This window comes from Streptomyces sp. NRRL F-5122 (genome assembly GCF_001507435.1).
Classification (GTDB): Bacteria; Actinomycetota; Actinomycetes; order Streptomycetales; family Streptomycetaceae; genus Streptomyces; species Streptomyces lannensis.
In genome coordinates, this window is sequence record NZ_LMWH01000253.1 from 1 (window position 1) to 50,599 (window position 50,599).

General features: G+C 68.6%; 43 protein-coding genes and 1 pseudogene. 18 read left to right on the top strand and 26 right to left on the bottom strand.

The window, feature by feature from the left end; genetic code table 11:
• Nucleotides 1–365: 365 nt before the first annotated feature.
• The gene (locus tag ADL25_RS31675) at nucleotides 366–1,892 is read left to right on the top strand and encodes a purple acid phosphatase family protein (protein WP_059131326.1); all 1,527 of its coding nucleotides are present in this window, start codon (nucleotides 366–368) and stop codon (nucleotides 1,890–1,892) included.
• 134 nt (nucleotides 1,893–2,026) lie between these two features.
• Here ADL25_RS31675 and ADL25_RS31680 read toward each other — a convergent pair whose 3' ends face one another.
• Both ADL25_RS31680 and ADL25_RS31685 read right to left on the bottom strand, forming a co-directional pair.
• Nucleotides 2,027–3,202: a GDSL-type esterase/lipase family protein gene (locus tag ADL25_RS31680; RefSeq protein WP_059131327.1), complete on the bottom strand. Its 1,176-nt coding sequence runs from the start codon at nucleotides 3,200–3,202 to the stop codon at nucleotides 2,027–2,029.
• 87 nt (nucleotides 3,203–3,289) lie between these two features.
• Complete coding sequence (locus ADL25_RS31685) at nucleotides 3,290–3,859, bottom strand: TetR/AcrR family transcriptional regulator (protein ID WP_059131328.1); 570 nt, start codon at nucleotides 3,857–3,859, stop codon at nucleotides 3,290–3,292.
• 71 nt (nucleotides 3,860–3,930) lie between these two features.
• On the opposite strand from ADL25_RS31685, the gene ADL25_RS31690 reads away from it, so the two are divergent.
• Nucleotides 3,931–4,419 carry an FBP domain-containing protein gene (locus ADL25_RS31690; protein ID WP_059131329.1) on the top strand — a complete coding sequence of 163 codons (489 nt, stop codon included), beginning with the start codon at nucleotides 3,931–3,933 and terminating at the stop codon, nucleotides 4,417–4,419.
• Nucleotides 4,420–4,708: 289 nt separating this feature from the next.
• A complete protein-coding gene (locus ADL25_RS31695; RefSeq protein ID WP_059131330.1) occupies nucleotides 4,709–5,455 on the top strand; it encodes an SDR family oxidoreductase in 747 nt (248 codons plus the stop codon).
• Between the two features lie 359 nt (nucleotides 5,456–5,814).
• On the opposite strand, the gene ADL25_RS31700 is transcribed toward ADL25_RS31695, so the two are convergent.
• From ADL25_RS31700 to ADL25_RS31715, 4 genes are all read right to left on the bottom strand, one after another.
• Nucleotides 5,815–6,321: a DinB family protein gene (locus tag ADL25_RS31700; RefSeq protein WP_059131331.1), complete on the bottom strand. Its 507-nt coding sequence runs from the start codon at nucleotides 6,319–6,321 to the stop codon at nucleotides 5,815–5,817.
• Nucleotides 6,322–6,476: 155 nt separating this feature from the next.
• Entirely contained in the window at nucleotides 6,477–7,223 is a 747-nt protein-coding gene (locus tag ADL25_RS31705) for a phosphotransferase family protein (RefSeq protein WP_059131332.1), read from the bottom strand.
• A 218-nt stretch (nucleotides 7,224–7,441) separates the two neighbouring features.
• On the bottom strand, nucleotides 7,442–8,044 hold the full coding sequence (locus ADL25_RS31710) for a helix-turn-helix domain-containing protein (RefSeq protein WP_059131333.1): 603 nt from the start codon (nucleotides 8,042–8,044) through the stop codon (nucleotides 7,442–7,444).
• A gap of 172 nt (nucleotides 8,045–8,216) precedes the next feature.
• Entirely contained in the window at nucleotides 8,217–9,944 is a 1,728-nt protein-coding gene (locus ADL25_RS31715; RefSeq protein WP_234381114.1) for a peptidase M6, read from the bottom strand.
• 822 nt (nucleotides 9,945–10,766) lie between these two features.
• Here ADL25_RS31715 and ADL25_RS31720 point away from each other — a divergent pair.
• Complete coding sequence (locus ADL25_RS31720) at nucleotides 10,767–14,555, top strand: S8 family serine peptidase (RefSeq protein WP_059131335.1); 3,789 nt, start codon at nucleotides 10,767–10,769, stop codon at nucleotides 14,553–14,555.
• 138 nt (nucleotides 14,556–14,693) lie between these two features.
• Here the strand turns inward: ADL25_RS31720 and ADL25_RS31725 are convergent, their stop codons facing one another.
• Complete coding sequence (locus tag ADL25_RS31725) at nucleotides 14,694–15,140, bottom strand: DUF1772 domain-containing protein (protein WP_059131336.1); 447 nt, start codon at nucleotides 15,138–15,140, stop codon at nucleotides 14,694–14,696.
• A gap of 91 nt (nucleotides 15,141–15,231) precedes the next feature.
• On the opposite strand from ADL25_RS31725, the gene ADL25_RS31730 reads away from it, so the two are divergent.
• On the top strand, nucleotides 15,232–15,810 hold the full coding sequence (locus tag ADL25_RS31730; protein ID WP_059131337.1) for a TetR/AcrR family transcriptional regulator: 579 nt from the start codon (nucleotides 15,232–15,234) through the stop codon (nucleotides 15,808–15,810).
• Nucleotides 15,811–16,164: 354 nt separating this feature from the next.
• Here ADL25_RS31730 and ADL25_RS31735 read toward each other — a convergent pair whose 3' ends face one another.
• The 4 genes from ADL25_RS31735 to ADL25_RS31755 all read right to left on the bottom strand — a co-directional run bounded on the left by ADL25_RS31735 (nucleotide 16,165) and on the right by ADL25_RS31755 (nucleotide 20,274).
• On the bottom strand, nucleotides 16,165–17,637 hold the full coding sequence (locus ADL25_RS31735) for a SulP family inorganic anion transporter (protein WP_059131338.1): 1,473 nt from the start codon (nucleotides 17,635–17,637) through the stop codon (nucleotides 16,165–16,167).
• A gap of 447 nt (nucleotides 17,638–18,084) precedes the next feature.
• Nucleotides 18,085–18,507, bottom strand: a complete 423-nt coding sequence (locus tag ADL25_RS31740) for a hypothetical protein (RefSeq protein ID WP_147318064.1) — start codon at nucleotides 18,505–18,507, stop codon at nucleotides 18,085–18,087.
• 755 nt (nucleotides 18,508–19,262) lie between these two features.
• On the bottom strand, nucleotides 19,263–19,763 hold the full coding sequence (locus ADL25_RS31750; protein WP_059131341.1) for an SRPBCC family protein: 501 nt from the start codon (nucleotides 19,761–19,763) through the stop codon (nucleotides 19,263–19,265).
• A 61-nt stretch (nucleotides 19,764–19,824) separates the two neighbouring features.
• On the bottom strand, nucleotides 19,825–20,274 hold the full coding sequence (locus tag ADL25_RS31755) for an SRPBCC family protein (protein WP_059131342.1): 450 nt from the start codon (nucleotides 20,272–20,274) through the stop codon (nucleotides 19,825–19,827).
• A 312-nt stretch (nucleotides 20,275–20,586) separates the two neighbouring features.
• Here ADL25_RS31755 and ADL25_RS31760 point away from each other — a divergent pair, with 312 nt between their 5' ends.
• From ADL25_RS31760 to ADL25_RS31775, 4 genes are all read left to right on the top strand, one after another.
• Nucleotides 20,587–20,931: a YciI family protein gene (locus ADL25_RS31760; protein WP_059131343.1), complete on the top strand. Its 345-nt coding sequence runs from the start codon at nucleotides 20,587–20,589 to the stop codon at nucleotides 20,929–20,931.
• Nucleotides 20,921–22,141, top strand: coding sequence for an RNA polymerase sigma factor (locus ADL25_RS31765; protein ID WP_059131344.1), 1,221 nt, complete (start codon nucleotides 20,921–20,923; stop codon nucleotides 22,139–22,141). The genes ADL25_RS31760 and ADL25_RS31765 overlap by 11 nt, the downstream gene beginning before the upstream one ends.
• A 188-nt stretch (nucleotides 22,142–22,329) precedes the next feature.
• Nucleotides 22,330–22,662, top strand: coding sequence for a metalloregulator ArsR/SmtB family transcription factor (locus ADL25_RS31770; protein ID WP_059131345.1), 333 nt, complete (start codon nucleotides 22,330–22,332; stop codon nucleotides 22,660–22,662).
• Nucleotides 22,659–23,393: a DUF2071 domain-containing protein gene (locus tag ADL25_RS31775; RefSeq protein WP_059131346.1), complete on the top strand. Its 735-nt coding sequence runs from the start codon at nucleotides 22,659–22,661 to the stop codon at nucleotides 23,391–23,393. Before ADL25_RS31770 ends, ADL25_RS31775 begins: the two co-directional genes overlap by 4 nt.
• Before the next feature lie 312 nt (nucleotides 23,394–23,705).
• Here ADL25_RS31775 and ADL25_RS31780 read toward each other — a convergent pair whose 3' ends face one another.
• From ADL25_RS31780 to ADL25_RS31800, 6 genes are all read right to left on the bottom strand, one after another.
• Nucleotides 23,706–24,506: a crotonase/enoyl-CoA hydratase family protein gene (locus ADL25_RS31780; RefSeq protein ID WP_059131347.1), complete on the bottom strand. Its 801-nt coding sequence runs from the start codon at nucleotides 24,504–24,506 to the stop codon at nucleotides 23,706–23,708.
• A gap of 276 nt (nucleotides 24,507–24,782) precedes the next feature.
• Nucleotides 24,783–25,256 (bottom strand): acyl-CoA thioesterase, encoded by a 474-nt coding sequence (locus ADL25_RS31785; protein WP_181923247.1) that lies wholly within the window; start codon nucleotides 25,254–25,256, stop codon nucleotides 24,783–24,785.
• A 376-nt stretch (nucleotides 25,257–25,632) separates the two neighbouring features.
• Nucleotides 25,633–26,817: an MFS transporter gene (locus tag ADL25_RS31790; RefSeq protein WP_079050703.1), complete on the bottom strand. Its 1,185-nt coding sequence runs from the start codon at nucleotides 26,815–26,817 to the stop codon at nucleotides 25,633–25,635.
• A gap of 10 nt (nucleotides 26,818–26,827) precedes the next feature.
• Nucleotides 26,828–28,261, bottom strand: a complete 1,434-nt coding sequence (locus tag ADL25_RS46755; protein ID WP_199839238.1) for a zinc ribbon domain-containing protein — start codon at nucleotides 28,259–28,261, stop codon at nucleotides 26,828–26,830.
• Entirely contained in the window at nucleotides 28,258–28,800 is a 543-nt protein-coding gene (locus tag ADL25_RS49955) for a hypothetical protein (RefSeq protein ID WP_199839239.1), read from the bottom strand. Before ADL25_RS49955 ends, ADL25_RS46755 begins: the two co-directional genes overlap by 4 nt.
• 612 nt (nucleotides 28,801–29,412) lie before the next feature.
• Nucleotides 29,413–29,628, bottom strand: coding sequence for a DUF6207 family protein (locus ADL25_RS31800; protein WP_059131349.1), 216 nt, complete (start codon nucleotides 29,626–29,628; stop codon nucleotides 29,413–29,415).
• Nucleotides 29,629–29,994: 366 nt separating this feature from the next.
• On the opposite strand from ADL25_RS31800, the gene ADL25_RS31805 reads away from it, so the two are divergent.
• Entirely contained in the window at nucleotides 29,995–30,633 is a 639-nt protein-coding gene (locus tag ADL25_RS31805) for a DUF402 domain-containing protein (protein WP_059131350.1), read from the top strand.
• Nucleotides 30,634–31,192: 559 nt separating this feature from the next.
• Complete coding sequence (locus tag ADL25_RS31810; protein ID WP_059131351.1) at nucleotides 31,193–32,017, top strand: aldo/keto reductase; 825 nt, start codon at nucleotides 31,193–31,195, stop codon at nucleotides 32,015–32,017.
• A 378-nt stretch (nucleotides 32,018–32,395) separates the two neighbouring features.
• Here ADL25_RS31810 and ADL25_RS31815 read toward each other — a convergent pair whose 3' ends face one another.
• Entirely contained in the window at nucleotides 32,396–33,160 is a 765-nt protein-coding gene (locus ADL25_RS31815) for an SDR family oxidoreductase (RefSeq protein ID WP_059131352.1), read from the bottom strand.
• A gap of 341 nt (nucleotides 33,161–33,501) precedes the next feature.
• On the opposite strand from ADL25_RS31815, the gene ADL25_RS31820 reads away from it, so the two are divergent.
• Nucleotides 33,502–34,764, top strand: coding sequence for a PP2C family protein-serine/threonine phosphatase (locus ADL25_RS31820; RefSeq protein WP_059131353.1), 1,263 nt, complete (start codon nucleotides 33,502–33,504; stop codon nucleotides 34,762–34,764).
• Nucleotides 34,765–35,446: 682 nt separating this feature from the next.
• Here the strand turns inward: ADL25_RS31820 and ADL25_RS31825 are convergent.
• From ADL25_RS31825 to ctaD, 4 genes are all read right to left on the bottom strand, one after another.
• Nucleotides 35,447–36,007: a hemerythrin domain-containing protein gene (locus ADL25_RS31825; RefSeq protein WP_059131354.1), complete on the bottom strand. Its 561-nt coding sequence runs from the start codon at nucleotides 36,005–36,007 to the stop codon at nucleotides 35,447–35,449.
• A gap of 144 nt (nucleotides 36,008–36,151) precedes the next feature.
• Nucleotides 36,152–38,431, bottom strand: a complete 2,280-nt coding sequence (locus ADL25_RS31830) for a catalase (RefSeq protein ID WP_059131355.1) — start codon at nucleotides 38,429–38,431, stop codon at nucleotides 36,152–36,154.
• Nucleotides 38,432–38,962: 531 nt separating this feature from the next.
• Nucleotides 38,963–39,352: a cytochrome c oxidase subunit 4 gene (locus ADL25_RS31835; protein ID WP_059131356.1), complete on the bottom strand. Its 390-nt coding sequence runs from the start codon at nucleotides 39,350–39,352 to the stop codon at nucleotides 38,963–38,965.
• Nucleotides 39,349–41,019 carry a cytochrome c oxidase subunit I gene (ctaD, locus tag ADL25_RS31840; protein ID WP_059131357.1) on the bottom strand — a complete coding sequence of 557 codons (1,671 nt, stop codon included), beginning with the start codon at nucleotides 41,017–41,019 and terminating at the stop codon, nucleotides 39,349–39,351. Before ctaD ends, ADL25_RS31835 begins: the two co-directional genes overlap by 4 nt.
• A gap of 340 nt (nucleotides 41,020–41,359) precedes the next feature.
• Here ctaD and ADL25_RS31845 point away from each other — a divergent pair, with 340 nt between their 5' ends.
• The 3 genes from ADL25_RS31845 to ADL25_RS51940 all read left to right on the top strand — a co-directional run bounded on the left by ADL25_RS31845 (nucleotide 41,360) and on the right by ADL25_RS51940 (nucleotide 43,493).
• Entirely contained in the window at nucleotides 41,360–41,713 is a 354-nt protein-coding gene (locus ADL25_RS31845; RefSeq protein WP_059131365.1) for a DUF6479 family protein, read from the top strand.
• Nucleotides 41,714–41,928: 215 nt separating this feature from the next.
• Nucleotides 41,929–42,897 carry a DNA polymerase Y family protein gene (locus ADL25_RS31850; RefSeq protein WP_059131358.1) on the top strand — a complete coding sequence of 323 codons (969 nt, stop codon included), beginning with the start codon at nucleotides 41,929–41,931 and terminating at the stop codon, nucleotides 42,895–42,897.
• A 128-nt stretch (nucleotides 42,898–43,025) separates the two neighbouring features.
• Nucleotides 43,026–43,493, top strand: coding sequence for a hypothetical protein (locus ADL25_RS51940; RefSeq protein ID WP_319115321.1), 468 nt, complete (start codon nucleotides 43,026–43,028; stop codon nucleotides 43,491–43,493).
• A 79-nt stretch (nucleotides 43,494–43,572) separates the two neighbouring features.
• On the opposite strand, the gene ADL25_RS31860 is transcribed toward ADL25_RS51940, so the two are convergent.
• Nucleotides 43,573–44,439 (bottom strand): helix-turn-helix transcriptional regulator, encoded by an 867-nt coding sequence (locus ADL25_RS31860; protein ID WP_059131359.1) that lies wholly within the window; start codon nucleotides 44,437–44,439, stop codon nucleotides 43,573–43,575.
• Nucleotides 44,440–44,541: 102 nt separating this feature from the next.
• Here ADL25_RS31860 and ADL25_RS31865 point away from each other — a divergent pair, with 102 nt between their 5' ends.
• The gene (locus ADL25_RS31865; protein WP_059131360.1) at nucleotides 44,542–45,342 is read left to right on the top strand and encodes an SDR family NAD(P)-dependent oxidoreductase; all 801 of its coding nucleotides are present in this window, start codon (nucleotides 44,542–44,544) and stop codon (nucleotides 45,340–45,342) included.
• A gap of 166 nt (nucleotides 45,343–45,508) precedes the next feature.
• On the opposite strand, the pseudogene ADL25_RS46765 reads toward ADL25_RS31865, so the two are convergent.
• A pseudogene (locus ADL25_RS46765) lies at nucleotides 45,509–46,238 on the bottom strand (PP2C family protein-serine/threonine phosphatase); the annotation flags it as partial.
• Nucleotides 46,239–46,371: 133 nt separating this feature from the next.
• On the bottom strand, nucleotides 46,372–47,250 hold the full coding sequence (locus ADL25_RS31875) for an alpha/beta fold hydrolase (RefSeq protein WP_059131362.1): 879 nt from the start codon (nucleotides 47,248–47,250) through the stop codon (nucleotides 46,372–46,374).
• An 89-nt stretch (nucleotides 47,251–47,339) separates the two neighbouring features.
• Here ADL25_RS31875 and ADL25_RS31880 point away from each other — a divergent pair, with 89 nt between their 5' ends.
• On the top strand, nucleotides 47,340–49,325 hold the full coding sequence (locus ADL25_RS31880) for an AfsR/SARP family transcriptional regulator (protein ID WP_324614073.1): 1,986 nt from the start codon (nucleotides 47,340–47,342) through the stop codon (nucleotides 49,323–49,325).
• Between the two features lie 44 nt (nucleotides 49,326–49,369).
• On the opposite strand, the gene ADL25_RS31885 is transcribed toward ADL25_RS31880, so the two are convergent.
• A complete protein-coding gene (locus ADL25_RS31885) occupies nucleotides 49,370–49,909 on the bottom strand; it encodes a helix-turn-helix transcriptional regulator (RefSeq protein ID WP_234381115.1) in 540 nt (179 codons plus the stop codon).
• Nucleotides 49,910–50,308: 399 nt separating this feature from the next.
• Between ADL25_RS31885 and ADL25_RS31890 the strand changes: the two genes are divergently transcribed.
• Nucleotides 50,309–50,506 carry a hypothetical protein gene (locus tag ADL25_RS31890; RefSeq protein WP_059131363.1) on the top strand — a complete coding sequence of 66 codons (198 nt, stop codon included), beginning with the start codon at nucleotides 50,309–50,311 and terminating at the stop codon, nucleotides 50,504–50,506.
• The last annotated feature ends 93 nt before the right edge of the window (nucleotides 50,507–50,599 follow it).

Genomic DNA, 50,599 nt, shown 5'->3' on the forward strand with positions numbered 1-50,599 from the left:
GCCGATCTGATGGCGCGTATCGAGGAGATCCTCGAGCCGGTCGCGGTCACCGACCCCAAGCGCGTGCACGACAACGTACCGGAGCGCCGTCCCTGAGACGGCGAGGCCCTGATCGCTCGGACGGCGTGCCGCGGGGAGGGCACGTTCAATGCCCTTGCTCGGTGTGAACCAGGCGAACATCCGAGGTGGTTCGCGGACTTCAGCGGGCCGGGCCGGGGGAGTGAGGGGCGTACCCGACACACGCCTTTGCGGCATGCCTCGTCGAGGAGCCCGCTGCCCCGGTGTCGGGCCCCGAGTCGCAAAGTAATGACGGACGTGGCGACTCGTACATGCCGTGTTCAACGGCAGCGATTATTCAAGGCGGCATGCCTGGATGTGATTTCACCCGAAGAGATCTTCTGAGCTGGTCCGCGGTGGCCGCGGCGGCGCCCTTCGTTGCGACCGCGTTCGACGGCGTCTCCTCGGCCGCGACCGGCGGGGACGACATCTCACCCGCCAACCTCGAGCTGGTCACGCTCACCGAGGACCGAGCCGTCATCACCTGGTACACGGGCTACACCGGCAGCGACGACGGACTGGGCCGCATGGTGCCGGCGCCCGCCGACGGAGAGGTGCGCTGGGGTACCCACCCCGGCCGCCTCAACCGGGTCGCGACCGGCCTGTCCTCCCACACGCCGTACCACTACGTCGAGTTGACCGGCCTGGAGCCGGGCCGGACCTACTACTACCAGGCCACCTCGCACGGCAAGCCGGTCCCTCCGACGGCCTTCACCCTGATCAAGGGCAACGCCGTCGGAACCTCGGACTACGGCCTCGACGGCACGGGCCCCTACAGCTTCACCACGCCCCAACCTCCGCCCGGTCGCTATCTGTTCTCCATCGCGCTCTGCAACGACCTCCACATGGGTGAGACCCAGGCCGGACTCGTCGGCGGCCAGCCGCAGTACATCGGCATCCAGCAGGAACCGGGCCTGCCGCCGTACCCGGAGGTCATGCTGGAGTCCCTGGTGCAGGACGTGACAGCGCTCGGTGCCGACTACCTGCTCGCCGCGGGCGACATCTCCGCCGAAGCCGTGCCCCTCGACCTCAGCCAGGCCCACAAGCTGCTGGGCAGGTTCGGCGCCTACCGGGACGACTACTTCGTCACGCGCGGCAACCACGACCGGGCGCACCTAGGCGATCCGTACGCGCACTGCCGTGCCGGGCAGTGGCAGGGCAACGACTGCTTCGCGGACCGGTTCTTCCCCGCCCAGCAGGACCGCACCTACTTCACCCGGACCCTGAACGGACTGCGGGTCATCGGAATCGACACCTACGACAAGCCGGGCAACGGCGGTGACGCCGGGGCCCTTTCACCCGATCAGATGGCCTGGTTCCGCGACCAGCTGCACCGCGACCAGGACCGGCCGACGATCGTCTTCGGCCACCACCCGCTCGTCGTCCAGGACTCGGCGTTCCCCATCACGGCCGGCAACTCGCTGGACGCCACGCAGGCAGCCACGATCCTCGGCGACTACGCCCGCATGCCGGGCCTGTTCCTGCACCACGCGGGCCACACGCACCGCAACAAGCGCACGATCAGCCCGCTGGCGCCGCGTGTCACCCAACAGGAGGTCGCCGCCGCCAAGGAGTACCCGGGTGGGTTCTCCCTACTGCGTCTGTACACGGGCGGCTACGCGCTCAACTTCTACAAGAGCCGCAGCGAACTGGCCCGTCGATGGAGCGAGCGCAGCCGCATGGAGATCCTCGGCTACTGGCCGCAGTTCGCCCTCGGCGCGAGCGTCGCCGACCGCAACTCGGTGGTACGCCGCGATCTCTCCGGCCTGCGTCCCCACCACCGAGGTCACCACACATCGCACGGACACGGCGGCAAGCAGCACATGTCCGCCTGACGCATCGGCGAGGGCCCGCGACCGCGGGCCCTCGCCGTGCTGCCCATGCTGTCGGCACCCACCTGGAAGCACCGCTCCGGCGTCTCGCCCACGACGTCGAAAAGGTGCGGATCGCCGTGCGGCGGTCCGTTGCGTCAGCCGGCCTCGGAGGAGAAGGGGCCGCCCTCGCCGAATGCGAGCCGCGCGAAGTTCTCGGCGATGCGTCGGTGTCCCGCCGAATCGGGGTGGACCTCGTCGGGCAAGGGGAGTTCGGCGTAGTCCGTCTCGCCGTAGAGGCGGCGGCCGTCGAGGTGGTGCAGGTGGGGGTCGTCGACCGCCCGCTGCTCGACGATCCGGGCGAGTGCATCGCGAATGACGTTCAGCGTCAGGCGCCCGGCGGCGCGTTCGGCCGGGTCGCCCGTGGCCTTGAACCGCAGGGTCCCGCCCTCGAATTCGGGCGCGAGGGGTCCGGGGGTGTCCTCCTGGACCGGGCACAGAATGGGGGAGACGACCAGCACTGGCGTGGTGGGATGCCCCTCGCGGATGGTGTCGAGAAAGCCGTGGACTGCGGGGGTGAAGGCGCGCAGACGCATGGCGTCGGTGTTGACGACATTGATGCCGATCTTGAGGCTGATCAGGTCCGCCGGGGTGTCACGCATCGCGCGGGCGGTGAAGGGGTCGAGCAGTGCACTGCCGCCGAACCCCATGTTGATCAGCTCCACACCGCCCCGGGCCGCGGCCAGGGCCGGCCAAACGGCGGTGGGGTGCGTGGCGTTCGAGCCGTGGCTGATGGAACTGCCGTGGTGCAGCCAGACCCTGCGGCCGCCGACCGGTGCAGGCTCGACCGGGGCATCGGTTCGCAGCGCGACGAGCTCGGTGATCTCCGTGTGCGGCAGCCAGATCTCGACGTCCTTGTCACATGCCGGGAGGTCGGTGAACCGGGCGGTGCCGGCGGGCCCCTCGTGCAGTTCGAAGGACTGGGTGGCCATGTCGATCAGGTGGACGTTGCCGCCGGTCACCGTGGCCTGGGATGCGAGGCGGCCGTCGACCAGTAGGTCGTAGACGCCGTCCGCCGGGGCCGGGAGACCTCGGTACAGCCGCTTGGTGGGCACTGTGTCCAGTTCGACGGTGGTTGCCCGGGTGCGGAAGACCAGCCGCACACCCGAGGGCTGCGCCTCGGCCATGGCCAGTTGGTCGTCGGGGATCTGCCGGCGAGCACGAGCGGGCAGCCGATGGGGCAGCAGACCGTTTTCCGTCGCTTCGACGTCGAGGAAACCGCGCAGCATGTTCTCGGTGACCGGTGTCGTGATCCAGTCGTGTTGGGTGTTCATAGCCTCAGCCTGTTGATCAAGATGTGTGCACGGCGCCGCTGCGCCGACGTGCAGCGGGCGAATGTGTTCGGTGGTGCGGGCCACCGGTCAGGACGTGGTCCAGTTCCGCAGCAGTGCGTCCAGGGAATCCACCATCCAGTCCCAGGACTCCTTCGGGTCGATGGCCGTGTGGTCGAAACCTCCGGCCATCTCCAGGCTGACGTAGCCGTGGAAGACGCTGCCCAGCATCCGGACCGCGTGTGTCTGGTCCGGCTCCGTCAGGTCGTAGCCGCGCAGGATCGCCCGTGTCATCTGGGCGTGCCTGGGACCGGCACTGGCGGCCGCCGTCTCGGGGTCGAGCCTGAGACGTGCGGCGGCGTACCGGCCGGGATGCTCCCGGGCGTAGTCGCGGTACGCGTCCGCGAAGGCGGCCAGGGCGTCCCTGCCGGCCCGTCCGGCCAGCGCGGAGGCCACCCGGTCGGCGAGTTCCTCCAAGGCGAACAGGGCGATCCTGGTCTTGAGGTCCTGGGAGTTCTTCACATGCGAGTACAGACTCGCAACCTTGACGTCGAACCGCCGGGCGAGCGCCGAGACGGTCACCTGGTCGAAGCCGACCTCGTCGGCCAGTTCCGCTCCCGCCCGGGTCAGCCGCTCCGGGGTCAGGCCTACTCGAACCATAACACCTCTCCCTTCTGGCGACAGCCATTATGCATTTGCCTAAAAGCTTTAGGCAAATTAGCCTGCCGCTCATGAATCCGCTGACCGAGCAAGAGATCCGAGCCGCCTTCGTGAACTGCTCCAAGGGTGAGGCGAAGCGGCTCTCCGTACCCCGTGACCTGGCCGAGCGCCCCTGGGACGACCTGGACTTTCTCGGCTGGCGTGACCCTCAGGCTCCCGACCGGGCCTATCTCGCCATCGAACTCGACGGCCGGCCGGTGGCGCTCACGCTGCGCAGCCCGGCCGTCACGTCCGGGACGCGCCGCAGCATGTGCTCGATCTGCATGACCACGCACACGGGAGGCGTGTCGCTGATGGTCGCCGCGAAGGCGGGCAAGGCCGGGCAGCAGGGCAACTCCGTGGGCGCCTACATATGCAGCGACCTCGCCTGTTCGCTGTATGTACGGGGCAAGAAGGATGCGGGCGTCGGCGCCCGGCTCCACGAGTCGCTCACACTGGAGGAGAAGATCGAGCGGACCGTCGCCAACCTCGCCGCGTTCATCGCCCAGGTCACCGCATGAGGCACTAGGTTGATCGTCGGGTGCGGAGCCGGTGTGTGAGGGTCCGTCGCCAAGTCGAAGGGCCCTCAAACGAGTTCAAGGCCTGGCACGGTCGGCGTTCCCATTCGAGCCATGGTGGCTCACGCCCCGGCGCCCGGCACCGCAGGGGACTCCGACCACCGGCCTGAGACCTTTGTGGTACGACGGCACTTGAGCCGGGACCGTGTGACTCCGCTCAAAAGGAGGGGTGTCACAAATGGCCTGACCACGCGGTCATGTTCCCGGACAGGGCCGAGAGACGGGAGTGGTTGTGAAGATCGCAGTTGCCGGCGGTACCGGGGTGGCCGGACGGCTCGTGGTGGAGGTGCTTCAGGCCCGCGGACATGCGCCCGTGGTGCTGGCGCGTGGTGCGGGTGTCGATCTGCTGAGCGGGTCCGGGCTGGATGCGGCGCTGGCCGGAGCGGAAGCGGTGATCGATGTCAGCAACGTGATCACCATGCGCAGGTCGGTGTCGGTGGGCTTCTTCGACACGGCGGGACGGCACCTCGTGGAGGCGGCAGAGCGTGCAGGGGTGCGGCACCTCGTAGCCCTGTCGATCGTGGGGGTCGATCGGGTCAAAAATGCCTACTACGCTGGCAAGTTGCGGCAGGAGGAGATCGTCCGGGGCGGGGCGGTGCCCTGGACCGTGCTGCGCACCACCCAGTTCCACGAGTTCGCGGGACAGATGCTGAACAGCGTGCCCGGGCCGGTCGCGATGGTGCCGACGGGACGGGTCCAGCCCATCGCCGTACGGGAAGTCGCCGAAGCCCTCGCCGACATCGCCCCTCGGGCACCGCAGGCAATGGCCCCCGAGCTCGCCGGGCCGCAGACCGAGTCGCTGGTCGACATGGCCCGGCGCCTCATCGCCGCGGGCGGCGCGCGCCGGCGTCCGGTCCTCCCGCTGTACTTCCCCGGCGGGATGAGCAGCGGCGGCCTGCTTCCGACCGGCACCGGCCCCCGTGGCACACAGACGTTCGCCGATTGGCTCAGCGAGAAGATCCCCGCGACGTCGGCATGACGAAGACCGGTGAAGCGAACCGACCTGTCGCCTGTCTGCCGGTCGGGACGACCGGACACAGATCGTTGGACGGATACCGGGATGCCGCAGGTACTGGTGGCATGGGCTGTTGCTGTTTGCCGCGCGATCCGCGGTGGACCGTCGGTCCCTGTGGGCCAGCGGCCCCGTCCGATGCATGGGATACGGAACTTTGCCGGTACGGCCTCGAACTGCGTGTCGTCCGCCCGTGGTTCGCCCGTGTCGAGGGGCGACGACAGGCGGACCACGGATGTCGGCACTCAGGTGGAGCCTGCTGGTACACCCCCATGCCGGGGCGACGAGGGAGCAGACAGCCGGACGGTCACGAGAGTGAGCGGGCCTCAGTCACCGGTCGTACCGTCGAGCATCTCGCGCAGGATGTCCAAGTGGCCGTTGTGCCGTGCGGTCTCCTCGGTGAGGTGGAGGAGGATCCAGCGCAGGTCGACGTGCACGCCATCGCGGCCGGCACGCTTGGCCTTGGTGTCCAGGCTGTTCCCGGCGACCAGTTCGCGGTAACGGGCGCTTTGTTCTGCGTACTCGTCGAGCAACTGCGTGAGCGCGAAGTCGACGGCGATCCGCATCTCGCGGTCGGGGTCCTCTTCGGTCCAGGGCCCGTCGTCCTCCTCGCCGAGGAAGACCACTTGGAACCAGTAGTACTCGACCCAGCGGAGGTGGTTGATCAGTCCATTCAAGGTCATCAGCGGTGAGCCCGGCAGGAGCGCCTTGCGGGCGTTCTCCTCGGAGACGCCCTCGCACTTGATGCGGGCGGTGTCACGAGCGTAGTCGAGGAACGTGGTGAGCTGGCTGCGTTCGTCCCAAGCGGGGGGCATGTCATCGATTCTGGTCATCGTGCGTAGCATCCACGATCGCCCTGACCGCTGTCGACGCATTTGCCGGCGACGACTGCGCACCGCACTGTTGAGAGCAAGGGCGGGCGATCGCCCCAGGGGACGGCCTGCTCGATGCGTCGGAACGCACTCACAGCAGTCGGGCCCGCACAGCCTCACATCCGGGATCTCAGTACGTCGACCTCACAGCCCGGCGCAAAGGGGTCGAAGCCGTGCTCGCTCAGCCAGCGAACCACCAGCAGGCTTCGCAACGACCACCACGCGTGGATCACGTCGAGGTCGACGTCGGTGCCATAGCCGGCGATGACGTCGTCGAGGTGCTCCTCGTGTCCGAGCGTGAAGGTGGCGAGGTCGTGCAGGGCATCACCCTGGCCCGCCTCGGACCAGTCGATGATGCCGGTGACCTCGCCGCCGTCGACGAAGACGTGCGCGATCTGCAGGTCGCCGTGCGTGAACACCGGAGTCCACGGCCGGAGCGCGGCCTCGGCGACCTGGCGGTTGCGGGTGACCAGGTCGGCGGGCAGGACGCCATTGGTCACGAGCAACTCGCACTCGGCGTCGAGTTCCGCCGCCAGCGCGACGATGCTCCGCCCGGCCCCGCCGGGCCGGGGCGGCAGCGGCGCGTCGTGCAGCTTCCGGATTGCGGCGCCCGCCGCGGCCCACGCCGCCGGTGACCCGGTCGACGGCCCGCCGAGGCGCCCGAGCGTCGTCCCCGGGACCGCGGCGAGCGCGAGCACGGGCGGCTTGCGCCACAGGACCTCCGGGGTCGGGACCGGCGCGAGGGACATCACCTCGACCTCGACGTCGATACGCGCCTGATCGGCGTCCACCTTCAGGAACACGTCGCCGACGCGCAGGGTCGCGCGCTCGGAATGGGCGACGACGACTTCGACCTCATCCATGAGCGACCAGTATCCCGGGGACGATCGCCGACGTCGCCGGGTTTGTCGCGTGCGATTACGCGGCTGACCACGTCCCGGCACCCCGCGGCCTCATGCACGACATCGACCTTTGACCAGGTCGAGCGGACCACTTTGGCAGGAGTCCTCAGTCCGCCCCGGCCCGGATGAGGGTCGCCCGATCCGGGGGAGACGCGCCTGCCGCTCGCCCCCGCGTCCGTTCAGTGCGGGGCGTTGGCCGCGCTTTCGTCGTCATCCTGCCGGGGCCGGGGCGTTCGGTACTGGAGCAGCAGTACCGAACGCACCGGGCCCTCCGGCGCGGCGTAACCGTGGGGGATCGAGGCGTCGAAGGCGATGTAGTCGCCGGGGCCGAGGCGGGTGAGGTGTCCGTCGACCTCCACGTCGAGTTGTCCGGACTGGACGATGGTGTGCTCGGTTCCCGCGTGACCGAGGGAGGCCTGCCGGCCGTCGGTTCGTACCTGCTGGTCGTACACCTCGACGATCAGCCCCCCCGTCTGTATCCGGCGCAGCGGCCGCAGGTCGACGCCTTCGCCGCTCAGGACCTCGGTGTCGGCGGCGCGGACCACGGTGACGCTGCCCGAGGGATCGGTCTCGAGCAGGTCGGAGATCGGCAGGTCCAGAGCTCGGGAGAGGCTGAACACCGTTTCGATCGTCGGGTTTCCGGTGGCCGACTCCAGTTGCGACAGCGTCGCCTTGCCGATCCGGGAGAGCCGGGACAGTTCGCTGAGGGACAGCCCGCGGCGGTTCCGCTCACGCCTGAGGTTGGCGGCCAGGGTCTGTCTGACCGAGCTGCTCGGGGTCATCACACGATCTCCTGCGGGGCGGGTGCGTTCGCCTCAGCGTACGGGGTCCGCGGCTGCCTTTGACGGCCGTTGACAGTCGAGGACTTGCGGGAAAGAGGCCGAGGGCCGGCGCCGTCGCGACGCCGGTCCTCGGCCGATGGGGTCGCCGGGAGTGCTCCCGGCGACCGGATTCTCAGCGGTGCACGGTGCAGTTCGCCTGTGCCGTCTTGTGCGGATCACTCTCGGAGCGTGCGGTCAGGGTCACCTGGGAGTGGTTCGCCGCGCCCTTGCCGGCAGCCACGGCGACGTTGACCGTGGTGCGTTCGCCGACCTTGGCGGTGGCCAGAGCGTTGGGCACCTCGGCCCGCCACCCCGCTCCCTGCGCCGTCGCGGAGAGCCGGTAGACGTCCGCATCCCGGTACGCGGCCGACTGGTCCGTCGCGCCGCTGGAGCCGTGTCCGGTGTTGGCTAGCTGGAAGGTGCAGACGGCACCTCGGCGTTGGGCGTCACCCGCCGAGCTGCCGTGGCTGAGTGCCACGCCGCGGGTCTGCGGGCCCGATCCGTCCAGCGACCGTACGGCCACGGTGTAGGAGAGCTCACCGGCGGGATCGGTCTTCATATTGATGACGTAGAACTTGAGCCTGTTGGCCGTGTCCGTGTACTCGTACGCGCTGCCGGAGCGCGTACCCGCATGGAACAGGCCGTCGTTGAGCTGACGGTAGTCACCGATCGAGCGCATCACCTTGGTACCGTCAGGCCGGGTGAAGTCGACCATGTTGATGTCCTGGGGATTGGCGTCGATCATCCAGCTGAAGCAGAGGTAACCGCAGCTGGCGCCCTCGTCGTCGAACGGCTTGTTCTTCGTGAGCATCACCCCGTGATCGGGGGTGAAGGAGTCCGCGCCGATTCGCTGCACCGTCTCGATGGTGTAGTCGGTGAAGCCGGGGCCGGAGCAGAACGGATCCGTATCGACGTCGCATGCCGGGGTCTTGTCCGTGCCCAAGTCGATCTCGACACCCTGCAGTTGGTCGTTCTTCACCTTCGCCGACCGGGCGCGGACGTCGAACACGGCCAGACCATGGTCGGCGAGTGCCTGCGGCGACAGCGTCAGCAGCTGGTCGTCGTCGAGGAAGCCGAGCTTGGTCTTGGTCCGCACGGTCTGGCCGGCGGGCATCGAGGCGCCCTGGGTTGCCGGGACCTGCCAGCGGTTGTGCGGTCCGCCCGGCCCGTTGAAGGAGCCGCGGTCGAGCACGTCGAAGGGGCCGGTGCCCGCCCGGTGGTAGGGCTCGACGTACGGATTGTTGTTGTTGTCGCCGATACCGAAGGTATGGGTGATCTCGTGTGTGATGGTTCCCGAGCTCTCCCCTTGCCGGATACCGGAGTTGCCCCAAAGCTGTGACCCGGCCTTCCACGAGGTGAAGCCGGTGTACCGGCTGCGCACGGCGTTGGGAAGGTCCGGATCGGGCGGTCCCCATTCATCGGGCACGTCCTGCGGGGTCTGGAACTTCATCTCGCCGAACTCCTGCCAGACGGACGTCTCGTCGTAGCCGGCGTAGATCCGCATCACGCGGTCGAAGGTCTTCGCCTCGTCGGCCCCCACGTCCTGCTTCCACACGGGGTCGATGTCCTTCTCGATGCTGCCGTCGCAGGTGTGTCCGCTCGGGCAGCCCTCCCGCTCCTGGCCGATGTCGTTCAGCCCGTACTCGTACGACGGCCGGGGAGCCCGGTACGGTCCGAAGGGAACGAACTCGACACCGATACGGCCGCCGGTCTGCTCCATCCAGTACTCGTTCACGGTGTGGCCGTGGTTCAGCGCGCTGGGCTTGTTGTAGAAATCCGCGTAGAACCCGGGGATGTCGTCACGGGATACGGGGTCTATCTGCGGGTTGCCGAAAGGGTCGCTCTTTTTCGGCATAGTCATGACAAATGGCTGGTCCGGGAAATCGACCGCGACCAACGCTATGCGCAACTTCTTCTGGGTCGGCTGGAGTTGGGGATCCGCCCAGTTCGTGCCCGGAACCCTTTTATAGTCGCTCCAGGTCATGTCCTGTTGGTCCTGCGGGTGTTGCGGATCGATGGGCGCGAACGGATCCGAGATGTGCGCCGCGGCGGGCGGAGGGCCTGCGGGTCCGGCGGGCGCCGCCCCCGCACTGCTGCCGATCAATGCCGTCACCATCGCGACGGCCCCTGCCGCGACTGCTCTGGTCCTTCCGCCGATCAGGCCTGACCACACGTGGCACCGCCTCCTGAACGTCGTTGTCGTTCTGCGGAACGAACGATCGGGAGCGTATGGCGCTGCTCGTCGAGTGTCAACGATGCATGCGGTGACGCGAGTTGCCTGACAACTGGCCCTCGGGTGCCCCGACCGACGTCGAGTGGGACGTTCTGTATACCGAACCCTTCACCAATGCCAGGGGTGGGCCGGTCGGTGCAGGTGGGGTTGTGTCTCCCACGCCGACCGCGACACATGCGGCCGCAGTCCTCCCTGCCGACCGTGAACGGAACAGCACCACGAGCCTCTGCCGCGTTGTCACGTGAAGCGTGTACAGCCGCTGCGCACAGTGGGCGTCCTCATGGCGCATATGTGCCATGACCAATGGCGACACCATTCCGATATGGCTGACCGGAAAGCGAACGCCGCATGATCGCCCGGTACTGCCCCCGCAAACACGGCGGTGAATTCACATTGCCCCACATATCCTCTCGTAGAGGACGGCTGACGGCGCTCGGCATCACAGCGGCCATGCTGTCCCTTTCGGTCACGACATCCGCAGGCGCGCAGCCCGTACGGCAGACGGGAAGCACGGCGGCGGCCGGTGCACCAGCCGCGGCCGCGGCCGCGCAACCCCGTACCGTCACGCTGATCACCGGCGACAAGGTCACGGTCACGCCCGCCGGAGACGCGGGCACCATGACGGTGAGCGGTCCGCACGGTGAGCCCGTCGCCGCGCACACCGACAAGGTCGGCAAGGACCTGTACGTGTACCCCGAGTCGGCCGCGCCGTACGTCTCCGCCGGGCTCCTCGACAAGGAGCTGTTCAACGTCACGGGGCTGGTGGCCGACGGTTACGACGACGCCCGGGTCAATCACCTGCCGCTCATCGTGACCTACACCCACAACGCCGCGGCCCGCGCGCAGGCCGCACCACGCGGCGCGAACCGGGTGCGCACCCTTTCCAGCATCAACGGCGCGGCTCTCGCCGAGGACCACGACAAAGCGACCGAGTTCTGGTCGGCCGTCACGGCCAAGGTGAGCGCATCCGCGGTGTCCCGCAGCAGCGAGCTCCTCGTCTCGCCCGCCCCCAGACCCACCCTTGCCGGCGGCATCTCCAAGATCTGGCTGGACGGCAGGGCCAAGGCGACGCTCGCCGATTCGACCGCCCAGATCGGTGCGCCCGAGGTGTGGCGCGGAGGCAACACGGGCAAGGGCGTGGACGTCGCCGTACTCGACACCGGCGTCGACGACGGACACCCCGATCTGGTGGGCCAGGTCGCGGAGGCGACCAGCTTCGTACCCGACCAGCCCCCTGGTGGAGGCGACGGTCCTCAGGGTCAGGCGACCGCCGATACGGACGCCGTGGACCACCACGGGCACGGCACCCATGTGGCCTCCACCATCGCCGGGACGGGAGCGGCCTCCGGCGGCAAGGAGAAGGGCGTCGCCCCCGGCGTCCGGCTGCACATCGGCAAGGTCCTCAACGACTCCGGCGAAGGACAGGACTCCTGGATCCTGGCCGGTATGGAGTGGGCCGTCCGGGACGCCCACGCCAAGGTCATCAGCATGAGCCTCGGCGGAAGCCCGTCCGACGGATCCGACCCGCTCAGCCAGGCCGTCAACCAACTCAGCGCAGAGACAGGCGCGTTGTTCACCATCGCCGCCGGCAACTCGGGTCCGGACTCGAAGACGGTCGCCGCGCCCGGCGCCGCGGATGCGGCACTGACCGTCGGTGCCGTGGACGGGGACGACAAACTGGCCGATTTCTCGAGCCGCGGCCCGCGTTGGTCGGACAGTGCGATCAAGCCGGAGATCACCGCTCCCGGCGTCGACATTCTTGCCGCCCGCTCGCGGTACGCCGGCGGCAGCGGCGACTACACCACGATGAGCGGCACCTCGATGGCCACTCCGCATGTCGCCGGAGCCGCCGCGCTGCTGGCCGCGGAGCACCCCGACTGGACCGGCGGGCAGATCAAGGACGCCCTGGTCAGTACATCGAAGTCGACCCCCACCTACACCGCGTTCCAGGCCGGTGTCGGCCGCGTGGACATCGCGGCCGCCACCAAGTCCACCTTGTACGCCACCGGTACGGTCTCCCTGGGCGAGCACCCCTGGCCCGCCGATCCCGGCGCGACGGTCGACAAGACGGTGACATACACCAACATCGGCGACTCCGCAGTGACGTTGGACCTCGCGGTCTCCGCCCCCAAGGCCCCGGCCGGGCTGTTCACCCTGTCGAAGGACAAGGTCACCGTCCCGGCACATGGCACCAGCACGGTCACCGTGACCGCCGACGTCGACAAGGCCGCCCGGGGAACGACCTACGACGCGCGCATCGATGCGTCGGCGGAGGGCGTCCCCCTCGCTCACACCGCCGTAGGCTTCGTCACCGCCAACCAGACCTTCAAGGTGACGATCGTGTCCAAGGACCGGTCGGGCGGGATCTACACGGGCCCAGGCACGCTCATGGGGGCGTCCGACGAAACCTCCGACCCCTTCGTGAACAACTGGAACATCAACTTCGACATCGATTCGCCCGGTGTTCTGACGCTCGAACTTCCCGCCGGAACCTGGTCGTTGGGTCAGTGGATGGAGGTCGAGGGCAGTCATGGTCCGCAGTCCCGCGGACACGCGCTGGTCATGGTGCCGCAGTTCGACCTGAACCGTGACACCACCATCGTGCTCAGTGCGGCCAAGGCCCGGCAGATGAAGCTGCTGACCCCTCGGGAGTCCAGGAGCAGCGCGCTGCGAGTCGACTACACACGGGCCTTCCCCGGCGCGGGCAACCAGGTGATGTCCTTCCTCGTGCCGCGCACCGAGGACACGCTCTGGGCGGTGCCCACGGCGAAGGTGACCAAGGGGACCTTCGACGTGCGCACCCGGTGGCGCAATGAGCAGCCCGCGCTGAAGATCTCCGTGGGCGGCACCTCGTTCGACGACCTGTTGGTGCGGCGTGGGACGAAGCCCCTGTCCAAGGGCTCGCACCGGCTGAGGCCCGTGTACGTGGGCCAGGGTGCCGCGGCGGACTACACGGGCCGGGACGTCCGCGGCAAGGCCGCTGTGGTCGACCGCAACGACACGGTTGGGCTGTCCGAGCAGGCGGCCACCGCGGCGTCGGCCGGCGCCGCACTGCTGCTCGTCGTCAACGACGGCCCCGGCCTTGTGGAACCGCTGGCCTTCGACAGCATCGCGCCGTTGAACATCGCGACACTGGACCGGGAGGAAGGCCGCCGCCTGATCTCGCAGGCAGCCAAGTCCGGCACGGCGCTGGAGGTGTACTCCAACCCGACCACCGAGTACCTGTACGACGTGGTACGCAACCACCGCAGCCAGATCCCGACGGATCTCACCTACCGCCCGAACACCGGTGATCTCGCCCGGGTCGACATGTCCTTCCGCAACTACCGTCCGGCCCAGGCGACGGACTTCCGCTACGACGTGTATCCGGAGTCCGACTGGTGGGCCATCGGTTGGCCGGAGATCCCGGGACAGGGCCAGGGCGACCGCACCGACTATGTGTCCCCCGGCGTGCAGTACCGAGAGAGCGCGACGGTGACAGGTGAGACCCGGGTCATCGCCGCGGACAAGCGCTACGGCCCCGGGAGCCGCACGGCGGAGAACTGGTTCTCCCCGATCCAGCGGCCACGCATCTCGTACGACGGCACTTCGCTGTCCCGCCAGGACGACGCCCTCTTCGCGTTCGTCGCCGGCTGGGGAGACGCGGGCGCCGACCGCGGAGGATACGGCACCGCCCCGGGTGTCCAGGCGAAGACATCGATCTACCAGGGAGACACTCTGCTCGCCCAGTCGTCCGACTACTACACCTATGCGACGGGGCTGAAGCCCGAGGCGCTTCCGTACCGCATCGTCTCGGAGTTCTCCCGCGGCACCTGGGCGAGCCCCTACTCCACCCGCACCCGTACGGTCTGGGACTTCACGTCGGCGGCCGGCCGGCGTTACCAGAACATGCCGCTGCCGCTGGTCCAACTCGACTACGACGTCACCACGGACTTCTCGGGCAAGGCCGGCCGCGACGCGGTGTTCACCATCAAGCCCGCCAAGCCGTCCGGTGAGTGGCCGAAGGCTTACGCGGACCTGCCCCCCGCCGCCTTCCACGACGGGACCCTGGAGTTGTCCTACGACGACGGCGTCACCTGGCACAGGGCACATCTGACCCGGACGTCCGACGGCCGTGGCTGGCGCACGGAGCTGAACGCCCCCAAGGGTGCCCGCTTCGTCACCGTCCGGGCCGGCGCCACCGACTCCGACGGCAACTCCGTGGAGCAGACCATCGTCCGTGCCTTCGGACTGAAGTGACCTCAGCGCGCCACCACTGAGAGAGGAATGCAACCACCGGGGGCGGGACCACCGAAGGGTCCCGCCCCCGGAGTTCGAGGGAGTGCTGCAGCGGGGAGTGGGGATTGTGCGTCACCGGCGCGGTGTCGGTCCGCGAGCTCAGGTGAGGGCGGTGACCAGCAGGGTGAAGGCGGCGATGATGACGGCGACGCGGACGTAGTGGAAGCGGTCCCAGCGGTTCATCTGCTCCTTCCAGTCCACGGGCAGGTTCTCGGGGGTCCACGTCTTGGTCCGGTTGTTGATCGGGACGAGCAGGAGGATCGACATGATCACGCTCACGATCAGCAGTGCGGCGGCGATGACGACGAGACCGGTGCCGTGGTGATGCCGTCCGGCTATGGCCCAGACCGCGCTCAGGACGAGAGAGCCGATGTACCAGAACGGCATCAAGGCGCCGAGCATCCGGGCCCCGTGGGTGCGGCCGCGCAGGCCGTTGTCGCCGGGGAGTCCGTTGAGGATCGGGTTGATGACGAAGGCGACGGAGAACTCCACCCCCACCATCAGGCCGACGACCACGGTGGTGAAGATCTCGAGTGCGTTGAGCATGATGACTCCTCCTGGGATCTAGCATTGCTAGATGATGAGGCAACGCTAGTACTTCTGCCGCTCGCTTGTCTAGCGGTGCTAGGATCGAATCATGTCGGTACAGGAACGCAAGGAGCGCGAACGGGCGGGCCGCGAGCGCCTCATCGTGGCGACGGCCCGTGAACTCGCCGAGCAGCAGGGCTGGGACGCGGTCACCACCCGCCGGCTGGCCGAGCGCATCGAGTACAGCCAGCCCGTCCTCTACAGCCACTTTCGCGGCAAGCGGGAGATCATCGGCGCCGTCGCCCTACAGGGCGCCGCCGAGATGGCCATGGCGGTGCGGGCCGCGACCTCCGCCGCGGACGGCCCGCGCGCCCGGGTCACCGCCCTCGCTCGCGCCTACCTCGACTACGCCGAGAGCAACCCGGCGGTCTACGACGCGATGTTCCAGCTCGACGGCGGCCTGGCGTTCGCGAACGAGGACACCCCGGAGCCTTTGAAGGACGCTTTCGCCGCCCTGCTGGAGAGCCTCGGCGAGGTCGCCGGGGACGGCGTCCACCCGGGACTGTTCACCGAGGTGTTCTGGGCGGCCCTGCACGGGCTGGCGACCCTGACCCGCGCGGGACGGCTGCCGCCGGAGGACGCCGAGCGGAGGGTGGAGTTGTTGGTGGACCGGCTCGCCATGCTCTGACGCAACGGCCCGGCGGGCACACAGCCGGGTTCCTCGGGCGCGGTGCCTGCCTGCGGTATCGCTTCCGGTCCCTCACGCCCACACGGCCCGGCCGCAGATCGCCGAGCCTCGCACCCCCGACGGGCGTCCCGTCGGGGGTGCGAGGCTCAATGATCACGACCCGATACGCGCCCTGGTACGCGACTGCGTGCAGGCGTTGCTCGGCCCACTCCGTTGCGGGTCGCCACGCCTGCGAGCGCAGAGCGTGGGACCGGCTCTTCACCGCTCGGTCGCTTCCGCGGGCGACATGCCCGCGAGGTCGACCGAGCGCGGCGGATTGAGCGCGCCGTGCACCTCTGCCCGCAGTCTTCCGGCTCAGACCGAGGCGGGGGAGAGCTCGGGGTGGATGGTGCGTGCGTTGTGCTGATCGGCCCAGTTCTGCAGCGCGCTCATACAGGCGTGGTCGAGGTGCAGCAGACCGGTGAGGTTGAGCTCGGTGGGCCGATGCGCGGGAAGCTGCTCCAGGGTCTCCAGGATGCGGGGCAGTCGCAGGAAGGTCGCATGGCCGAGGATCCGCACCTGTACCGGTCCGGTTCCGGCGTCATCGACCTCGATCTGAACGCGCGAAGTCTCCCAGGCGGTCTTCACCACCGACAGCAGCAACCCGATCAGCACGCCCTCGAACATGTTCGTGAGGAGGATCGCTCCCGCGGTGACCACCAGCACCACGGCCTCGCCCCGGTGATCGCGCCACAGGGGGCCGAGTTCCTTGTGGGGCAGCAGTTTGAGGCCTGCGTGAATGAGGACCCCGGCAAGAGCGGCAGTCGGAATCAGGTCCAGAAGGTGGGGCAGCAGTGCGGCGAACATCAGCAGCCAGACCCCGTGCAGGACGCGCGACAGTTTCGTCCGGGCACCCGCCTGCACATTGGCGGCGCTGCGGACGATCACCGCGGTCATGGGCAGTGCGCCGAGCAGCCCGCACACGGTGTTGCCCGCGCCCTGCGCCATCAACTCCTTGTCGTAGTCGGTCTTGGGGCCGGCGTGCATCCTGTCGACGGCTGCCGCGCTGAAGAGGGATTCCGCGGAGGCGATGAGAGTGAAGGCGACGATGGTGGTCAGCATGGCCACCTCTGCCAACTTCTCGAATGCGTCGAGACCGGGCGGCTGGATGGAGGCCATCAGCCCGTTCACCTCGATGCGGGTGACGGGCAGATCGAAAGCGAAGGCGGCGAGCATCGCCGCACCCACCGCGACGAGCGGGCCGGGCAGCATCTGCGCTTTCGGCGGAAGCTTCTTCCACAGCGTCATGATCGTGACCGTTCCGGCACCGACACCGACGGCGGTCAACGCGGGGCCGGAACCGACGACGTCGGCGACCAGGTCCGGCAGCCCCGCGATGTTCGACGTACCGCTGCCGGGGGCCTTGCGGTCGGCGAGCGCGTAGAGCTGTCCCGCGATCAGCACCAGCCCGATGCCGGCCAGCATGCCGTGGACGACGGACAGCGAGATGGCACGGAACAGGCGTCCCAGACGCAGGGCGCCGAGGGCCAGTTGAAGGAGTCCGGCGGCGAGGACGATGACGCCGAGTGCGGACAGCCCGAAGTCCCGCACGGCGGTGAACACGAGCACGGTCAGTCCGGCGGCCGGGCCGCTGACCTGGAGGCTGCTGCCGGGGAGCAGCCCGGTGACCAGGCCACCGACGATGCCGGTGATCAGGCCGAGTTCGGCCGGTGCTCCCGATGCGACGGCGACGCCCACGCACAGCGGCAGGGCGACGAGGAAGACGATGAGGGAGGAGGAGAGGTCGGTCCGCAGTGCGGTCGCGAAGCTGGAGATGCGTGGAGTCATGGCGTTCTTTCTGCGGGGGGAAGGAACGTCGCGGGAGGCGCCGGAACGGGCGGTGCCGCATGAGCCGTGGCCCGATCGGGCCACGGGGACACGAAGGTACGAGTGCGCGGGGTGGCGGCAAGGACCTTGCGGGTGTCGGCGGTGCGGTACCGGGCCTGCGGCCTCGGAAGGGCCGGAATCAGGCGCCGGGCGATGAACGGGATGGCTGCTCAGGTGGTCGAGCCGGGTCAGGGTGTGCTGTACGAAGGAAGCGGTGTCCGGGCCGGGCGGTCCGCGTGGCCGCGATGCGGTTGCGGACGCGGAACCTCGGCGCCACGTTCGAGGCGGTAAGGGTGTCGCAGGTATCACGGGGTGCGGCCGCATGCCGTCGGCCGGGGTTCCGGAGCGTTCACGCGTGAACGTCGGCAGGCCCGCTCGTAACGGCGCGCGGGCCCAGTGATTGCTCTCTCAGCAGCGCAGGACGACCGAGCCGGGAGCGGACGCGATGTTCCCGGAACCCAGCATCCCTCGCGATGTGGCCGTGGAAGCAGCGCCGGGTGCGGCGCGGACGGCGTCGACGGCGGGGGCGGCGTGCGGCGGAGCCCCGAGTTGCTGCCGTCCGTACGTGGAGGCGGAGCGGGACTGCGCGCCTCCGCTGTGCTGGTGGTGCCGCTCGGCGTCGGGGCCGGCGACGGCTGTCGAAGGTGTCGCCTGACAGCGTGGATCGCTTACGGAGACGGCCTGTTGACGGCAACCGTCCGGCTCGAGCACGGTCAGGTGCGACGCACAGGTGCTGAATGTCGTGTGGAGGAGAGCCAGGAGGGCGAGCAGCGCAAGGGCGTACAGGCCGCGACTTCTCGTGGGCCGCACTGCGCTGTGGGTGTGCCGCATCCGCATCTCCTGGTGTGTGTTCTCCGCCAGGAAACTCTGGACGGCGGCCACCGGCGACCGGAACGCAGCCAACTGCCATCAGATTCACTCGATGCGGCGATCAACAGCGTCCAAGGGGTGACGCGCAGGTGTCCGCCGCTCACGCTGCACCGAGGATGAGCTCGGCTGCACGTTCCCCCACCATCACGGACGGGGCGTATGTGGTCCCACGAGTGATGGCATGCATGACCGAGGCGTCGACGACGCGGAGCCCCGTGATGCCGGGCACCTGCACTCTGGCGACCGACACAGTGCCGGGTCCGTGATGCGCGACCGCCACGCGGATATCAAGGTCAAGAGGGTCTGCGTCGGTCGGTCCCGCCCCAGAGGAATCCCCTGTGCGGAGATCACGGCCGCCCCGTGGCAGAGCCGGGTGACCTCCTTGAACGCACGTGGCCCTTCCCGCTCCGGGTGGAGTGGAAAGGGCCACGTGGCGTCTCAGCCCGCCGTCACAGGCCGCACTTCCTGTTTCGGCGGCTGAGGCGCATCGCGCAGAAGGCCATCCGGAACCTTGGCGCGTGTGGTTCAACCCGAACGGCAACTGTTCTGGTCGAAACCGGATAAATCGAGCATCCGCGCTTCCGGGGCAAATTGGAATTATCGGGTACCTCACGCTGGTGTGACCACTGCGGTCACGCCAGCGTGAGGGACGTCTTCGGCAGGTCAGGCGGTCGGGGAGCGGTCGGATCGCTCACGTCGACTTCGCTCATGTGCGATCACGTGGTGCGCCGCCTGATCGCCGCGTCGAGGTTGTCGAGTTCCGCGGTGCGATGGGCGCGGTGCTGCTGCGTCCAGGTTTCGTCGTGGAGAGGATCGACCGTCATGGTCAGCCTTGTGAGGTCGCCCGCCGGTTCGATGTCGACGGTTGTCAGGTGCTCATAGGGCTCATGCCCGGGCACGAAGTCGATCAGTGTCAGAAAGGCGAGGCGACTCGGGTGGACGACCTCGGTGAACGTCTTGCGCAACTCGCTCGAGAGAGGCATCCCGGCGTTGCGCAGAAACGCGACCTGTTCCGGCGCGGTCGCGGTCATGGTGTACCTCAGCTGACCGCCGGGTTTGAGCTCGAGCGCGATCACCCGCGTTCCGAAGCCGTCTGTGGTCCACCACTCCTCGAGACCGGCGGCGGTCGTACAGAGCTCCCACAGCAGCTCTGACGGTGCGCCGTACGTGCGCTCGAGACGTGCGGCGTTCGGACCGAGGGTCGGTTCGGTGGTCATGGGTTCTCCTGGGTCGTTCGGGTCTGTCGGTCCGACAACGACGCCCTCTCAGGGGCTGAGCTCAGTTCCAGCGGCTGATCTCTCCGGCGGGGTAGGCGGCGAACGTGTCGCTCTCGGCACCGGTCTTGAGGCTGGTGAGGTAGGAGCCCCAGTTGGTGCTGCACCCACTCATGAACTCGCCGGCCTGTCGCCAGTTGGCGTGGGTGAAGAGAAGCGTCGTGCTGTTGTGGCCGCTGGGGCGGAGCGTGAAGGTGATCAGAGTGTCGGTCCAGGTGTCGGGGCCGTCGGTTACCCGCCACACCACCTGGTCCGGGGTGTCGGCCAGGACCTGCATGACGGCGGCGGGTTGCTCGGCGTCGCCGAAGTGGACACCGAAGCTGGATCCGATGGTGTGTTCACCGGTAAGCGGCCGCCCGGTCCACCAGCGGGCGATGCCGTCGGTGCCGGCGATGAGGTCGTGGACCCGCTGCGGCGGGGCGTCGATGCTCACGCGGTGCAGGATGTCGGGCATTTTGCGGTCCCTTCGGTCGGATGACAGTGAGAATTGGGCCGGAGCGGTGCGGGAGGGCGCGATCGCGATCAGGCCCAACCCCGGCACGTCCGGATCGTGGTCGGGGTCGTGGCGGACGGGGAACGGGCGTTCGTCATGCGTTCCTCCCGCGTCCTCGCCGCCTCTTCATCAGCGGCTCTGCAGCAGTGACGAACGGCCGAGTCCCGGACGGACAACACGCTGAAAAAAAGATCGGTGGGTGTCCGCTGTCCGTCCACGGCGATGCCGTTCGTCTGATACTTGACGAGGCACCGACCGGTGACAGGAGGACTCATGCAGTACGCGTTCTTGGCCTACACCCCGGCGGAGGACACGGACCGGGCAACGCGCCCGATCCCAGGTGCCCTTGCCGCCCTGTTCGACCAGCCGGACGTCACCGGCTGGGCACGGCTGCACACCCACGAGTCGGCCACCACCCTGCGCAATGACGAGGGACGGATGCTGCTGACCGACGGTCCGTTCATCGACAGCAAGGAGTACCTGGCCGGCCTGATCCTGATCGAGGCCGACAACCTGGACCGGGCACTCGCCATCGCCGAGGGAATGCTCCAGGAGACCAGGCCCGGTACCGCGATCGAGGTGCGGCCCGTCCTCGCCGGACACTTCCGTGGCGCTTGACGCCGTCTTCCGTGACCAGTGGGGTCGCGTGCTGGCCACCCTGGTCGGGGTCCTCGGTGACATCGAACTGGCCGAGGAAGCCGCCGCCGACGCCTTCGCCGTCGCCGCCGAACGCTGGCCACGCGACGGGGAACCGGCCAACCCCACCGGCTGGCTCGTCACGACCGCTCGTCGCCGTGCCGTCGACCAGCTGCGCCGTCGGCAGGTCCTGGCCGCCAAGACGAAGCTGCTCGCCCGCGACATCGAGACCGGGCCACAGCCACCGGAGCCGCTCATGGACGACACCGTCTCCATCCCGGACGAGCGACTGGAACTGATCTTCACCTGCTGTCATCCGGCGCTCGCCCTCGAGGCGCAGGTGGCGCTCACCCTGCGCACCCTCGGCGGCCTGTCCACCGATGAGATCGCGCTTGCGTTCCTCGTTTCGTTCGAGACCATGAGCAAGCGACTGACCAGGGCGAAGCACAAGATCCGTGATGCGGGCATCCCCTTCACCGTGCCGCCCGATCACCAACTGCCCGACCGGCTGGCGGCGGTCCTCTCCGTGGTGTACCTGATCTTCAACCAGGGCTGGGGCGGCGGCCGTGTCGACCTCGCCGCGGAAGCTATCCACCTCGGTCGGCCGCTTGCCGACCTGATGCCGGACGAACCCGAAGTACTCGCTCTGCTGGCGCTGATGCTGCTGCACGACGCACGCAAGGCGGCCCGTCTGCGCGACGGGGAACTCGTTCCCCTCGACGACCAGGACCGCAGCCTGTGGGACACACAGCAGATCGACGAGGGGCGCGCGCTGCTGAGGCGGGCCATGACCCGGAGGCGCACCGGGCCCTACCTGCTCCAGGCGGCCATTGCCGACCTGCATCTGTACCAGCCCCGCGACTGGCGCCAGATCGCGGCCCTGTACGAAAGGCTTGCCCGACAGACCCGCTCCGCGATCGTCGAGATGAACCGGGCCATCGCGGTGGCAGAGATCGACGGGCCGGAAGCCGGCTTGACCATCCTCGACCGCCTCGACCTCGACCACTACCGCTATTTCCACTCGACCCGCGCCGAGTTGCTGCGCCGTGCCGGCCGCGATGGTGAGGCCCACCGTGCCTACCGCCGGGCACTGGATCTCGCGCAGACCGAGCCGGAACAGCGCTTCCTCGCCGAACGGCTGGCCGAGACGAGACCCTCCGAGCGCGCAGAGCACAAGACCGCAGGTCCATGACTCTGTCGCCGTCACCGTCCGGTATGGAGCAACCCCACTGTTCGACCGGGCGCCCCACTGCGGCTGAGCCGTTCGGTCGGCGAATGAGCGGCCCGGGATGCGGGCTGGACAGATACTGCCGGCCGCAACCCGTGCCGGCTGTAGCACGCCCCTTGTTAGATGTTTAGCCAAGATGCTAAATATCAAGGATGACGGAAGCTCAGGACGAGGCGGGAGCCTTCCGTGCCCTCGCCGATCCGACTAGGCGCCAGATTCTCGAGGACCTCAGAGGTGGCGAGCTCGCGGCCGGCGAGATCGCGGCCAGGTTCGCAATCAGTGCGCCTTCCATCTCACGACATCTCGGGGTGCTCAAGGGGGCCGGACTCGTCACTGAGCGACGGGAAGGCAACCGCATCTTCTACGCGCTGGCCGAGGAACGTCTGGCCAACTCCATCGGTCGGTTTCTCAGCGCCGTCTGCCCCGAGCAGATAGTGCTCCGTCACACCAAATGGCGCCCCACAGCGCAGAACGAGGGATCATGAGGCAGCCGCGTCTGTCCAGCGTCGTGGAACGCAGGCTTCTGGTGAACTACCGAGTCGCCCCGGACGTCGCGGCACGCCTGCTCCCCGGGCCACTGCGCCCGCAGCTGGTGCACGGCTACGCGGTCGCGGGCATCTGCCTGCTGCGCCTGGGACATGTACGGCCCACCTGGGCCCCCAAGGCCCTCGGACTGCGGAGCGAGAACGCGGCACATCGGATCGCCGTCGAATGGGACGGACCTGACGGTGTCGAGACCGGTGTCTACATCCCACGGCGCGACACGGCCTCATGGTTCAACACCTGGGCCGGAGGCCGCCTCTTCCCTGGTGAACACGGCCGTGCCGACTTCGAAGTGCACGAGACGCCCGGTCGGATGCGCGTCGCCCTGGCGACACGGGATGGAGACACCCGGGTGGATGTCACCGTCGAACTGTCCGACGAACTGCGAGGCAGTGAGCTCTTCGCCGATCTTGCCGAGGCTTCGCGCTTCTTCCGGGGCGGGGCAAAGGGATTCTCGGCCACCGGCTCCGGCCGCCACCTCGATGCAATGGAACTGCGGACCAGCGCCTGGCATGTGGATCCCGGCCGGGTTCGCTCCGCCGCGTCCTCCTACTTCGACGACCCGGACCGCTTCCCGACGGGGAGTGCGACCCTGGACTGCGCTCTGGTCATGCGCGGCGTCCCCGTCAGCTGGCGGCCACTCCCGGCCATGGCTTCCCAACTCGGCAACTGACGCGCCTGCATCTGCACGAGTCGATCGCGCAGCGACCACTCCAACTCCGCTCGGATGCCCAGTTGGTCCCGTACCGGGCGGTGGAGCTCGCCCCACGGCTGGACCCGGCTCCACGTGATGAACCGCCGGCGGGTGGTCGACCCTGGGTGCGACAGGCCGGCCGGGCATCACGCTGTATGACCGGGGCTGTGGATCGGTCGGGCCCGAACTTGTTCAAGTCCCGTAAGGACGACCGGCAGTCGATCCGGTTCACCGCCAACGTCCGCTGGAACGGCGCCGACAGGGGTCGTCTGAAGGACGCCGGTGGGCACGTCAGTGGCCGGTGAAGACGGCGTTGCGGCGCTCGACGAAGGACCTGACGCCTTCGGCTCCGTCAGCGGTGCTGCTGAGCCGGGCGAGGTCGGGGCGCAGCTGGGCGATCGCCGCGGCGTCCCCCGACTCGCGGGCGAGGTGGGCGGAGGCGAGAGTGGTGCGTACGGCCAGCGGCGCGGACCGTTCGCTGATGACCCGCGCGATCTCCTTGGCCCGCTCGACTGCGGAGGCGCCGTCGGCGAGCACTTCCTGGACGAGACCGATGCGCTGGGCCTCGGCGGCGTCGAACTCCTCGCCGGTCAGGATCCAGCGCATCGCGTTGCCCCATCCCGTCTCCCGGGGGAAGCGGAAGGTGGCTCCACCGAAGGGGTAGATCCCACGGCGGACCTCGAGTTGGCTGAAGCGGGCATCCCGGGCGACCACGCGGATGTCGGCGGCCAGCAGCAGTTCGATGCCCGCCGTCATCACCCAGCCCTGCGCCGCCGCGACGAGTGGCGTGGACCATGTTCCGTCCCGCCGCCACGGATCTCGGCCACCTTCCGGAACGGCGAAGTCGCCCGAGGCGAGATCGGTGCCGACATCGACCATGTCCAGCCCTGCCGTGAAGTGGTCGCCGTGCGCGAACAGCACCCCGCACCACAGGTCCTCGTCGGACTCCAGCAGCCCGTAGGCCAACGACAGCTCACTGATCATCTGCCTGGTGAAGGCGTTGCGCTTCGCCGGCCGATTCAGGCCCATCAGCAGCACATGTCCGTCCCGTTCGACGGTGATCGTGGCCGCGTTCGCAGACGTGGAGCTCATAACTCCTCCAGTTGAATATCGAGACTCTTCGGACGCCACTGGGGTCGCATCGCGGGCGGGCGGTGAGGCGCCGCGCTCGGCCGTGGCGAGCCGAACTGCCTCCCTCTCGTAGTCCACGTTGAACTCGCGGAGGCGCCGGGTCATCTCGGCGAAGTCCCGAGCGTTGTGGAACACGGACGTGAGGTCCTGGCCCGTGACCTGGCCACCGACGCCCGGTAGGTGGTCATCGACGTCCGTGAGCAGTCACCGACGCCCGTGACGCGGTTGCCGAGGCGCTCATCCCGGGCAGCACGGTGGACGCAACTGCCGTGATCGCTCAGGCCTGCTCAGTGCCGCGATCCACTCCTCGGGCCAGGGAATGCTCGCGGCACCGTTGAGGTGGTCGCGGTTGCTGTGGGCCGTCACGTACCGGCCGCTCGCCGCCCGGCGACACGGCCGCTCCCGGAATTCCTGGCCCCAGACCTCGAAGTCGAAGGCCATCGAGGTGGTGCCGATGCGTACCAGTTCCACGACCGTGCACACGTCCTGGCCGAAGAAGAGCGGTGACTCGAAGTCCACCTCGTAGTGGACGCGGGGTGCGACCGGGAAGTAGCCGTGAAGACCCAGGCCGCCCATGAGCGAGGCCTCCGCAGCCTCCACGAAACGAACAATCACGCTGTTGTGGTAGATACCCGCTGCATCGGTGTCGATCCACTCGATTCGCGTCCGGTGGACACCGACCGGGTTCCGGTACTGGGGCAGGGTGGTCATGCGCGCCCCCTGCCCGGAGGCGGCGCCCATCGGGCCTCGACGTTGCCGAGAGCGCCCTCACCCAGCCGTGACAGTAGCGACGGGTTCTCGTCAGTGCGGTCAAGGGTGGGCATGTGCGCTCCTCGCGGTCGTGCGGTCGTACGGGCCTCATGTTCAGGTCGGACCCTGGAATCAAGCGTGTTCGCTTCCGGCGCGCAATGGAATGACCAAGTCGCCCCTGTCGGTGTGACCACCCTGGTCACACCGGCAAAGGGCGACCCCCGACCGCTGGGAACCGGCGGCCGAGCAGTCCTGACGGATGGCGGTCCAGCGCGACGCTCCGTCGACAGCGGCCCGAGGCCGACGAGGACCCGCGCCACCGGCGTGCCGGCCCCGCTCAACGGTCGCGCCACGCCGGAACCAGGGCGACGAGCATCACCGCAGCCGTGAGAGCGAAGGCTGCCGGGTAGCCGGTGTGCGCCGCCGCCGCGCCGAAGCCGACCGCGCCCAGGCCCATCCCACCGTCGTAGGCGACGTTCCACAGCGCGCTGACCGTCCCGTACCCGGACTCCGGCACCCTGGCGTACATCAGTGTCAGCGTCGCGTTCTGCGCCACCCCGAAACCGGCCCCGAACACCGCGACCCCGGCCAGCACCGCCACCGGACTGCTCGTCACCGACGTCACCAGTAGACCGGCGGACGACGCGAGCAGTCCGGGCAGGACCAGGCGGGCCGGGCCGTGGCGGTCCCCGTACCGTCCGGCGAACCAGCGGGCCACAGTGGCCATCGCGGGCTGGGCGAAGAGCGCGACCGTCACCAGCCCGGACAGTGAGGCGGGGACGGCGACCGGCAGGAACGTCACGATGATTCCGGCGCCGATCGCGGTCGTCGCGAACACCGCGGTGGGCCGGCCCAGAGCCCCGTTGCGCAAGCCCGCGACGACCCCGGCGTCCCGGCCCGCGGACCGCTCCCGCCCGGGCAGCCCCGGCACCACCACGACGGCGGCCAGGGCGGCCACCCCGCCGGCCACGCACACCGGGGTGAACCCCACGTGCGAGACCAGCCCCACACCCAGCGGCAGGCCCACCAGGGACGGCACACCCGACACGATCCCGGCCAGTGCGAGTCCCTCGCCGCGTCGCTCGGCCGGGATCAGGGAAGCCGTCAAAGCACCGCCGGCAACGACGGTGAGGGCGAAGCCCAACCCGCGCAGCAGGCACATCGCGACGATCCACGCCATGCCGTCCGCGGCGGTCAACACCAGCGCGGGCATGCCGAGCAGACCCAGCCCCGCGGCCAGTGCCACCCGGTAGCCGTACCGTGCCACCAGGCGCGGAGTGGCCAACTCGCCGCCGACTGTGGCCAGCATCAACGCGCCCGTGGCGAGGCCGGGGCTGCCGCCGCTGCGCTGTGTGTAGAGCGGCACCACCGACAGCAGCAGGAAGAAGCTTGCGGAGGCGCCGATCACCGTCAGGAAGCGCAGCAGCAACTGCCGTGTCACCAGCGGAGGAAGGGCGGGCGAGGGAGGGGCGTCCGGGAGGCGTGCGGTGTCGGCGGACGAGTAGCTGGGTGGCTTGGTCATGCCGTTGACGCTAAGAGTCATCACGTAGCTCCGTGATGTCCGTCCGGTGTCTGTGCGGATCGGGTGCGCCTGGGTGGTGCGTTGTCCGTACAGCCGGCTGTTCCGACGTGGGCCTTGTGCCGCTCGTTCGCGGGTCGGGTCTCATTCGGGGTTTGTCCGGTACCGGTTGGTGGCGTTGTGTCGAGCAGAGGACCTCGGCCGGGGGTTTCCGGCTTGGGGCTGCCGCGCGGGTGCAGCCCCGGGTGGGGTGGGCACCTCGCTGCGGTTGACTCGACAGGGCCTCTTGCAGCCCTTTCTGGAACAAGCTGTGTGTCTGGCGCGCCTGGACGATGTCCAGGCGTGCAGTGGTGGGGTCGTCTGGATTCTCGAGTTGGACGTGGGCGGCCAGGGCTGCGGAGACCATGTCCCGGTTTCCATTCAGCCCGCACGAGGTGCAGTGGTGGATCCGGTCGGCGAGGGTTTTGGCGACTCGCGCTCCGCAGAAGCAGGCCTGCGACAGCTTCGTGGTGAAGGTGGAGGCGCGGCGCATCCGGCCGCCGGTCCTCTCGCACTCGCGGGCTATGGCGGTGACGAGCCGTCCTGGTGTCGTGGCTTGCAGGGTTTTGCCCCACAGCCGGTACCAGGTGCGAATGTCGCAGTCCTCGACGATGAGGTTGGCGCCGTGGCGGGTGACGATGCGTTCGGCGGTGCGTCGGGCGCGGTGGTCCTTCGCCTCGGCTTCGGTTGCCGCTGCTTCGGCGAGCTGGGCCCGCTTGAGATGATATCCGGCAGACAGCCTGTCGCGTCGGTACGCCTGTTTGGGCGCACCTGCCTTGTTTGCCTTCCGGGCACCGCTGGGGAGCTGGAGCGTTCGCGCCGGGAGGTCGGCGGCCGCGCGCCGCTCGGCCCTGGTCTGCTGGCGCTTCGACGGCCTGTACTGGTCGGGGTTAGACGCCCTGCGGGAGCGGTTGAGTGCCCTGTTGCGGCCGCGTGTCTTCCGGTGGGCTTTCGCCAGGGCGGCTAGCTCATCGTCGGTGAGTTCGACGCGAGTCGCCTCAACGTCACCATGAGATGGGTCGAATGTGGAGGGGAAGGAGACGATGGAGAGGTTGGAGACGTTGCCGTCGACCCCACCGACACGGTCGAGCCCCGCCGCGGCCGCACGTCGGGCTCGTGTTTGCGCAGATGCATACCCGACGCAGAGGACTGTGACGTGCGCCTCGTATGCCCACCCGCCCGGTGCGGAAGCGTCCCGGCGGCGTACAAGGTCGATCTTGTGCCAGGTGCCCGGGTCGCCTAGGAAGTGCGGCAGCCGCGGCCATCGGCCGGAGCCAGAGGGCAGCCGGACGGGCAGGACCAGATCGCCCTGATGCGAATCAGCGCCGCCGGTGAATACAACGGTCAGGGGCCCGGCGTGGTCCCACCAGGTTGCGGCACGCGTCTTCGGTTGTTTCTTCGGTGTCACGTCGCCCGTTGCGATCGTCCCGAAGGGCGTACGGGTGTGGGCAGGCGATGCGGCTGCTCAAGGACACGCACGTCGGGAGGGAGCATTGCGGCTTGCTCCGGGGTGGTCACCGCGCGGTCGAGGCTCCGGTGCCGGTAGGCGGCCAAGTGCCCGGCAAGTGTGCCGTGCAGGCGGAACGTCTCCCATTTACGGGCCGTGGTGTGGGAGCGAGCTCGGCCCGGGATGCGCGTGTAGTCCCACCACCGGCCGGTCATCGGTCTACCATGCCGGCGACCGGAGGCGTCCGGGAACAGATGACGGCTCACCGATGTCTCAAACACCTCGTCGGCCTGGTGCATTACCAGTGCTTTGGTGACGTGATGGCCGAGGTGCTTCGAGTTTTCCATGTGCCGGTAGGCGCGGCGCTCCATTCCCTCCCGGGACAGACCGAGTTCCAGACGCCACGCTTTCCCGTCTGTCTCACGGCGGACATCGCCAGCCCAGTACGCGTCGACCGCCTTGCGGGCGTCGCGCTGCAGTGCGCGCTTGACGGACCACATGGCCGAGTACAACTGCTCGACCCGATGTCGGGTGCCGGGATCGTGTACGTCCAGGGGGAGGCGGATCACCGCAAGCTCGGTGTCCTCGCCGCGCGTCCAACGTTCCTTCTTGTTCCTGCCGCGGAATCTGCGCGCAGGAACATCAGAGGAGGCCGCGACCTCAAGTAGCCCTGCACTCATCGATGACTCACCTCCTTTTCGCTCCCAGTGGTGTCTACTCGTCCGTGCTTGGGCGGCGCGGCAACACCGAAGCTACAAGGCGCCACTGACAACGCCTTATTGCAACAGAACGCCGAGCTCTAGGATCCGGGCATTGCCTTCGTCCTGCCCACTGCACGACCACCGGCCTTCACCCCTGGAAGGCGTTTTCCAGTTCGCAGATCTTCACTGCGCTGACTGCCGCGTCAACCGGCAGGGACGTGCCGGAGGGAGGACGAGAGACCGTTCGCCGTCTGGCCACATGCTTGGCGCATGGCTGCCGAGATGGCTCGAGGAAGACAGAGCCGGGCGAACGGGCAGGTGGCCATTACGTGGTGTCGAGCGGCAAGGTTCACGCTGCGCACGTTGCCTTGCACCCCGTCCGAGAGGCTCGCCGACCGTCCGCAGCCCGTATCAGCCCGGACGCCGGCGCATGTCCAGGCAGCAGCGCAGTCGCACTCCGGACCGCCCGGGACCCCGGGGCGTTCGCTCGATCCGGGTGGTCACCCACATCGCCGCCAGGGCCGCATGAAACGCAAAGGCAGTCGCGTCGTCCGCGGCCACCACGTCGACCACGACCAGACCCGGCTCCGACACATGAACCTCGTTGATCACATCCACGAAGGACATCACGATCCGCGGCAGACGACAGGTTCTTCCCGCGGCGAGCAACCACTCGACTGGCGGAGCGAAGAATTCTTCGATACGGACACTCGCGGTTCTGCGGTCGGCCGACCGGCACCGATGGAGGCACTGTCGGCAGTCGGCTCGTAGGTGTCGGTCACGCGGTACTCCTGACGCGCGCGACCATCTCACCTCCAGGGCTTGGTGCCCCCGTCTTGACGGTCACGCAGCTCGCGGGGCGCCGACCGCCGTGGTCGAATGCGCGGCGGCAGCCCTGGACCGCGCTTCGGTGACTCGCCCGGAACCGCCGGAGGGCGATGGGGTGGGCTGTTCGTTCCGGAGGATCCGCCGGGCCGGTGCGGAGGAGGAGTGGTGCGCAGCTTTGAGGCTGGAGAGACGGTCGTACGACGCGATGTGCAACGCAGCGGCCGCGTATGGAGCGAGCAGGCGCTTCGTGTCGTCGCCGACGGCACCGAGGCGCTGGTGACCGCCTGCGCGCCCGGCGCGGAGCTCCGCCGGCCGTGGCGGTACGCCCAGGCCTGTGCCGACGGTGACCGGCTCCCGCGCTGTGAGGCCTTCGAGGCGATGGCCATGGGGGAGTTGGAGCTTGTGGCCGGGGTGTGGCAGGACACCGAACTGCTGCTGTGGAAGCCGCCTACGGCGTGGTTCAGCCTCAACGCCTTCTATACGAGCGCCGGGATGCGTAACTGGTACGTGAACTTCGAGCACCCCATCCGGCGCACGGGGGACGGGTTCGACACCTTTGACCTGGCCGTTGACCTGGTTGTCGCTCCCGACCTGAGCTGCTGGCACGGGAAGGACGAAGACGAGTACGCCCATGTGCGACGGCTCGGGATCGTCACCGACGCCGAGCATCGGGCCGTGGACGTCGCCCGCGGTCAGGCCCTCGCGATGATCGAGGAACGCTCCGGTCCGTTCCGTGACGCCGCTGTGTGGAGATCGTGGCGTTGGGGGCCGGGTTGGCCGGCGCCGCGCCTGCCGCGGCGCTGACCGCGTTGCTTGCGAGCTTCGCGGACCTCGAGATCGGGCGCGCTCCCGGTCGAGAGCCCGCCGAGGACGCCCGTCTCCCAGATACTTGCATGCGACCGCAAAGTCCATATGAGGTATCCCGCGTTTGCAAGTAGCGAGCGTCTGCAACTATTGTTGCGGCTTGTAAGTGCTCCCCTGATCATCTGCACCTCTACGTACGACCCGGCTGCGCGTCGTTCCTTGCGACGACGTCCCACAACCACTCACCGACGGAGTGTGATCATGAGAACGACCACGATCGGCGCCTCCTGACCGTCCTGGATTCCGGAGGCCACCAGCGCCGTTCCCTCCGACGAACGGGCGGTCCTCGACTCGGGGGAGACCGGAACTCGTCACCGACCGCGGTTCCTCGTCCCGGGCCGTCCCCCTTCGATGCGGCGCACACCCGGACGGCGCCGACGGGATCGGCGGACGTACGTCCGAAGACGACGGCGCCCTGCCGGTGAGGTCGTCGGGACGCTTCGCGACTCCGTGGGCCACCCAGCCAGACCAGTACTTCATACGAGAAAGCTCCACCCACATGACTTCTGTCCCCACTGTCACCCTCAACAACGGCGTGAAGATCCCGCAGCTCGGCTTCGGTGTCTTCCAGGTCCCCGACGAGGAGACCACCGCGGCCGTGGCCTCCGCTCTGGAGGTCGGCTACCGCTCCATCGACACCGCCGCGATCTACGGCAACGAGTCGGGCGTGGGCAAGGCACTCTCCGTGGCAGGCGTCCCCCGCGAGGAGTTGTTCATCACCACCAAGCTGTGGAACGCCGACCAGGGCTACGACGCCACGCTCAAGGCGTTCGACGCAAGCCTCGCCAAGTTGGGCCTCGAGTACATCGACCTGTACCTCATCCACTGGCCGACGCCGGCCCGTGACCTGTTCCGGGACTCCTGGCGGGCGATCGAAAAGCTGGTGGCCGACGGCAGGGTCCGCACCCCCGGCGTGTCCAACTTCCAGCCCGCCCACCTGCGGCGGCTGGTCGACGGCGCCTCGCTCCTGCCGGCCGTGAATCAGATCGAGCTGCATCCTGGCCTGCAGCAGACCGAGTTGCGAGCGGTGCATGCCGAACTGGGCATCGCCACCGAGGCCTGGAGCCCTCTGGCCCAGGGCGCTGTCCTCGGCGACGACGCGATCACCACCGTCGCGCAGCGGCATGACAAGTCCCCCGCCCAGGTGGTCCTGCGCTGGCACCTGCAGCTCGGCAATGTCGTGATCCCCAAGTCGGTGACTCCGGCTCGCATCCGAGAGAACCTCGACGTCTTCGACTTCACCCTGTCCGACGACGAGATGGCCGCGATCGCCACGCTCGACCGCGGCCTGCGCACCGGCCCGGACCCCGACACCTTCAACTGAGCCGCTTGCTGGTACGTCAGACTGTGGTCCCGAGGTCCGGGGTCGTTTGAACTGGTTGAGGCGGGTGAACGTCTGCTCGACGGACAACGGGGCCGCGAGCCGAAATCCGAGGTGCGCCTTTCCGGACGACATTCGGTATGAAGGCGTGGCCCCAGGAAATCGCGCACAGCATCCGGCTGAATGCCGAAAGGGGGCCCGCCCGGTCGAGTACACGCTGTCGGGGGGTGACCGTGCGCTGGGGCCACGGATCACCCTCCGTACTACAGCCCGGCCGGTCGAGCCGGCCTTGTGGGCGAGGTCCCCGACATGTCGGCCGCCCGAGCCCGGCATCCGGTCGCGTGGGAGTTGCGGCCTCTGTCGGCCGAAGGTGAAGGCCTTCTACGGCAGGGGTGTTCCCCCGGTGGCATTGAGGATCTCGGCGGTGATGAAGGACGCCTCATGGGAGGCGAGGAAGACATAGGCCGGGGCCATCTCCGCCGGTTGCGTCGGACGGCCGATCGGGGCCTGCTTGCCGAACTCCACCGTGTTCGGAAGCGTCGCCGGGATCAGAGGCGTCCACCCAGGTCCCGGCGCCACAGCGTTCACGCGGATGCCGCGATCGACCAGCATCTGGGCCAGCCCTTGAGTGAAGGTGACGATCGCGCCCTTTGTCATGACGTAGTCCAGCAGATGCGGGCTGGGCTTGTACGCCTGTACTGAGGTGGAGTTGATGATGCTGCCGCCCTCGGGCATGTGTGGCAGGGCGAACTTCGACAGCCAGAACATGCCATACAGATTGGTGCGCAGCACGCGGTCGAACTGTTCCGTGGTAATCGCCTCGATGCCCTCCGGTTGGGACATCTGATACGCCGCATTGTTCACCAGGATGTCGATGCGGCCGAGCTCACGTGCGGCCTGGTCGATAAGTGCCCGGCAGTTCGCTTCCTCCCGGATGTCGCACTGGACCGGCAGCGCACGCTGCCCGGCCTCCGAAACCAGGTCGGCGGTCTGCTGCGCCTCGTCCTTCTCTTCCTCCAAGTGCGTGAACATGACGTCGGCTCCCTCTCGGGCGAAGGCCAGGCACACCGCACGTCCGATCGCGCTGCCCCGGGCCTGGTGTCGAGCGTTGGTGGCCGATAACGGATGTCCGGGTTCCGGCCCCACGAAGTACCCGCTGCCGCACTGAGTACCGCCTGGGTTTTTGAAAGGTGTCGAGTGAGCAGTTCCGGACGGCGATGTGCAGGCAGGCCAGAGATCGCTCCCTGCGCGGGTCTCTCGAATGTCGGTCCGAGCTCATCCCGATGGCGCTCAGCTGGGGCGAGGGCGGACGCGCCCTCGCCGTCAGCCGACATTGGGCCCGATGGGGGAGTCGGGCGCGGACCCCGGCGTGGTGACTGCCGTCTGCGCAATTGCTCCGGTCCAGGGTGTTGAGACGGTCGACGACCTGACGTGGGCGGTGCGCGGAGTCGATTGCGTCCGCCTCGGCCCGTGGGAAGGTGTTTCGGATGAGTGACATGGCCCGTGCACGTGCACGAGTGCTGGGAGACCTGATCGCTGCCAGTCATCTGATGGCCTTGGACCAGATGCCCACAGTGGTGGCAAGGCATGCGGCGGGGGCGGGATGGACCGACGTATTTATTTACCTGGCCGATCTACAGCAGGAGCGGCTGCACCTGCTCGCCGGTGAGCAGGGCGGCGACGTGCCTCCTGAGCTGGCTGTCGAGGGGACGGTGGCGGGGCGGGCTTTCCAGCTGGGGGAGGTCTTCCCGGCGTCTGCCTCCTCGAGCGGCCAGTGGTGGGTTCCGCTGTTGGACGGCACCGAGCGCTTGGGTGTGCTGCGAGTCCGCTTGCCGGATGGGCAGGAGCCGGACGAGGACCTGGGCAAGCTGGCAGGGCTCATTGGCTTGCTGCTGGTCAGTAAGCGCGGTACGAGCGATTCCTATGCTCGACTGGTCCGGCGTAGGCGGATGAAGGTGGTTGCCGAGATGGAGTGGCGCCTGATGCCCCCGAGGACCTTCGCCACCGACCGGATCCTGATCAGTGCGGTGATGGAACCGGCCTACGAGGTCAGCGGGGACGCGTTCGACTATGCGCTGGCCGGCGATACGCTGCATATGGCCGTCTTCGACGCGATGGGTCACGATACGGCCGCGGGCCTGACCGCGAACCTGGCCCTGGCGACCTGCCGTAGCTTCCGGCGCGAGGGCGCGGACCTGCTCCGGACCGCGGACGGAATCGAGGAGGCGCTGGCAGAACAGTTCCGTGGCGGCCGCTTTGCAACCGGCATCCTGGCGTCTCTGAACACGACGACTGGTGTGTGTACCTGGATCAGCTGCGGTCACTACCCTCCGGTCATCGTTCGCGGTCGCCGCACGATTGTCCACTTGTCGTGCGCGCCCTCACCTCCGTTGGGTACGGAACTGGGCCTGTCGGCGTCCGTCTGCCGGGAGCAGTTGGAACCCGGGGACCGGCTGTTGCTCTACACCGACGGCGTCACCGAAGCCCGCAACGCCGACGGCCAAGAGTTCGGTCTTGAGGGTCTGACTGATTTCCTCATCCGCCACAACACCGATGATCTCCCCGTCCCGGAGACCCTGCGCCGACTGGTTCGCCATCATCTCGACTACCATCGAGGGAAGCTGAACGACGACGCCACGATTCTTCTGCTGGAGTGGCACGGGCCCGCGCCCTTCCGGCCGGAAAGCCTTGAGTCTCTTGTCGGTCTTCCCCCCTCCACATCCTCCGGCGAGCCTCTGGCACCACCCTGACCGATCCCAGCGCGAAGATCCGCGCGGGTACCGGGGCGTTCACCGGGACTCGGCGCAGTCAGCGAGGAGGGCACGCACTGAACTTCGTGCCAGGGAGTTCGACAGGTCGATCGGGGGGAGAGCCTGTTCGGCGTCCAGACGGGTGCCGAGGCTCGACCGAGTGCGGCCGGCGCTGCGCGCCGAGTCGCATCCCCGCTGCTCCTCGAGATGGTCGGGTCCTGGCCCTGGACCGAGGTGTCAGTATGTCCAGGCCTGGCGCGGAACGGTGTGGCCGATTTCTGCGATGGTGCTGGAGATCTAGCTGATGACATGGTGGGCGCCGTCCTCGTCGCCGGTGACCACCACTGCGGCCACGCGGTCGTAGGCAACGGGCCGGTCGTCATCGTCCGTCCCGGACATCATCGTGTCCATGCGCTCGAGCACCCGTCGGCTGCAGTGGTCCAATCGCGATGGGAGAGGCCCGGGTGTAGAGATCGCCATTGGTGGCGGCCATTCGAGGCCAACGCGTGTTGCCGATGATTCCAGTCCGCAAGTGTGTTGCCGCTGCGGACGCCGCACGCGGAGACGCGAACCGGCTACATGACCCGCGTCACGGCATGTCCTGCTGGATACCGGAGCCATACGGAACGCCCGCCGCCCAGCCCCGGTACCCATCGAACTCTGCTTCCGTGGGACGAGGAGGTCAGGACTTCCCGCGTCCGGTGACGAAGTCACGAGCCCGGTCCACCAGACCGGCGCCCGGTGCGAGAAGCTTGTTCGCAGGCGGAGTGTCCGGGGCGGAAGGATGCGGACGTGTCGGGGCGATGGCTTTGGCCCGCCGGACCTTTTCCCCGAGATCGCCGAGCATCTGCGAGGAGCACGCCTGGCGCAGCATCGGGAAGAGATTGTTCTCCTCATCCTCGACGTGGGCCGCTACCTCTTCCATGAGCTGCTGCAGCAGCGGGCTCATCTCGGGACTGTCTGCTTTCGTCTTCTCCAACTGCTTGAGGAGTTTCTCGATACGGCTGTGGTCCCGGATCTCTTTGTCGGCGATCCCGTCGCCGCCCTCCACATGCTCGCGCACCGCCGGGTACAGATACTGTTCCTCGGCGACCGCGTGCCTCACCAACTCGATAGTGACCTCGTCCACGAGATCACGCAGCTCCTGACCTTGGCCGGCCGTGGACTGGATTTTGCCGAAGATCTCCTCGACCTCCCGATGATCGGCCATCAATTCCTCGATGACGTTCCCGCCGTGCCCCATCGTGCATCACCTCTCGTTCCGTCCGTCGGGACCGGTACGTCCGGTCGCGAACCTGATCCCCCCGGTAGGTCATGAAGGGTTGAGCTCGTCCGCCTCATCCGAAGAGGCCATCCCCGTCGCACAAGCCGCCCATCTCGGCGGCACTCAGTCGCCGACGGTGAAGCGTTCCCACACGCGGTGTGCGCCCAAGAGGCTTGTCAGTTGCTCCAGGACGGTCGTACCGCTGTCACCGACAAGTACGCCGGGTGCGTCGGTGGGTACGCCGGCGGCCTCGAGTGCCCTCTCTCCACTCGCCCAGGCACCGATGGCCTTGCCGTGTCGGAAGGCCTCGGACAGCAGCAGAGCCACGCGCGGGTCCGACGCCGACTGTGAGGTGGCGGCCGGCCGGCCCTTTGCGTCACGTGCGCCGTATGCGTCGCTGCCCATGCCGGGGCTTCCGGCCACCAGGACAGCGTCGAACTCGACCGAGCGTGCGGTGGCGTAGGTGCGCTGCACTGTCACCGAGCCATCGGCGGCGCCCAATGTGCCACCGGTCGGCGCGACGAGCAGTGGGACCATGCCCGCTGCGAGCACTGCCTCGCGCACGGCACGCACGCCGCCCAGATCGCCTTCCGGACCGGCGACAATGCCGATGATGCGGCCATCCGTTGGCCAGGTCCGGCCCACCTGTGACAGCGCTGGGCTGGGTTCGACGTCGGCCGGCGGCGCGGTGGGGTCTGGCGCGGGCAGGCCAAGGCCCGCGGCGACCTGCTTGCACAGCCAGGAGTCGATTCGTGCCAGAACCAGCAAAGCTCGTTCCTTGATCGCCTTTTCATAGCATTTGCCGAGCTCGAAGGTGTAGGCGCCGATGATGTGCTCACGCTCCACCGGGCTCATGCTGAGCCAGAATCGGCGGGGCTGGCTGAAGTGATCCGAGAACGATTCGGGCGCCTCGCGGACCTTCGTGGCCTCTGGGATGCGGACTGGAACCTCAATATAGGCACCGGTCTCGGCGTTTGCCTGGAAGGGGCAGCCGCCGTCGAGGGAGTTGGGCCGGTAGGGTGCCGCACCCCTGTGGACCGCCGTCTGGTGCATGCCGTCGCGCAGCATGTCGTTGACCGGGGCGTGGGGGCGGTTGATAGGGAGCTGGGGGAAGTTGGGGCCGCCCAGGCGGGTGATCTGGGTGTCGAGGTAGGAGAAGAGGCGTCCGGCCAGTAGGGGATCGTCGGTGATGTCGATGCCGGGCACGAGGTGTCCGACGTGGAAGGCGACCTGCTCGGTTTCGGCGAAGAAGTTCGACGGGTTGCGGTTGAGAGTCAGCAGCCCGACCGGCTGCACGGGGGCGAGCTCCTCCGGGACGATGTTGGTCGGGTCGAGCAGATCAATACCCTCGAAGGTCTGCTCGGGGGTATCGGGGAAGGTCTGGATGGCCAGCTCCCACTGCGGATACGCCCCTGCCTCGATGGCGTCGGCCAGGTCGCGGCGGTGGAAATCGGGATCGATGCCGTTGATGAGCTGTGCCTCCTCCCAGACAAGGGAGTGCACGCCCAGCTTGGGTTTCCAGTGGAACTTCACCAGTGTCGTGGCGCCGTCGGCGTTGACGAGGCGGAAAGTGTGGACGCCGAAGCCCTCCATCATGCGGAAGGAGCGCGGGATGCCGCGGTCGGACATGTTCCACAAAGTGTGGTGCGTGGCCTCGGTGTGCAGGGTGACGAAGTCCCAGAAGGTGTCGTGTGCGCTCTGGGCTTGAGGAATCTCCCGATCGGGGTGCGGCTTTCCGGCGTGAATGACGTCGGGGAACTTGATCGCGTCCTGGATGAAGAAGACCGGGATGTTGTTGCCGACCAGGTCGAAGGTGCCTTCACTGGTGTAGAACTTCGTCGCGAAGCCTCGGGTGTCGCGGACGGTGTCGGCCGATCCTCGGGAGCCGAGCACCGTGGAAAAGCGTACGAATACCGGCGTTTCCGTATCCGGGCCCAGGAAGGCGGCCTTGGTCACCGAGGCGGCCGTGCCATAACTCTGAAAGACACCGTGCGCAGCAGCGCCCCGGGCATGCACCACGCGCTCGGGGATCCGCTCGTGATCGAAGTGCATCACCTTCTCGCGCAAATGGTGGTCCTGCAGCAATACCGGACCGCGCGGGCCGGCCTTGAGCGAGTGATCGGTGTCGTACAGCCGTGCACCCTGCGCGGTGGTCAAGTAAGCGCCGGACTGCGCCATCCGGGCCTGATCGGCGCCCGTGGGCTGCCCTGTCGGTGACACGGTGTCCGGTCCGGTCTGGTCCGCCTTCGGCGGCAGCGGCTCTTGGGGCTCCGTCGGCTCCGAAACGGACGGTGACTTGGAGCCAGGCTTCCCGGGAATCCCATCCTCCGGACCCGCGTCGTTGCTCTGCAATGCGCCGGTGATCTTATCGGTCGCACGCTTGAGGGGGCTGGTCTCGCCCATCGGGTTCGTCCTAACTTCCGCGGGGGCGGCGGTCGTCGCAGCCCGAAGCTCCATTTGCAGGTCGTCCTTGCCAACTTGGGCTGCGCATGCGCCCGTGGTGAGCGCGAAGCCTGGAAGGCGCCGGCTGACTGAAGAGGGCGAAACGATACATAACGCCTCAGTCGACGCCTAATGTTCAGCCTCTCGCGCCACGAGGACCTCCGTGCAGGAGGCGCGCATCAGGAGAGGGACTCTCATCCATCGAGATGTCACTGGTCGCTGCCCGAAGTGATGACCTGCCTTTCACTCTCCATCAGTGCTGTCGTTCACGCCACCGCCCTTCACCCGAACGGTGTCAAGATCTCCTTCTTGGCCAACAGGAGCCCGGGTGGCAAGGCGCCGCCGTCGGAGTGACTCCGGCCCTCGCTGTGGGGGCGGCGGCTCTACAGGCCCGAGGCGCGTCGTCCGAAGAGACCGGGACAGGAGGGTGAGAGGCACGACAGAACGTGGAGGGTCGTATCGGGGGATCACCGTGCCCGGCAATGATCACTGTCAGTCTTGGCGCGTCGCGTACTGGAACACCATCCCCAGAACCCCTCGGGCCAGTACCCCGGCGCCGATGAGGAAGAGCCACAGTCCGTAGACCACGCCCAGGGCGGCGATGCTGAAGCCCAGCGCCGTGACCAGGGGCCAGGGGCTGTGGGGCGGGAAGAACTCCAGCGGTCCGGCCGCATCCGCCACTTCCGCGTCGGTGCGGTCCTGGGGGCGGCGTCCGCGGCGCCGGTACTGCACCGCACAGAAGAAGGAGACGACCGCGGCCATGCCGAAGGCGACGATCAGTACCGCTGTGCCGGCCGGTTCGCCCGACCATGCGCCGTACAGCGCGGCGGCGGCGGCGAAGAACAGGGCGACTCCGCCGAAGAGCAGGGCCTCGATCTTCATCGCAATTCCTCCTGCGGTGCCTGCCGGACGATCTCTGGGTGGTGCAGGTCGAAGGCGGGGGAGTTGGACCGCACCCGTGGCAGGGCCCGGAAGTTGTGGCGTGGCGGTGGGCAGGATGTGGCCCACTCGAGGCCGCGGCCGTATCCCCAGGGGTCGTCCTCGGTGACCTGTTCGCCGTGCCGTGCGGTGTGCCACACGTTGTACAGGAACGGCAGCGTGGAGACGCCGAGCAGAAACGCCCCTGCAGACGAGAGCGTGTTGAGCAGGGTGAAGCCGTCGGCGGGCAGATAGTCGGCGTAGCGGCGGGGCATGCCCTCCGTGCCGAGCCAGTGCTGGACCAGGAAGGTCAGCTGGAAGCCGATGAACAGCAGCCAGAAGTGCACCTTGCCCAGTCGCTCGTTGAGCATTCTTCCGGTGAACTTGGGCCACCAGAAGTAGAAGCCCGCGAACATGGCGAAGACCACGGTGCCGAAGAGCACGTAGTGCAGATGCGCCACGATGAAGTACGAGTCGGTGACGTGGAAGTCCATCGGCGGGGACGCGATGAGCACTCCGCTCAGACCGCCCAGCAGGAACGACACCAGAAATCCGACCGACCACAGCATCGGTGTCTCGAACGACAGCGATCCCCCGCGCATCGTCCCGATCCACGCGAAGAACTTGATGCCTGTAGGTACCGCGATCAGGAACGACATCAGGGAGAAGAAGGGCAGCAGCACCGCGCCGGTGGCGAACATGTGATGGGCCCATACGACCGCCGACAGCATCGTGATCGCGACCGTCGCACCGATCAGGGGCAGATAGCCGAACAGCGGCTTGCGGGAGAACACCGGAATGATCTCCGAGACGATGCCGAAGAACGGCAGCGCGACGATGTAGACCTCCGGGTGACCGAAGAACCAGAACAGGTGCTGCCACAGAAGGGCGCCGCCGTTCGCCGCGTCGAAGATGTGCGCACCGAACTTCCGGTCGGCCTCCAGACCGAGCAGCGCGGCAGTGAGCACGGGGAAGGCCGGCAGCACCAGGATCGAGGTGAACAGGATGTTCCAGGTGAGGATCGGCATCCGGAACATGGTCATACCGGGTGCCCGCAGACACATGATGGTGGTGATGAAGTTGACCGCACCCAGAGTCGTCGACACACCGGTCACCACCAGGCCCATCACCCACAGGTCCCCGCCGGCGCCGGGGGACCGGTAGGCGCTGTTGAGGGGGGCATAAGCGAACCAGCCGAAGGACGCGGCGCCTCCGGGCACCAGGAACCCCGAGACCACCATCAGGCCGCCGAAGAGATACATCCAGTACGACAGGGCGTTCAGACGCGGGAAGGCGACGTCCGGGGCACCGATCTGCAGCGGCATGACCGCGTTGGCGAACCCCGCGAACATGGGTGTGGCGAAGAGCAGCATCATCACCGTGCCGTGCACCGTGAAGAACTGGTTGTAGGTGTCCTCCGACATGAGCTGCAGTCCCGGACGGGCGAGCTCGGCCCGCATCCCCAATGCCAGCAGACCGGCGAAGAGGAAGAAGCAGAAGGCGGTGACCATGTACAACCGGCCGATCACCTTGTGATCGGTCGTCGTCGTCCAGCGCAGCAGCGACCGGCCGAGCGGGGACGTGGCGGAAGCGCCGTGCCGGGCGGCGGCGGGATCCGACAGACGCGACATCCTCCTCCTCCAAAAGCCCGACCTCGCGGGCGTCAGGTCCGCTGCGAGGCCGGGCGGCATACGGGCGCGACGCGAGTGCCCGGCGCGCGCCGAGGCAAACCGGTCGGGCTGAGGAAGCGGACATACCGCATCCGTCCGGGTCGGCCGGTGGGGAAGATCACCGGTCGAAGTGGCCGTACGCCGCGACCCTACCGACGGGCATCCCGGGCGCCGCGTTGCGCCACGCCCGTCGCGCGGTACTTCACTGCCGCGGGCGCAGGAAGGGCTCTGCAGTCGCGCGTCGACGTGTTCCTTCCCCTCTCGGGGGAACCCGGCGGGAATGATGCTGATCTCGATCGAAATGGCAGCTTCGGACGCTGCGTGGGGCGTGGCCGGCGCCCTGGTGGCAGGTCTGGTCGTAGCCGGGTTCCTGGTCTGGGCCATCCGGCTCGGGATCAAGGTCCGACGCCGGGAGCAGGACCCGTCACGCACCTCCCCACAGCCTCCGCGCCCCGATTCCGGCGGTGGTCCCGACATGTCGGCTCTCGAGCGGAGGGAGCCGGACGAGGTACCGCGGGCCGCAGACGAGAGTGAGCGCCTGACGCCGCACCAACTGCATCCCAGCGGGAGCAGGCGCAGCGAGGACCAGAATCGCCCCCGGTGGGAGTCCGGCTCCGGTGGTCCCTTCGGCAGCAGCGGTTCCGGCGCGAGCTGATCGCACGGCGTTCCGCGTTTGTCCACTGCGGGCGGGGTGTGTTCGCCGCCGAACGATGTCGGCCGCACCTCGTTCCGCCTCCGCCGGTTCAGCGGTCGGACCTTCGAGATCGAGTGGCCGGCCTCGCGTGTTCGAATTTTCGTTCGATATGGTGGCTGCGGAGGAGGTGGACCGCCGTGGCTGATGACGTAACGGGGCGTGGACTGTCCGTCGTGATGCATGTCCGCTGTCCGGACCGGGTGCCCGAGGAGGTCTTCCGGCGAGTCCTCGAGGAACTCGCGGAACTGTCCCCGGTCGTGCAGGCCCTACCGCCGTCAGCCGCCCTGGTCGAACTCAGGGGTGCGCTGCGCTATCACGGCGTCGACCCCGGTCGACTGGCGGAGGTACTGCGGGTGCGGACCCTCTCCCGCCTGGGCGTCGACGTGCGCGTCGGCATCGGGCCGTCGATCACCGTGGCCGCTACGGCCTCCGGTCGGATCGATGGCCAGGGCGGTGTACTGGTCGTCACCCCCGAGCACGTCACCGAGTGGCTTGCTCCGCTTCCCGTGGAAGCCCTCCACGGCATCGGCCCCCAGCAAGCGCATGCTCTGCGCGACTACGGGATTCACAGTGTCGGCCTGCTCGCCGCTGTCCCGCCGGCCACGGTGCAGCGTCTGCTCGGCGGCCGCACGGGGCGCCTGGCCGTCGACCGGGCCCATGGCATCGACCCCCGCCCCGTCGTCCCGCGCGCCCTGCCCGCCTCGGCTGCGGTTCGGCACGTCTTTGTTCGACACACCCTGGACGGTGCCGAAGTCCGCGCTGCCCTGCTCGACCTGGTCATTCAGCTCGGGCGGTTGTTGCGCCGACGCGGTCAGGCGGCCCGAGGTCTGACACTGACGCTGCGGTTCGTCGGCGAGGGCAGGTGGGAGAAGACCCGCCGTCTGCCGAGCGCCTCCGCGCACGACGACGACCTGCGCACCCTGGCGTACCAGTTGATGGACGCCGCCGGTCTGCAGCGGGGCCGGCTCGCCGGACTGATGCTCAAGGCGGAGGACCTGGTGGAGGCCGATCGGGTCGCCGAACAGCTCAGCCTTGACGGGGCCCGCGAATCGCGGTTGGCCGCCGAGGCCGTGAGCGACCGTATCCGCGACAAGTTCGGGCCTGGCGTGATCGGTCCGGCGGCTAGGTTCCGCCGTGCCTCCTGACGGGTTCAACTCCCTGCTCTCTGCCGTGATCCGGGCTTCCTGCATGCACGCCTTGCCCTCGCCCTACAGCCGTAGCGGCCCAAGTCGACCCGAAACCGCGTCGAACCGGGGTCGATCACGATGACAGGATGGCGGGACGCTTCCGAGCCGACATGGAAACCGTGCCGACAACACCCGCAGTCAGTCGCGGTCGACGACGGTTGCGACGCCTGCCGCCGAGGATCACGCCACAGAATGCGCTCGGTTTGCGAATGTTAGAGGCTGAGCTCATGGTCGAGCATTGCGTGATCGTGCAGGGGCCAAGCGGATCCGGCGGTCGGCGGGTCTGTATCGATGGCGAGACCCTGGGCACGGCGTATTCGCTGCACGACCTGACGGTGTTCCTTCGCTACGTCGGTCTGGTGGGAGGGGACGAGCTGGACGTGGCCGAGTCGGATCTCATCGAGTGGCACGGCGGTGGCCCGGAGGTCTGGCCACGCAAGGGGGGCGGACCGGATTGCTGGGCGGGCCCGGGCGAGCTCGCCCCATCGGCCGGTGAGCTCGGACCATCGGCTGAGGAACCGGGCGGGCGTGAACCAGGTCGCGCAGGGCTCTGACGCGCAAAAACGGGCAGCAGATCGGGAGTGTGGATACGGCGGGCCGCCTCGGCTACGTCGACGAGGCGTTCACATCGGTTCACCCACCCGCGCGCGTGTCGGGCCGTATGACGGGGGCCGCGTTCCAGCTGGCCAGGAGCGGCAGGACGCGCGCGGTGGGGGAGTCGGGCTCGGTCGTGTAGACGACCAGCCGCTGGTCCGGCTCGTGGGGCGCACAGACGATCTCGATATTGAACGACATCGGGCCGGCGGCAGGGTGCTGGATGCGTTTGGTCACGGACGCGTAGTCGCGAACGGCATGGTCGTCCCACCACCGGGCGACGTCGGGATCGCTGGTGCGCAACTCGTCGACGAGCGCAGTGAGCCGGTTGTCATACGGACGGCGGGCGATCTCCCGGCGCATCGTGGCGACGGTGGCCGAGGCGAAGTCCGCCCAGTTCAGGATCCGCTCACGGGCGACCGGATCCTGGAACATGAAGCGGACGAACGACGACCCCGGTTCCAGCGGACGGCCCAGCACCTCCGTGAGCAGGGCGTTGCGGGCCAGGACCTCCCCGCGGTGGCCGAGGAGCAGTACCGGTACATGATCGAGGGTGTGCAGCAGACGCAGAAGGCCGGGATCCGGGCGCTGGAGGGCGTGCGAGACCGCGGCGCGGTGCCGTGTGGTGGGCGCGGCGAGGTCCCGCAGATGCGCACGCTCGACCTCGTCCAGACGCAGTGCCCGGGCCAGCGCGTCGAGCACTTCGGTGGAGATGTTGGCCTGGCGTCCCTGTTCGAGCCGGCTGTAGTAGTCCGGGCTGAGACCGGCCAGCACGGCCAGCTCCTCGCGCCGTAGCCCAGGCACCCGTCGGGCCCCCGGGAATGCCTCGATGCCGGCTTGGGAGGGTGTGAGGCGGTCTCGCCGGGAGCGCAGGAACGCTCCGAGCGCGGCGCGGTCGCGTGACATGGCTCCAGGGTAGGCGGCCCATCGGCCCGCTGGGTGGTCCTGGCATGCCCAGGTTCGTCCTGACCTGGCCCGATACCAGCGGGCCGCCCTAGAAAGGGACCCATGACTTCCCTTCACACGAACATCAGCACCCCGGCAGCCACCGGCGCTCGGCTCTCCGGCCGCACCGCTGTGATCACCGGCTCGACCAGCGGGATCGGTGCGTCGATAGCCCACACACTGGCCGGCGAAGGCGCACACGTCGTCGTCAGCGGTCGGCAGGCAACCCGCGGAAAGAGCGTCGTCGAGGAGATCCGGCAGGCCGGTGGCAGCGCGGACTTCGTCCCGGCGGACCTGGCAGGAAGCTACGAGCAGCTGCGCGCCTTCGCGGCACAGGCCACCGACATGCTCGGGGGACGGGTCGACATCCTGGTCAACAACGCAGGCATCTATCCCGCGACGCAGACCGAGGACCTGCCGGACGCGGACCTCGACGCCATGCTGGCGGTCAACATCCGAGCCCCCCACGTCCTGGTCGCGGCGATGGCGCCGGCCATGGCCGAGCGGGGCAGCGGCGTCATCGTCAACATCGGCTCCTGGATGGCCCGGGTCGGCAGCCCCTTCGCGGCGATGTACACCGCGACCAAGGCGGCGGACGAGCAGCTCACCCGCAGCTGGGCCGCGGAGTACGGGTCGCGGGGCGTGCGCGTGAACACCGTCTCGCCCGGGGCGACCCTCACACCCGGCAACGAGGCGGGCCGCGCGCAGCTCGACGCGCTGACGGCCGCCACACCGGCGGGCGTTGTGGTGAGGCCGGACGACATCGCCAAGGGCGTCCTGTACGTCGTCAGCGACGACGCGGCCATGGTCCACGGCATCACGCTCTACGTGGACGGCGGGATTTCCGCCACCCGCCTGTCCTAACCGCCCCTCGAGCCGGGCCGAGCCGGCGATGACCGGCCTGCACGTCCGGTACGCGGTCCTGCCGCGTGCTGAAGCTGCGGGCGGGGCGATATGTGCGGGGCGCCAGTGGGTGCCCTGGGCAACGCGCACAACGTACCGACCTCGCTACGGTCGTCTGCCCCGACTGTCATCGGTCGGCGCCGGCTCTTGTGTGTCGGCCTTCGTGACAGGGGCCGTGCCAGTCCAGGCAGATGACCGTCGCGTCGTCGGCGAGGTGCCCCTCGCCGGCGTCGGTGACCGCGGAGGTCAGGATCCGGACGACCTCGCGGGGATGCTCGGTTGCGGTGTCGTGGATGACGCGCCGCAGGTCGACGGCTTCCGCCTGGCGCTCCTGCATGCCGTCCGTGTAGAGCACCAGGCGGTCCCCGGGCTGCAGGTCGAGGTCCTGGACCCGGTACGGGGAAGCAGACCTGAAGCCGAAGGGCAGGCTGACGTCCAGGTGCAGCATCTCTACGCTGCCGTCGCGCAGCCGAAGTGGCCAGGGGTGACCGGCGTTGACGGCCTGCGCGCCGCTGCCGTCCAAAGCGATGCGCAGCAGCTGTCCGGTGGCGAAAGAGCTGCGGCCGTGGTCCAGGAGGGCCACTCGACGGCTTCACAGGAGGGCGCCGTCGGCAGGAGCCGGCGCTGGATCTCGGCGGCCAGGGTCACCGGGACAGTGCGCTGTCCCCAGTGGTAGAGGTCGGTGAAACGACGGTCGTTGACAAGGATGTACGCCAGCGCGTGTGCCTTCCCTTCGACCTGGTCCAGCACCTGCTGTGTCACATGGGGCAGGAACAGTTCCAGTACACCCAGGCGTCGCCGCGGTTGGTGACGGGGGCGAGCACTCGGTGTCCTCGCCCGCCGTCCAGCGCCCGCACCCGGCCGATCGGGTGTCACTCTCCGTACCCGCCCACGCAGCCACTCGTCGGGCTCCCCGGGGTGCAGGCGGGCTGCGCGGTTCCCGATCCGTGCCTTGGGCGAGTGCGGCCTATGACGGCCCTTCCGGGACGATCACCGCTGCACCAGGTTCAGGATCAGCGAGGCGATGTCCTCCGGAGCCTCCTCGGCCATGAAGTGGCCCGCCTGGGTGGTGAAATGCTCGAGGTCGGTGCTCCACGGCCGCCAGGTCGCGGTGGCGTCGAACCCCAACTGCCGTCCCCAGTCCTGCTGGACGACCGTCACCGGCATGGTGAGCCGGTTGCCGGCGTCGAGGTCGGCCTGGTCATGTTCGATGTCGACGGTCGCGGTGGCACGATAGTCGGCGACGATCGACGGAACGGCTTGCCGGCATGCGCGAAGGTATTCGGCGCGCACGTCCGCCGGGATCGCGTCGGAGCTCATGGACCAGACGTCGAGGAAGTGGCCGAAGAACGCGTCGGCGCTGCCCGCGATCATCTGCTCGGGCAGACCGGGCGGCTGAGCCATCAGATACAGATGGAAGGCCACCGCCGCGCCGACCCCGTGGAGGACGTTCCAGGTGTCCGGAGTGGGAACGATGTCCAGGATTCCCAGGTGACTGATCCGATTCGGGTGATCAAGGCCGGCCCGGAAGGCGACATGCGCACCGCGGTCGTGCCCGACCAGCGCGAACCGGTCGAACCCGAGTGCGTCGGCCAGGCCGACGATGTCTGCGGCCATCGTCCGCTTCGAGTAGGTGTCCTCGGTGACCGCTTCCGGCTTGCTGCTGGCACCGTAACCGCGAAGGTCGGGGCAGACCACAGTGTGGTGCTCGGCCAGGGTGGGGGCGACATGCCGCCACATCAGGTGGGTCTGTGGAAAGCCGTGGAGCAGCACAATGGCCGGTCCTTCTCCGCCGACCGCCGCGTTCAGCTCGACACCGTCGGCCACACCGATCGACCTTGTCTCGAACCCCGGAATGCCGATGCCCATCGTTGTCCTCTCCTTCTCCTGGACGCGTGAGTCGCTGCGACTCACGCGGATGCGTGAACGACAGGAATGATCCGAGAGCCGGATCAGCAGTGGATCAGCAGCAGCCCGAGACCGACGACAATGACGACATGGAGATCCTCGTCAACGTGCTCGGGCCGATCGAGGTCACGGATGCCGAGGGCAACCCCGTACCGGTGGGCAGCCGGCGTCGCCGTGAGCTCTTGGGACGGCTGGTCGCGGTCGGCGGACGGGCCGTCCCGCTTCCTGTGCTGGTCGAAGATCTCTGGGAGGACCCGCCGCCCGCAGCGGCAGGGACGGTCCGCACCTTCGTCGCCGAACTCCGCCGCGCCCTCGAACCCGATCGTCCTCCGCGAACCCGCTCGCTCACCATCGAGACCGTCGGCACTGGATACGCCCTGCGGATTCCACGGGCACACGTTGACGCCCACCGATTCGAGGACACCCTTCGGGCCGCGCACGAGGGGCCCAACGGCCGCGCTGCCCGTGCGCTGAGCGAAGCGCTGTCGTGGTGGCGGGGCGAGCCGTACGCAGACCTCGACGCCTCACCCTGGCTGACGCCGGAGCGAGCCCGGCTGACGGAACTGCACCGTGAAGCCGTCGAGCTGCGTGCCCGCGCGATGCTCGACCTCGGACGCGGTGCGCCACTCGTCCCGGAACTGGAGGCGTTCGCGACCGCACACCCGTGGCGGGAACACGCCTGGCTTCTGCTTGCCCATGCTCTCTACCAAGCCGGCCGCCAGGTCGATGCGCTGGCCTCGCTGCGTGACGCGCGATCCAGGCTGCTGAATCGGTTCGGACTGGAGTCGGCGGACAACCTCGACCATCTTGAACGTGACATCCTGCGACACGCTCCGCACCTCACACCCGCACCTCAGGACGAGGACCGGCTGCGTCTGCTCACCCGCACGGAAGCGACGGGGACCTACACCCGGCTGCGTTCTATGAGCACCGTCGCCCGGGCCGCAGCGGTCACAGGCGGCACCAACCTGGTACTTGCCCAAGAGCAACGTGCCGCGGCAGCCGCGGAAGCGGAACGGACCGAAGACCCCGGCCTCACTGCCCGCGTGATCGCGGCGTACGACGTCCCCACCATCTGGACGCGCTCCGATGATCCCCACCGGTCCGAGGCACTGGTCGCGACCACTCGGCGCACCCTGCACCGACTGGGGCCAGGGGCTTCACCCGCGCTTCGCGCACGTCTCCTCGCCACCATCGGGCTGGAGCATCGCGGAAGCCGAGACGGCTGGGCCGGCGAGGCAGCGAGGGAAGCCGAACGACTCGCCCGAGACCTCCACGACCCCGGCGTGCTCGTACTCGCGCTCAACGCCCGATTCGTACAGTCCTTCCAGCACCCCGGGCGCACCGGAGAACGCGACGTGATCGCCGGCGAACTCATCGACCTCTCCACCCGGCATGATCTCCCGATGTTCGAGACCCTTGGCCATCTGATCAAGATCCAGGTCTGCGCGGCCCGCGGCGACACCGAGACCGCCCAACGCCACGTCGAGACGGCCGAGCAGCTCGCCGCCATTCACGAAACCCCGCTGGTCCACGTCCTCACCGCCGCTTTCCGGGCGATGCAGCTGGCCACACGCTCGGACGACCCCGCCGAGGTCGCTCATGCCTATCGCACCGTGGCCACCGACCTCGCCGGCGCCGGTATGCCCGGGGTGGAAGCCGGCCTCTTGCCGCTCGCGCTCCTCTCACTGCGCATGCGCCACCAGCGTCCCGCGCAGGCGGACCCCGCCCTCGACTGGGGACCCTACCGTCCTTGGGTCCAGCCCCTCCTCGACCTCGCCCGCGGCAACCCGACAGCGGCCCGCGAAGCTGCCGCCGTCCTGCCCAGACCCCGTGCCGACCACCTGTATGACGCGCTCTGGGCCGTCAACGCCCACACAGCGGTCCTGCTCCAGGACCGCTCACTCGCCACGCAGGCGCATGACGCCCTCTTCCCTCTGCGCGGCGAGATCGCGGGTGGAACCACCGCCATGATCAGCTTCGGCCCTGTCAACGGCATCCTGGCCGCCCTCGATCAGTTCCGCATGCGGAGATGACGCCCACCGTCCGTCGGCACCACCTACGCGGGCACAGAGCAGGCTCAACCGCCGTTCAACGTCTGATGTGGAGCGCGCCGATACATGTCCCGGTAGAGGGAGGCGAACCGGCCCGGGTGGTAGAAGCCCCAGCGAGCGGCGATCCCGGTGACCGTGGAAGCTTCGGCGGGGTCGGCGGCCACAAGATCCCGATGCGCCTCCGCGAGCCGCACGCCGCGCAGATGGGCGAGCGGGGTGGTGTCCAGATGGCGCCGGAAGGCGTACTGCAGGGCCCGCGGGGTGACATGGGCGGCCGCAGCGATCTGCGCGACCGTGATCGGCTGGTCGGCGTGGTCGTCGATGTAGGCGAGGGCGCGGCGGAGCACCACCGGGTGCGCGTCATTCCTCTCGGGACTTCCCTCGTCGGCGAGCGCGGTGTTCGGGAAGGCGGACAACACGCTGGCTGCCAGGTGCTGCGCGGCGGTGGACGCCACCAGAGGCTGGTCGGCGACGGCGGGGTCGGCAAGGACGTGATCACGCAGATAGTTGATGGCGTGGTTCAGTTGCCGTGCGGCCGCCGGCGAGTGCGGCCGGTGACCTGTCACCCTGACCGACTCGTCGCCGTGCGGCCCGGTCGGCCAGCGCCGCCCCCACCTCCGAGTCCGCGAGGGGAGCCACGGCTGCGGCACCGCGGGACGCCGAAGCCGCGCTGTCAGACGTCTCGGCACGACAGCCGGAGAGGGCGAGGAGCGCGATCACGAGTGCAGAGGCAGACGCGCGCACGTCGGGCAGGCTCATGCGTGCAGTATGCAGGAACAACTTCTTGACCCTCGAGGCGCTTCAGCCCATGCCTGCCGGGCGCCCGGTGGGTGGGCTTGCGGTCCTGCCACGGCCACGCGGCGCCGGGATGTCCAACGGGGTTCGGTCCGGCGCTTCTTCGCGACCGCGCGATGGTGGCGCCCTCTACGTGTACAGGGTTCGTAGCGGGGAAGATACTCGCGTCCATGGCACTGATCGCGAAGTACCGCACCAAAGGTCGGCCGGACCGCGGCATCATCGAGGACTATGGCGCCGACGCCTACGAGGCTGATCGCGAGGCGGCTGTCAGGGCCCGCGCTGAGGTGGTCGCCGGCGACGGCTACCACTTGTACCTCCGCACCGCGGAGCCCGACCTGCTTGGGGAAGCCCCCGGCAGCCGATGACTCCCAATGAAGATGTCAAGCCGCCTCAGCCAGGGGTGGTGTGAGTTGGTAGCACCGTCCGTCACGCAGCAGCGCCCACAGGACATTGACCCG

Bases quoted from the DNA above. Each gene is read 5' to 3' on its own strand.
- ADL25_RS51940 (WP_319115321.1), top strand. From the start codon at position 43,026: ATGGCGGGACGCTTCCGAGCCGACATGGAAACCGTGCCGACAACACCC.
- ADL25_RS31790 (WP_079050703.1), bottom strand. From the start codon at position 26,817: ATGACCAAGCCACCCAGCTACTCGTCCGCCGACACCGCACGCCTCCCG.
- ADL25_RS31705 (WP_059131332.1), bottom strand. From the start codon at position 7,223: ATGGATGAGGTCGAAGTCGTCGTCGCCCATTCCGAGCGCGCGACCCTG.
- ADL25_RS31830 (WP_059131355.1), bottom strand. From the start codon at position 38,431: ATGGGCGAGACCAGCCCCCTCAAGCGTGCGACCGATAAGATCACCGGC.
- ADL25_RS31865 (WP_059131360.1), top strand. From the start codon at position 44,542: ATGACTTCCCTTCACACGAACATCAGCACCCCGGCAGCCACCGGCGCT.
- ADL25_RS31700 (WP_059131331.1), bottom strand. From the start codon at position 6,321: ATGACCAGAATCGATGACATGCCCCCCGCTTGGGACGAACGCAGCCAG.
- ADL25_RS31825 (WP_059131354.1), bottom strand. From the start codon at position 36,007: ATGGGGCACGGCGGGAACGTCATCGAGGAATTGATGGCCGATCATCGG.
- ctaD (WP_059131357.1), bottom strand. From the start codon at position 41,019: ATGTCGCGTCTGTCGGATCCCGCCGCCGCCCGGCACGGCGCTTCCGCC.
- ADL25_RS31730 (WP_059131337.1), top strand. From the start codon at position 15,232: ATGTCGGTACAGGAACGCAAGGAGCGCGAACGGGCGGGCCGCGAGCGC.
- ADL25_RS31845 (WP_059131365.1), top strand. From the start codon at position 41,360: ATGGCAGCTTCGGACGCTGCGTGGGGCGTGGCCGGCGCCCTGGTGGCA.
- ADL25_RS31725 (WP_059131336.1), bottom strand. From the start codon at position 15,140: ATGCTCAACGCACTCGAGATCTTCACCACCGTGGTCGTCGGCCTGATG.
- ADL25_RS31835 (WP_059131356.1), bottom strand. From the start codon at position 39,352: ATGAAGATCGAGGCCCTGCTCTTCGGCGGAGTCGCCCTGTTCTTCGCC.
- ADL25_RS31780 (WP_059131347.1), bottom strand. From the start codon at position 24,506: ATGAGCTCCACGTCTGCGAACGCGGCCACGATCACCGTCGAACGGGAC.
- ADL25_RS31770 (WP_059131345.1), top strand. From the start codon at position 22,330: ATGACGGAAGCTCAGGACGAGGCGGGAGCCTTCCGTGCCCTCGCCGAT.
- ADL25_RS31755 (WP_059131342.1), bottom strand. From the start codon at position 20,274: ATGCCCGACATCCTGCACCGCGTGAGCATCGACGCCCCGCCGCAGCGG.
- ADL25_RS31735 (WP_059131338.1), bottom strand. From the start codon at position 17,637: ATGACTCCACGCATCTCCAGCTTCGCGACCGCACTGCGGACCGACCTC.
- ADL25_RS31685 (WP_059131328.1), bottom strand. From the start codon at position 3,859: ATGGTTCGAGTAGGCCTGACCCCGGAGCGGCTGACCCGGGCGGGAGCG.
- ADL25_RS31710 (WP_059131333.1), bottom strand. From the start codon at position 8,044: ATGACCCCGAGCAGCTCGGTCAGACAGACCCTGGCCGCCAACCTCAGG.
- ADL25_RS31775 (WP_059131346.1), top strand. From the start codon at position 22,659: ATGAGGCAGCCGCGTCTGTCCAGCGTCGTGGAACGCAGGCTTCTGGTG.
- ADL25_RS31820 (WP_059131353.1), top strand. From the start codon at position 33,502: ATGAGTGACATGGCCCGTGCACGTGCACGAGTGCTGGGAGACCTGATC.
- ADL25_RS31785 (WP_181923247.1), bottom strand. From the start codon at position 25,256: ATGACCACCCTGCCCCAGTACCGGAACCCGGTCGGTGTCCACCGGACG.
- ADL25_RS31810 (WP_059131351.1), top strand. From the start codon at position 31,193: ATGACTTCTGTCCCCACTGTCACCCTCAACAACGGCGTGAAGATCCCG.
- ADL25_RS31875 (WP_059131362.1), bottom strand. From the start codon at position 47,250: ATGGGCATCGGCATTCCGGGGTTCGAGACAAGGTCGATCGGTGTGGCC.
- ADL25_RS31740 (WP_147318064.1), bottom strand. From the start codon at position 18,507: ATGCGGCACACCCACAGCGCAGTGCGGCCCACGAGAAGTCGCGGCCTG.
- ADL25_RS31690 (WP_059131329.1), top strand. From the start codon at position 3,931: ATGAATCCGCTGACCGAGCAAGAGATCCGAGCCGCCTTCGTGAACTGC.
- ADL25_RS31890 (WP_059131363.1), top strand. From the start codon at position 50,309: ATGGCACTGATCGCGAAGTACCGCACCAAAGGTCGGCCGGACCGCGGC.
- ADL25_RS31680 (WP_059131327.1), bottom strand. From the start codon at position 3,202: ATGAACACCCAACACGACTGGATCACGACACCGGTCACCGAGAACATG.
- ADL25_RS31860 (WP_059131359.1), bottom strand. From the start codon at position 44,439: ATGTCACGCGACCGCGCCGCGCTCGGAGCGTTCCTGCGCTCCCGGCGA.
- ADL25_RS31750 (WP_059131341.1), bottom strand. From the start codon at position 19,763: ATGACCACCGAACCGACCCTCGGTCCGAACGCCGCACGTCTCGAGCGC.
- ADL25_RS31720 (WP_059131335.1), top strand. From the start codon at position 10,767: ATGCTGTCCCTTTCGGTCACGACATCCGCAGGCGCGCAGCCCGTACGG.
- ADL25_RS31850 (WP_059131358.1), top strand. From the start codon at position 41,929: ATGCATGTCCGCTGTCCGGACCGGGTGCCCGAGGAGGTCTTCCGGCGA.
- ADL25_RS31800 (WP_059131349.1), bottom strand. From the start codon at position 29,628: ATGTCCTTCGTGGATGTGATCAACGAGGTTCATGTGTCGGAGCCGGGT.
- ADL25_RS31760 (WP_059131343.1), top strand. From the start codon at position 20,587: ATGCAGTACGCGTTCTTGGCCTACACCCCGGCGGAGGACACGGACCGG.
- ADL25_RS49955 (WP_199839239.1), bottom strand. From the start codon at position 28,800: ATGTGGTCCGTCAAGCGCGCACTGCAGCGCGACGCCCGCAAGGCGGTC.
- ADL25_RS31715 (WP_234381114.1), bottom strand. From the start codon at position 9,944: ATGACTATGCCGAAAAAGAGCGACCCTTTCGGCAACCCGCAGATAGAC.
- ADL25_RS31675 (WP_059131326.1), top strand. From the start codon at position 366: ATGCCTGGATGTGATTTCACCCGAAGAGATCTTCTGAGCTGGTCCGCG.